Consider the following 57,671-nt stretch of genomic DNA (forward strand, 5'->3'; position numbering starts at 1 on the left):
TGTATCTTTAATAACAATAAATCAACGAAGCCAGGAGAGGCTGGAGGCGGTGCAATCTATAGTAAGAGTGAAAGTACAATTATTATAGATAAAAGCACTTTTACAGGAAACCAAGCTAGCCTCGGCGGTGCAATCTATGACTTGCTCAGCGATTTAACCGTAACTAACAGTACTTTCACGGCAAATAGCGCTGGAATTGTCGCTCCTGGTGGGGCGGGTGGTGCCATTTATAATGATGGTGCTAATGGCAATCTTGGCAAAATTATCCTGCGGAATAACACCTTCACAAACAATACTGCCACCAATCAAGGTGGTGCTTTCTTTAACCAACTTTATAACAACAATACGACAGTAATCGAAAACAATACCTTTTCTGGGAACAGCGTTACGGGGACTGGGGATAAAGGATTTGGCGGTGCTATTTTTGTAGTTGGTGGCACTACGACTGCTCCTAATTACAGTGCTGGGACAAACAGCACTGTTTTTGTGGTGAGAAATACTACTTTTTCTAGCAACATTTCTGCTAATCAGGGCGGGGGGCTTTGGACTGGAAATGACGTAAGCGCAGAAGTTACTAATACTACTTTTTCAGGCAATCGAGCGGTGACTCCAGACGCGAAGGGAGGTCTGGGCGGTGCAATTATGAGAACTAGTGGCAAGATGACCATCAATAATGCCACGATTGCTAACAATTATGCTGGGTTTATGGGCGCTGGTATTTTTGGCGGCAAAACAGATGTAACGGTGAAGAATACAATTATCGCTAACAATAAGGCGGATAATGGGGGGAATACCTGGAATATTAAACAGAATTGCTCTGACGAAATGATCGACGGCGGCAACAATATCCAATTTCCCGCCAAAAACCCGAACGATCCCAGCGACAAAAACTGCACGGTTGGCATCACTATTGTTAATCCAAAGCTAGGTGCGCTTTCTGCGACTGGTGGTTTGACTCAGACTCTACCACTATTAGCAGGTAGTCCAGCGATTAATACAGGAAACAATGCGACTTGCTTGGCAACCGATCAACGGGGTGTTGCCAGACCGCAAGGTGGTGTTTGTGATATCGGAGCATTTGAAGCAAAATAATCAGATCGGTAATTGGTAATGGGATCTAATTTACCAATTACCGATTTTTTTTTAAACTATCTGTTGCCCAGAGCAAACAAGAAGAAGAAAAAGCGTTTTTTTCTTCTTCTTGTTTTTGGCTCCTGTATTTTTATGTATAAGCTTTGACATTTGGGGATGTTTGCTGAGTAGTCAGCTCAATAAGTGCAAGACTAGGAGATAGTTAAAGGTACGGGTCTTCTCTAGTCAAGATTATGCTAGATACGCTGGATTTGGATCTTTGTCTCGATAAAAATACTTATGAGTCTCAGATTGAGACGCTAATGCGTCAAATGCGATCGCTCCAAAAGGCTTGCTGGGACAAAAAGCTACCCATGATTGTGGTGCTGGAAGGTTGGGCGGCGGCGGGGAAAGGTGCTTTAGTCAAGAAAATGGTCAATTACATGGACCCGCGAGGTTTTACGGTTCACCCGATTTGGCCTCCCAACGAGCAAGAGCAACAATACCCCTTTTTGTGGCGCTTCTGGCGGAGACTGCCAGTAAAGGGCAGTATTGGGATTTTTTATCACAGCTGGTACACCCATGTTTTAGAAGACCGACTGTTTGAACGAATCGAGGACTCAAAAATCCCAACGGTGATGGCGGAGATTAACGCCTTTGAGCGGCAACTGGTGGATGATGGAAATGCGATCGCTAAATTCTGGATTCATCTAAGCCGCAAAGAATTAAAGCACCGGCTAAAAGAATATGCCAAAGATCCGTTAGACTCCTGGCGAGTGCGTCCGGAAGACTGGAAACAAGAGAAACACTACGGCAAATATGTAGATTATGCCGAGGAAATGCTCGTCCAAACCAGCACTGGCTCCGCCCCCTGGACATTAGTTGAGGGCAACTGCCAACGCTGGGCGCAGGTAAAAGTCCTCACCCAGCTCGCTGCCACCCTCACAGAAGCCCTCGACCGACTCCACATTCGGACGCCAATTCTCCCCCCAGCATCCCCTCAAGAACGCCTCAACCCAGCAGAACCGGATCTTTTAGCTCAAGTCGATCTCAATCTCGCTCTCTCCAAGGATGAGTACAAAAAGCAGTTACGCGACGCACAAGTAGAACTGCTGAAACTTCAGATGAAGATTCACAAACATCAGGTGCCCGTCCTGGTGCTGTTTGAAGGCTGGGATGCTGCCGGTAAAGGAGGAGCCATCAAACGCTTAACCGATGTTCTCGACCCCCGCAGTTATGCCGTTCATCCCTTCGCAGCACCTACGGATGAAGAGAAAGCCCATCACTACCTCTGGCGGTTCTGGCGGTGGTTGCCAACAGCAGGGACAATTGCCATTGATGACCGCAGCTGGTACGGACGAGTGTTAGTAGAGCGCATTGAAGGCTTTGCCACAGAACTGGAATGGCGCAGAGCCTACCAGGAAATCAATGAGTTTGAGAGCCAACTCACTAATGCTGGCTACGTTTTGGTCAAGTTCTGGCTGCATATTAGTCCTGAAGAACAGTATCAGCGGTTCACAGTGCGTCAGAATGACCCCTTTAAACAATACAAACTCACCGCCGAAGATTGGCGAAATCGGGACAATTGGGCTTTCTATGAGGTGGCAGTCAATCAAGCGATTCAGCGTACTAGCACTCCTAACGCTCCCTGGACAATTGTTGCCGCGAATGATAAATACTATGCCCGTGTTAAGGTAATTCAAACCGTAACCGAGGCGATTCGAGCCGAATTGAAACGTCGATAAGAGCTAATCGGTAATCGGTGGTAAATAGTCATTAGTCAATTACCCGTTACCCATTACCCATTACCCATTAGCAATTACCTACTATGTTTTTACTACTAACGCGAGTTCTGCTGTGGCTGCTGATTGGCACTTTAGTCTACTTTTTGTTGGTGCGATGGATTCCCAAACAATATCTAGCTTGGTTGGGCGGGCTGCTGTTATTTGTCATCATGGTGATGGCGTTTTACAACCCCAACGAGAGGCTGGTGGCAAGTGCCTGGAACATTCTCTCCTTTCCGCTCAAACCGCTGGGGTTGTCGATTATGCTTTTGTTTTTCGCCATCGGCGGGGTGAAAAAGGGAGGGATAGCAGGCGTAGCTTGGAACCAACTTAGGATAGCCTTCATAGTTTTGCTGTTGTCCAGTTTGCCAATTGTTGCCTACTGGATGGCTCAGCAAGCGGAACTGGAGGCGATTCAACTGGAACAACGACGCCAGCTAATTTGCCAAACTCAATGTCCTGCTGATATTACGCCAACCGGATCTCAAATTGTGGGAGCAATTGTGGTGCTGGGACGAGGGACGACACAACCAAATCTTCCCTACCGGACGCAGATTCAATTGACTGATACGGGCGATCGCATTCTATACGCCGCTCAGCTGTATCAAGAACAGCTACAAAACGGCAATGACCCCTTGATAATTGTCAGTGCAGGACCCAGAGCGGAGCTGACAGGAAATCAAGATAGTATCACCGAGGCTAACGATGTCGCTACGCTGCTCGTCAGGATAGGCGTGCCCCGAAACCGGATTGTGATTGAACCTCGTGGAGTTGACCTCCGCACCAGCGCGGTCAGGGTTGAGGAAATCTTGAGGCAGCGCGGTATTCGATCGCGCCGCATTATCCTCGTTACTTCCGGTTTAAATATTCGCCGTGCCAACCTATCATTTGCAAATTTGGGCGTCACGGTCATTCCCAGAGCCACAGATTTTTATACATTTCAAACGGGGGCAGTGCCCTCCCGACGCCTCCGCATTACAGATTTTGTTCCCAGTGTGGAAGCGCTAGTCACGACAACGCGAGTGGTAGAAGAATATCTCACCTTCATCTACTACTTCTTACGCGGCTGGTTGACACCCCTCGTTTTATAGAAGCAGTACGAGCAACAATTCGTCTACGATGGTTGAGGGTTGGGTGTTAGGCTAGAGCCTCTTGCAGGTTGCAAGGAAGTTTTATTGCCTGTCGCCTTTTCTCTGTCCGTGCTTCGCACCGCAACGCTTGACAGTCCTCAATCCTCAATCCTCAATCCTCAATCCTCAATCCTCAATCCTCAGTCCTCAATCCTCAGTCCTCAGTCCTCAGTCCTCAGTCCTCAGTCCTCAATCCTCAGTCCTCAATCCTCAATCCTCAGTCCTCAATCCTCACAGAATGGCTCACTCTCGACTGCAAAAATTGGGTGCTTATCTGCGTCCCCACTGGCGGCAGGCTACCTTAGGCGTCATCGCTCTGTTTGTTGTGAATGCAGTGGGCGTTTATATCCCTTTGCTGATTCGAGATAGCGTTGACGAACTCCGCCAAGCGTTCGACTTCGCTCAAATCTGGCACTATGTAGCGCTGATCCTGATTCTGGCTTCGGCGATGTGGGTAGTGCGGATGGTGTCGCGCATCCTGCTGTTTGGAGTCGGGCGACAAGTAGAATTTGACCTGAAACAAAAGATTTTTCAGCATCTACTCACCCTGGAACCGGCTTATTTTGCTAGCAACACAGCGGGAGATTTGATTAACCGGGCGACTAGCGATGTGGATAATATCCGGCGTCTCCTGGGATTTGCTGTGTTGAGTTTGGCGAATACGATTTTTGCCTACGGACTGACATTGCCGGTGATGCTGTCGATTAATTTGCGGCTGAGTTTGCTGGCGATCGCAGTCTATCCGTTTATGCTAATCTCTGTGCAGCTGTTTAGCGATCGCCTGCGGAACGAACAGCTGGCGTTGCAAGAGGAACTCTCCAGCGTCAGCGAACTGATTCAAGAGGATATGAGCGGGATCGCTCTGATCAAAATCTATGCTCAGGAGGAGAACGAGCGCCGCGCCTTCTCTCGGTTAAACAACCGCCTGTTGCAAGCAAATATCAAATTGGCGAAGACGAGAAATACCTTGTTTCCCATCATTCAAGGGATGGCTTTTATCAGCTTACTGATATTGCTATGGGTAGGAGCGCGGTCAATTGTGGCGGGTGCAATCACGATTGGCGATTTTCTGGCGCTGATTCTATATACCGAACGATTGGTTTTCCCCACCGCTTTACTAGGTTTTACGATTACTGCCTACCAACGGGGTGAGGTGAGTATCGACCGAATTGAATCGATTCTCATGGTAGAAGCCAAAATTAAAGATGCCCCGACGGCAATTGCATTGCCAGTTGAACAGGTAAGAGGTAAGTTAACGGCACGTTCGCTGAGTTATACCTTTCCGGGAGCCGCAACTCCCGCGCTTAAGAATGTTAGCTTTACCATTGAACCAGGGGAAACCGTGGCGATTGTAGGGCCAATTGGCTCCGGCAAATCGACGCTTGCCAATGCCTTGCCGCGATTAGTGGATATTCCGAGCGAGACTTTGTTCGTAGATGGCAATGATATTACGCAGATCAAATTGCCCGATTTGCGGGGAGCGATCGCTTATGTCCCTCAAGACAGCTTTCTGTTCAGCACCACCATCAAAAACAACATTTGCTACGGCAATCCTCTGAGCGAACAGCCAGAGATTATGAATGCTGCCAAGCAAGCGCAAATTCACCCAGAAATTCTCAATTTCCCCCAACAATACGAAACCATTGTGGGAGAGCGAGGTATCACCCTCTCAGGCGGACAGCGACAGCGGACTGCTCTCGCCCGTGCGTTGCTGATGGATTCCCCGATTCTAATTTTGGATGACGCTCTCTCCAGCGTCGATAATCAAACTGCCACAGCCATTTTGAATAATCTCTCGGAAGGCATCCAGCGCAAAACGGTTATTTTTATCTCCCACCAACTCTCTGCCGCTGCGACTGCCGATCGGATTTTTGTGATGGATCGAGGTCAGATCGTGCAGTCTGGTACTCATGCCGAACTTTTGCAACAACCTGGACTTTACCGTTCGCTTTGGAATCAGCACGAGCTAAAGGAAATCCTCAGCTAAGTCAATCTAAGGTTGGCTTGGCGGTTGAAACCGCAGCTATACAGACTCGCACCTGCCTTCTCCGGTTCAAAACTGATGATTTTTCCTTAGTCCGCGCTAGGCGGACTTAGTGTATAAATGCGAAGCAACTTCTGCCCCCCTTCTTCTTGAAGGGGGGTAAGGGGGGTTGGCGTAGCCGCGACTTCCAGTCGCCAGGGCTTAAGTTGAGTGCCATGTCCCTACTCAAAGGTGAGAAGAGCTTAGTGCAACCAGCCCCAATTCAAGCTTTGGACTTTCGAGGTAGCAGCTTTTTGACTTTTATTTGGACTTGTTTTTACCTTTAAACCCTTAATTAGCTGTTCGTTGTCATCAACGATCAGAATGTCTTCCAGCGCCTCATTGATTTCACCCGCGTTTGGAGCGGCAGCGATGCGCTGAGATAAACTGGCTAATTCAGTATCGAGAATGTCTTGTGCTTCCGCGTCATTTTTTGCCTTGGCGAGTTTAACTTGCAAATTTCCTAGTCCATCTCGCAGGACGAGAGTTTCTGAGGAATTTGGCAGATTTTTAACTAACTGAGCGATCGCTACTTGGGTTTCTTGAGCCAATGCAACTTGATTCGCCGAGTTGGATGGCACTTCGGAAACGCTGGGTGTAAAAAACATTAAAGCCGAAACTAGCAGACAATTAACGCACATTTTCCGATTCCTCCTCAAATAAAGCGGCTCTTAGAGTTAGCTATTTGAGGTTCATTTTACCCATACTTTTTAAAATGCCAGCACTGAAGTGATATGATTGCCCTACTCAATCGGTTCTGGTGGGGAGCAGCCACCAGAGGCAACGGGGAAAGTTCGGTGTAGAGCCGTCGCTGTCCCGCAGCTGTAATGAGATCGGTCGTTATGGTCTCAGAGCCAGAATACCCGCCGCGAGAAATTAATTTGCGAAATCTGCGAGGTACAGAATATGTCTAAAGATAGACGCTATGCTTTCTTGAATCTACTACTAAGCCGAGCGGTCATTGCATTTTTTGTTTTAATTAGCACTTTGCTATGTGCCCAACGTGCGATCGCTCACCATGCGACGGGTGGCAAGACGCCGTCTAATTTCTTTGAAGGATTCCTTTCAGGGCTAGCCCACCCCTTGCTTGGACTGGATCATTTTGCGTTTGTGGTGGCGATTGGATTACTGGCGGTTGGGCAAGTACGAGGCGCATTTATCCCCGCAGGGTTTGTGTCGGCAGCACTGGCGGGAACTGGGATTCATTTACTCAAGCTAGATTTACCGGCATCTGAGATAGCGATCGCCGGTTCCGTCATTGTCTTTGGCGCGCTGCTGGTGACGCCAAATAAACCAAACTGGCTGATTCTGACAGCGCTGGGAGCGATCGCTGGTTTATTTCACGGCTACGCTTATGGCGAGGCAATCGTCGGTGCTGGCATGACGCCGCTAGTTGCTTACCTTCTGGGTTTTACTTTAATTCAGTATGGCGTTGCCTTAGTTGCCTTGCTGATTGGCAGTGCAGTGAGCCGGAAATCTGCCACCCAACCTTTATCCTGGCAGCGATTTGCCGGTTTGGTTATCTGCTCGATTGGAGTGGTTTTCTTGGGTAATTCTATCCTCAGTTAATTTTATTTCGGGCAAAGACGCAAAGTTTTTCTTAGCGTCTTTGCCCGAAATTTAACCGAAAATCATCCTGATTGGGCAACACCAAAGTTTAACTGTGAAACGGTATAGTTACCAGAGGCAGAAACCCCAATATTATCCAATGCCAAGACCATAAACTTGATGAAGCTGACTCTTCTGGCACAGCCAGAAGTGCATCTATACGCTCCTGCAAACGGTTTCGAGGGGCAACCGAGCTGAACGCCGCACAGAAACTTTCAGACTGTACTGGCGGGGCACTCACCACCAACAGCAGTGATTCCGCCAACAACAAAGGGTCTACTTGTTGCGCCGCCCAACGATCCGCACGTAGTTCGCGCAATAATAAAAGTTCTTGCCATAAAGCTTCTGTATTTGGCAACCAAGCTGTTATCCGGCGCACCCAACCGAGCCAGAAAAACCAAAACGTATCCCGATAATAGTAATGCGCTTGCTCGTGGGCGAGAACTGCCTCCAGATGATCTCGATCGAGGGTTTGTAACAAACCCTGGCTGACGACTAATTCAGGCTGCCAGAAACCAATCTGGGCACTAAATAGAACGCTGGCATTGAGAAGGCGGCTTTGTCTACCTTCAAGCTCGATTTGGGGATAAGTGCGTGTCTGTTGCACGGCAAGCCATCCCTCACTTGCCAGCTTCAGACATAAAATTCCGGCAACGCCTAAAAATACCCAGGCAAGAGAGTAACTGAACCATCCGGCTTGCAGTCCTCCCATTTTTCCGTTGGCACCCATACAAATGAGAGCGATCGCTGTCACGATCAATAGCAGCGGTGGAAACAAAAATAATCCAAAGGCTCGTTGCCAGCGTTGCGTCCAATTTCCAGATGGATCTGATCTTGTGCATCTCAGACACCACGCCAATCCTAACGCCGTCATAATCATCGCTAGATGCATTATTTTCCCTCCTCTCTCGCTTTGCGTGCGGATTGAAGACGAAGCGCGATCGCTTCTATTTGCTCTACGCTAGCGCTGTCCAGGCTATCTGCAAAGGCGGCGACGACATCCGGGTTCCCCACTGCCAGAAACTGGTGTAACTGTTCGTGAGCTTTAATGACTTGCGCTTCTTCCCGCGAAACTAAGGGTTGCCAGCAGAAGCTACGTTCTTGTTTATCGCAAGCCAGCCAACCTTTCTGGGTCAGGCGACGCAGCACCGTTGTTACTGAAGTATAAGCTAACTCCCGATCTGGGTCAGCCAGAATGCGATCGTGTACATCCTTAACCGTGGCAGAACCGAGTTCCCAGACGATATTTAAAATCTCCGCTTCCAAAGGGCCAAGGGAAAGTTGTTTGGGACGGTAGTTAGGTAGAGGAACCATACATCTAAACTTTATGCCTTGTGCAATCTTTGAATAGCTTACACTCCAAACTTGAACAAGAGTGCAAGTTTGACAGCTTGTCTTTTGACGCCGACTGCGACTCAACTCAAAATGATTGGCGTATCCGTGCTTTCTAAACGTCTATGTTATGAGTCGCCTTTCCCGCATTATTATCATCTTCAGCATTGTAGTGGCACTGCTGAATTCGCCACCGATGGCTCAAGCTCAGGCATTACAAATCATGCCAACGGCGAGTACCTATACAGCTCAAATGAGTGCTGAGGACTTCTTCAAGCGCGGAGTTTACAAGGTATTGAGCGGAGATTACAGTGAAGCGATCGCGGATTTAACCCAAGCAATTCGTCTCAATCCCGATAATGCTCAAGCTTACACGAATCAAGGTCTTGCCCGCGCTGCCGCTGGAGATACGCAAGGAGCGATCGCTGACTTTAGCCAAGCAATTTAGATCGATCCCAGCCTTGCTTTAGCTTACTATAACCGGGGTTTTGTCCGCTCCCAACTACAAGATTATCAGGGAGCAGTAGAAGACTTTAACCAAGCGATTCAACTCAATCCTCAGGATGGCGACGCCTATCACTGTCGATGTCTCGTCCACTACACGCTGGGAGACAAGCAGGGAGTAAGGGAGGATTTTGAGAAAGCCGCCGATCTCTACTTACAACAAGGTAAGCGAGAGCAATATCAAAGTTTACTCCAAGTGCTTAAAGAGCTTCATTCGTCAACCCATTTTCCGGTTTCTTAATCATTTGTTGCATTGAATCATCAATGCGATCGCTAAACCTCGAATCAATTTAACAGAGATCAAATAAAAAAGTTAGAGGAACCCCTTTTTAACTTAACTTTTGTCAGGAGAAAATATCGTGAGTAAACAAGTATTATTCAATAGCTTTTTGATAGCGAATACTGTAGCATTATTCGTTGCACATCCAGTTCTAGCTGAAGTTACGCAAGTCACTAACATTCGGTTAAATCCAACACCCAGCGGCATTCAGGTAATTTTAGAAACTACGGGTGGCACGCCTTCTCAAATTTTGACATCCAGCGATAACGATATCTTTGTCGCTAACATCATAAATGCTCAGTTGCGTTTACCTTCTGGTAATCGTTTCTATCAGAATAACCCTACTGATGCAATTACTGCTGTATCTGTTACTCCTTTGGATTCTAATAGTATTCAGGTAGTCATAATTGGAAAAGCCGGGATTCCGGCAGGAGAGTTTACTCAAAGTAATTCCGCGCTTATTTTCAACTTAAATGCTACTACTAATGCTATAGCGTCTGAGCCTGACAACGAGGCGGATGAAACGCCTGAAGCAGTTGAATCGAGTGAAGTGACAAATGAGCCAGAAGTTCAAGTAGGAACAAATGAGGAAATTAAATTATTCGTGACAGGAAAGAGAGAAATTTTCCCGGAAACGTCTACTCCCGTATATACAATTAATCAAGAACAAATTCAAAAGCAAGGCGCTAATAGTGCAGCAGAAGTATTGAGAGGACTCCCTGGATTTGCCATTAACGATGCTGGTTTTGGCGCAGATATTCATACGGGTACTTACTACAGAGGACATTCAATTAATCAGTCTGTTTTTCTCCTCAATGGCAGACCTATCAACACGAATATTAATACTTATCATGGTGCTACCGACCTCAATAGCATTCCAGTAGAAGCAATTGAACAAGTGGAATTATCCAGCGGCACCAGTTCTACTTTATATGGTTCGGAAGCCTTTGGAGGAGTTGTTAATATCATCACCAAACAGGGGCAAGAAGTTCCTATACTCAATGGTTTAGTGGAATATGGCTCTTTCAATCAATCTAACTATCGGATTAGTTACGGGGGTTCTGCGGACAATCTAAGATTTAATCTTGGCTATGAAGAGTACAAGGCAGATAACCGTTATGCTGTCCCGAAAGGTGCAGCAAATCGGGATTCTGAAGGTCTTTTATTTAATGGAGATACCGCAACTAGCAACTACTTCGGCGGGATTGCACTAGATTTAGGTTCTAGAAATACCCTTAGTTTAGATGCTTCCAAAATTAGCAGCCGTCGGGGGTTACTTTATTTTGGTTTTCCTCTGCAAACAGACAGATTAGACCACGATGCTTTTAATATTGGTTTATCTTGGAAGACCTTGCTAGGAGAAGGTGAAGATTCTGTTCTAAGAACTACACTTTCGTACAATCAAGATTACTTTAACACGTATGGCCCGACTCAAAATATCTTCTACCGGACTGGTAACCTGAATTCCCAAGCTCTCAATGCTAGGGTAGAGCATCAGTGGCAAACATCTCCTCGCAATACTCTAACCTGGGGGTTAGATGTGCAAAATAGCTACTTAAATGGGGATATTTTAAGTACAGCACCTAATCAGCTTGCCCTTAACGAAACTGAAAATAGAGATAGGTTTCATACAGCAATATTCGCCTTAAATACTTGGAAGATAAGTGACTCATTACAGGCAGATTTTGGTCTGAGACAAAACTTTAATAGTGACTTTGGGAGTTATTTGAATCCCAGTGTCGGGGCACGGTGGGCTATTACTCCAGCGGTGGCTGTGCGGGGCAGTTGGGCTTCAGTGCAGCGCAATCCTGGATTAGATCAATTGTATGTTTTTGATACGGTTCATAATTGGTTGCCAAACCCGGATCTAAATCCAGAAACCGGATCTTCTTGGACGGCTGGAGTCGATATCCAATTTTTAGAAAATTTGACAGGACAGTTTACCTATTTCGGCAGTCGTTTAAACGATCGCCTCGGAGTTCTATCAGGACGCTGGGCGAATATTGGTTTGGTTAATACAAATGGTTTAGAGGCGGCACTGCGGTGGCAAATGACTCCGCAATGGTCAACTTTCCTCAACTATACTTATACAGATGCGCGAATTGAGACAGGCTTGGAGAAGGGATTTCAATTAGGTTTAATTCCTTATTCAGTAGGACAATTCGGTATCGGTTATGCTAGTGGAGGATGGCAGTTGAATCTATTTGCAAGTTACCACGGTGGGGCACGAAGAGCTTTCTTTAATAATCCTGGTGAGAGTAACCAAGATTTTTCACCGTCTTTCTTAAATTTGGATTTGAGCGGTCGGATTCCGATTACTAAAAATTTTGGTATTACAGTGAATTTAGAAAATTTGGCTGATGTAAGGTACGAGAAAGCCAATCGAATTTATCACCCCGGTTTAACTTTACGAGTTGGTTTACAGTCCAATTTCTGAAAATTTTGGATGGAGTAAGAGTAAAATTTTACTGCTTGTTGTCAGAGCGATCGCTCTGACAAGGGACTTTTAACGCAGCTGCATAGCTGTCACCTTCAAGATTTTCGCAGCTTAATGACAATTATTGACAATAATTCCTTTTGCAGCTATATTCAAAGATTATCAATACGTTACTAAAAATAGTGTTGATAACACAGGCTGTAGAAGATGGCTTCAAAGGAGAGCAAACCTATGTGCAGGTAGTGGTTTGAGAAGTTGTTTGTGGTAAGTTGAGAAACTGTTCTTAGTTACCTAGTTAAAAAATATTGTCAATATAAGATTTTATTGAGGAGTAATCTGGTGAAGCGTCGAAAGTTTGTGTTTTTAATGGGACTAGCAACTGCGAGTGGTGGGTTAGCGATCGCCTGTTCTGACAACCAGAGTGCCACTACTCCCAATGCAACCTCCCCAACCAGCAGCCCTGCCAGTACAACTGCCAGTCCAACTGCCGCCAGCGGCCCATTGGAAAAAGAACTGGTGGTCTACTCAGGTCGCGAAGAGAAACTGGTTAGCGACCTGATTAAACAGTTTGAACAGGAAACTGGGACGAAAGTACAAGTCCGCTATGGCGACACCGCTGAGTTAGCAGCAGCCATTCTGGAAGAAGGCAAAAATAGTCCGGCTGACGTTTTCTTTGCCCAAGATGCCGGGGCACTCGGAGCAATGCAAAAGGCAGGTAGGGCATCTCAGTTGCCAGCGTCACTGCTCAATCGGGTAGAAAGCCGCTACCGCTCACCCGATGGGAAGTGGGTAGGAATCACGGGTCGAGTGCGGACAGTAGACTACAACACCCAATTAGTCAAGGCAGCAGATTTACCCGAATCAATCTCTGGCTTTACCGATCCAAAGTGGAAAGGAAAAATTGGTTGGGCACCCACGAATGGCTCTTTCCAGTCCTTTGTCACCGCTCTGCGCGTCTCACAAGGGGATGAGAAAGCCAAACAATGGCTAGAAGGCATTAAAGCCAACAACCCCAAAACTTATCCCAAAAATGCGGCAATTGTGGAAGCCCTATCCCGTGGAGAAATTGAGGTTGGATTTGTCAATCACTATTACCTGGAAAAGTTCAAGCAAGAAAATCCCCAAGCTCCCGTGGATCATCACTTCACCAATGATGTTGGTTCCCTGGTTAACGTGGCGGGCGTGGCAATTTTAGATGGTGCAAAACATCCCAATATTGCCCAGAAGTTTGTGGAATTCATGTTGGCTCAGGATGCTCAGAAATACTTTGCAACCAAGACTTATGAGTATCCACTGGCTTCGGGAATTGCTCCGGCGGGGAACTTAAAAGCACTCAATGGGATTCCCAGCCAAGCGACTGCCATTGACTTGAGCAATCTGAACGACTTGGATGCAACGTTGAAGCTTTTGCAGGAAACACAGGTAATCTAAGCCGTTTTTAAGCAGGTATGGGGAATTTGAAATTAAAAAGAAGTTTTGCTAACTCAAAACTCATAACTCTCATGAACCATGACTATAGCAATCACAAATAAGTTGTAAAATTCTCTTTCCTCAGTTTCCTCTGTGGTTGGTTGATTTTCACAAATTAAATAAGACTGCTATAACATTCAAAAGTGATGTTTATCTCCACCGTTTTGCTGAGCGATTGATGGTTAATTAAAACGTCGATGAATTGATTGGAGAAAGCAGCTCGACCCCCTTTATTTCTGACTTTAACCGCAGCGGCAGTAGCGATCGCGATCGCTCTGCCTCTGACTTATTTGGTCATCCGCACGGCTGGTGTAGGCGGGGAAGCGTTCTGGGAATTAATTTTCCGTGCGCGAACTCTCACCATTTTGCTCAACAGTGCAGCGATGGCGGCAATTGTGACCCTGTGTTCGGCATTGATTGCCGTGCCACTGGCGTTTTTAACCGTGCGAACCGATTTACCCGGACGCCGATTTTGGCTGATAGCCACTACCTTACCCTTGGCAGTTCCCAGCTATGTAGGGAGTTTTACGCTGATTGCCACCTTTGGGCCACGAGGTAGTTTGTTGCAGTTGTTGTTGGAACCTTTGGGGGTGCAGGAATTACCTTCCATTTACGGTTGGCCTGGGGTGATTTTAGCACTTACCTTATTTACCTATCCTTATTTGCTGTTGAGCGTGCGTTCTGGATTGCAAGGGATTGACCCAACCTTGGAGGAAGCCGCCCGGAGTTTAGGTCAAAGCGGTCAATCTACTTTCTTTCGCGTCATCTTGCCGCAGTTACGCCCGTCATTGGTTGCTGGGGGTTTATTGGTGGCTTTGTACTCGCTGCGGGACTTTGGAACGCCGTCGCTGATGCGGTTTGATGCGTTTACGCGAGCGATTTTTTTGCAGTATAAGGCAAGTTTTAACCGCAATTCGGCAGCGGCTTTGGCGTTGGTATTGGTGGGACTGGTGCTGTTGATTTTGTGGTTAGAGTATCGGGCGCGATCGCGTGCGGCATACTACAGTCGCGGCTCCACCTCCCAGCGACCCCCTAAAGTCGTGCCACTGGGTCGTTGGAAGTGGCCTGCGGTGGCTTTTTGCGCGGTCGTGACGGCGATCGCTTTAGTGCTTCCTGTTGGCATCACCGTGTTCTGGCTGATTCGCGGACTCCATAACGGCTACAGCCTTCCGAATCTGGTACCGGCTGCACTCAATTCCATCTTGGCGTCAGGAATTACAGCAGGTGTCGCCACTTTTTTTGCCTTACCTGTCGCAATTTTATCGGTGCGGTTTCCTGGGCGAATCACCTCCATGATTGAACGCTGTTCTTACATTGGCTTTGGTTTGCCTGGAATTGTGGTGGCGCTGTCACTGGTATTTTTTGGGGCGAACTACTTGCCACAGTTGTATCAAACTTTGCCTATGTTGGTGTTTGCCTATCTTGTTTTGTTTCTGCCCCAGTCGGTGGGAACTGTGCGGAGTTCGCTTTTACAGGTGAATCCGCAGCTGGAAGAATCGGCGCGGAGTTTGGGCAGAACTTCCTGGCAAACCCTCAGAGAAGTTACGCTTCCTCTGGTGCGTCCCGGCGTCATTGCTGGCGCAATGTTGGTGTTTCTCACAGCAATTAAAGAATTACCCGCTACCCTGCTGCTAGCACCGATTGGGTTTGAAACCCTGGCTGTAAAGATTTGGAAAGCCACGGAAAATGTTGAGTTTGCTGAGGCAGCAACTGGCTCCCTATTCATGCTGTTAGTTTCGATTGGCTCGACTTTATTACTGTTATCTCAAGAGCGTGTAAGGAGCTATAGCAATCGGAAATGATTTGTAAGAGGTTTTTTTAACGAACCGCCAAGGACGCTAAGGACGCCAAGAGAGAGAAGGCAGAGAATTTTATGAATTGCTTAAGATTGCCATAGAGTTTTATAAAATTATTTGTCATCCCAAAAAGATATTTGATCAAACTGCCCCTTTTAAGTTTTAAATTTTGAATTTTGAGTTATGCAACCACAGGCAATTTTACGCTTACAGAATGTAACAAAGCAGTTTATTCAAAATACAATTCCTGCTGTTGAAGATGTAACATTGACTTTGCATCCAGGGGATTTGTTGGGATTGCTGGGGCCATCTGGCTGCGGTAAAACTACCTTGTTGCGGCTGATTGCCGGTTTTGAACGACCTTACAGAGGAAGTGTGGAGATTGCGGGACGAATGGTTGCAGATTCTCGTTGTTGGGTGCCGCCAGAGCATCGGGACGTGGGAATTGTCTTTCAAGATTATGCCCTGTTTCCTCACCTGAGTGTGGCGGAGAATGTGGCTTTTGGGTTGCAACAGTTGAGTAAACAGCAGGTAAAGGAACGCACGGCAGATGCGATCGCCCTCGTCAGTCTGCAAGGATTAGAAAAGCGTTACCCTCACGAACTCTCTGGCGGTCAGCAGCAACGGGTTGCCCTCGCCCGTGCCTTAGCGCCGCGACCAAAGCTGGTTCTCTTAGATGAACCTCTGAGCAATCTTGATATCCAAGTGCGTTTGAGGTTGCGCGAAGAAGTGCGAGACATTCTTAAGGCAATCGGCACTTCGGCAATTTTTGTCACCCACGACCAGGAAGAAGCACTTGCCATTTCTGACTGGGTCGGTGTTATGCGTCAAGGACATTTAGAGCAATTGGGCACGCCGGAAGAAATCTACACCCACCCCACCTCGCGGTTTGTTGCCGAATTTGTCACCCAAGCGAACTTCCTTCCCGCCCAACGCCAAGGCGATATGTGGGAAACAGAAGTCGGTTGTTTTGATGTCGCAATTAACCGACGGCAAGACCCCATTTCTAGCCTTACCGGCGAACTAATGATTCGCCAGGAAGACTTGATCCTACAGCCATCTCCTGATGCACCCGTTATCATCCGAACCCGACGCTTTTTAGGGCGCGAGTACCGATATTGTCTCCAAACTCCCTCTGGCAAGGAACTGCACGCTCGCACGATGACTGACACTGCCTTGCCGGTGGGAATGCGAGTGCAGCTATCGATTGCCGGTGATACTGTTCGAGTTTTCCCCAGTTAAAAGTGGGCATTGCCCTAATCCGGTTCTCTTAACACATTGCATCCAACACACATCTTCAGGACTTACGCAACATCACCACATCTGGGGGGCAACCACAGAGGGATTGCCCCTACAAAACGCTATATATATAAGCTTTGCGTAAGTCCTGATCTTACACCAGTTGCAATAACCCGCCAGAGATTTTTTTAATCTCTAGCTAATAGCCAAAGTCCTCTTGCATAGGACTTGTATGCTGACTAGATGAAAATTTCAGTCTATTTTAATAGACTTTTGCTATTAGCCAAGAAATTTATTTCTTGGCGGGTTTCGAGGCTGACCCTTGAATGGTGCAAGATGTCAGATTCAACACATTTGATCCCCTTTAAAAAGGGGGGGAATTGCTCATAGCCCCCTTTTTAAGGGGGTTGGGGGATCTCCAAATAAAACGTCTGAAAGCAACTTAGTCTCAACAGCGACGCAAGCGAGTGAGTAGCAGCACAATTTCGTCCGTCGCCTGCCGTATTATCGGGGCAGATTGGTCGGATTGATTGACGAGAATGCTAAAAACAATCGTTTGATACTCTGGGTGACTCATATACCCAGATAGAGAAACGACTCCACTCATGGTTCCTGTCTTCGCTTGCACAATGCCTTGGGCTGGGGTATTTTGAAAGCGACTTTTCAAAGTGCCGCTGACACCCGCAACAGGTAGAGAGGCGCGATAAATTGCTGCTTCTTTAGTTTGCGCGATCGCTTCGAGAGTTTGCACCAGTGCTTTTGGACTCACTAAGTTGTGACGAGACAACCCCGAACCATCAGCCATCACGTAACTATTGGGATCGATTCCTAATTCAGTTAAAGCCTGTTTAACAGCAGCCAACCCCATTGCAGCAGAATTCTGTGAAGACGGGGTTTCCTCGCCCTTACTGGTGGCACCCAGGGTTCGCAATAAAGCTTCTGCATAGAGATTATTACTGTTCTGATTCGTCTCCACCAACAGAGTCTCCAACGGTGGCGACTCCACAGCAGCTAATTCCCGTTCGTCCCCGCTTTCTTTGCCAGATCCCACCTGTGACTGTGCTACAGGAATCCCCGCAATTACTAAAGCACGTCGGAAGTGCTGCAAAAAATACTTGGCGGGATCGAGAACTGCCACACCCAAGGATGCAGGTTCGGCATCCGCAGGCAGCTGACCTTTAATTTGCAAGACTGGTTTCCCCAGTACAGCGCTAACTTCAATCGATGCTGGTGATTTCGCTTCAGATGTCACCGCATTATTTTCAATTCGCCATTGCGCGATCGCTATAGGATCGATCCAAGCGGTTTGTAGAGGTTGCCCAGGCGATCGCGGTGATAGGGTCAGCACGGTGGCATTTTGATTCAAAATTAAACTATTAACGGGTGCCCCATAAGGTGCTTGAAGGTCTCCCCATTCCCAACTGGGATTTATTGCCTGTCCTTGAAAGTAATCATCCTCGACAATTAGCTGCTGCACCTGACTAATTCCCTGGCGCTTTAGCTGTTGTGCCAAACTTCTGATCTGGGTATCGCTGAAACTGGGATCGCCTCGTCCCACAACGCGCAATTCCCCACCATTTGTGCCATAAACAGAAGTGCGAATCCGAAATTGAGAACCTAATTTGTTTAAAGCAGCTGCTGTTGTCAGCAGCTTCGTATTCGATGCGGGGATAAAGTAACGCTCTGGTTCGCGGCTGTAGAGGTTGCGTTCTGGCAGTTTTGAATTTGTAGATAATGGTTCTATTAAAATTCCCCAACGAGTGCGGGAAAATTCCGGACGGTTGGTAACAGCATCAATCGCGTTTCCTAGTTGGGCGGGACAAATCAACGCAGAAGATTGAGGCTTTTGGGCTTGAGAAACCTGCGTTGAATTAATCGAACTCTTCGGAGAAACAGCGGGATTATTTGCCTTCGCCTCTTCCTGCCAGAATAGCAATTGTGTTAGGAGCAACAGGAAGCTAAGGCATTTACTGATTTTAGTAATTTTTAAGAATAAGTAGGGGCGCGGGGAAAATCTAAAACTAGCAGGACTTACGCAAAGCTTATACCTATAGCATTTTGTAGGCGCAATCCCCCTGTGGTTGCCCCCAGATGCGGTGATGTTGCCTAAGTCCTGAATAGATAAACTTGTTTTTTTAAAACTACAGGTTTTTTTATACTGGGATGAACTGATACTTTCTTTGAACAACCTACTTACCATTCAGATTTTTCCAAATGAAACTGCTTCAGCAATAAAAATATTACCTTAGATAGGTGCAAAAGCACAAATTGGTTTAGCAATAAAAATATTTCTAATGGTAGAGCTGATTCACTCGGAACAAGTGAATAAAATACAGAATAATCATAGCTTTTTTGTATTTACAACCGTAAAAAATAGGTAATTATAATCATGGCACTTCAAGAGCGCGATTTTGATAAAAGCAATCGCCGTACAGAGGCACCCCGTCGGAACAATGGTAGTAAATATTTTTTGATGGCTCTAGTGAGCGTACTTTCGACGTTGGGTTTAGTGGCTGCTGGCTGGTGGCGGTATCAGCGAATGCAAGTAGAAGATGCGATGCGATCGCTCCCGCAGAAATTCCAGTGACGACCGCTAGCCCAACTGTCAGTTGCTACTGACTCACGATCCATTACCCCTTACCAAAACGGTATGAGCAATTTTTTATCTGGCATCGCAGTTGTACTTTCGATTTTGGCTATTATTGGCAGTGGCTTCAGTGCCTATCAAGTTTTTGAACTGCGGGAGGAACTCAACGCTAGAGCTAATTCAAAAAGCGGTTCGACGCCTATCGGAGAGCCAACATCTAGCCCAACACCAGATGCAGACAGCACTCCCGCAGTCAGCCCCACCAGCGCCGCCTCTCCAGTGCCTACTACTACTGCTGAGGCGACCAGCACCAACCCCAAAATTCAACCAGGACAGTTTGTGCAACCGGCTTTCAACACCAAGGCGCAAGTAGAGTTACTCTCGGTAAGGCGAGTTGCAGATCCAGAAACTGGTTCGCGGAATGTCGTGAATGTGCAATTTCGGATGCGACGGGTTGCAAGTCCGACAGATCCAGATAGAGACGTTTTAGTGCCATCTGCGATCGCTGCCCGCAATCCGAATACGAACGAGACTTACAAAGCGGTTTCTCCTAAACGTGCGACCCCTGCGGTGGATTTTGGCAGTATTGGACAAGGTGCCTCAGCCGATGCCTATGTTTGGCTACAAGTTCCGCAGGGAATCAATACGTTAGACATTTATATTCCCAATACACAGCCATTTAAAGGCGTGCCGGTTTCTAATTAATTTGGCGAGCGTAAATGCAAGGTTCGGATAAGATGGTTCGTTAAACAGCATTGAATTGTAGAGACGCGATGCATCGCGTCTCTAAGCAGCGAAAATTATTGCGTCTTTTTACTAAAAAAACTGTATTGAGTCCTATTGGGTTTATCAGAGATTTTTTTGAACAAATCGCCTTGGCAAAGCCATGCACGTCAACGCTATACAACGCAGCAGACAAGGGAGAAAGGGAAAGAAGAGGATTTTATAAATTACCGATATAAATTTTTAAAGTCAAGACAAAAACTTAGGATAAAACAATGATAATAAGCAATACGCCTAAAAATACAAACTTGCATCTCACTTCCACAAAATCACCACCCGAATTAGGGTTGGTATGCATTACGGTGTCTGACAAAGTGCGTTACCGCGCCTTGACGCGCAAACGACTATTGCAGCTAGCAACAGCGGAACAGCAGCAAGTTTTGCGAGAATTATATATTGACAACTTGCAACGCCTGAATAATGCGCTAGATTTCTGCGTAGAAAATAATCTCAGGCTTTACCGAGTGACTTCTGCGTTGTTTCCCTTTGCGGATACCGATTTGGGTGAGGCGGTGCTGGAGGAGTTTAGGGAACAGGTGAAAGCAACAGGCGATCGCGCAACGGTTCTTGGCATCCGATTAGTGGTACACCCAGATCAGTTCGTTGTCCTCAGTTCCGATACACCCTCTGTCATTGAGAACAGTATCAAGATTCTCCAGATGCACGCCCAGAATATGGATTTATTGGGGCAACCGCGATCGCCTTGGGCGATGATAGAGATACATGGTGGTAAGGGCGATCGCGCTGAGCGACTGATCCAAGTCATCCGCGATTTACCCGATGAAATTCGCTTAAGATTAGCGCTAGAAAACGACGAATACGCCTATAGTGCAGCAGAAATTCTCGCTGTTTGCCGCGAAACTAGCGTGCCAATGGTCTTTGACGCCCACCACCATGTCATTCACGAAAAGCTGGACAGCTACGAACACCCCAGCGTCGCCCAGATGAAGGCAGCGGCGCGGACTACTTGGCCCGTGCCAGAATGGCAGCTAGTCCATATCTCCAACGGGCGGGAATCGTTTGGCGATCCGCATCATAGCGATTTTATCACCGTGATGCCCAGTGCCTACTGCAACGTTCCCTGGATTGAGGTAGAAGCGAAACTGAAGGAAGAAGCGATCGCTAAATTGCGAGAAGAATGGTCGCCTGTCTTCGGTACCGCACCCCTGCCCAAACCACTAGAAGAAAAGCCACTGGACAAGGTTACTCAACCGAAAACTCAGCAAAAAAAACGCACTTCTAAGAAAGTTGAACAACCCAAGGACAAAGTTTTGAGTTCAAACTTGGACGATGAGTAATATTCCTTGGCGTACCTTTGCGTTGAATATTACAACTTATTTTTTAACGCAAAAGTTCGCAATGGTAATCGCCAAGGTTCGCAAAGGGATGTTGGGTGTGTTTCCAGTTGCCACGATCTAGAAGGCAATTTAGTCTTTTGTTTTTAAAATTTTTCTTTTTCTGCTGGATCGGATGGTTGTAAGGAAGGTCGCTCTATAGGGCTAGAATCACCTGTTGTTGTTGAACTTATAAAACGACCTGTTTGTGCATCATAAGTTACTGTCTGTGTAGCATTTTTAAAGAAACCTCCCCTAGTTTCTATTCCATCTGGAAAAGCTGCTTTCACTACCCATACCATCCGCTCGGTTGAGACATCATGCAAACGAGCATTCCGAAAAGTTTCTTTTTCATGCTCTCCCCAAGGCTTCAAATCTGCGGAAATTAACCGAGCATTTTTTTGCAGTGTTCCAATTGCCTGTTCTCTAGTAATAAAACGGTCTATTGGCAAATTATTATTTCCAGGAAGGGTAGGAATTGGATTGTCATTGTAAGGTTGTGGTTTATTAAGGTCTACAGGTGCAGGAACAGGATGTGGTAGTGCAGGTAAGTTTTGATTACTTGGCACTTGTCCCACAGCTTGTTGCATAGACCAGTTAAGTTTTATCGTGATTGAACTAATAACACCTGCAACTAAGACAAAAAAGCTGAGTCTAATCCCTAATTGTTTTGTTAACTTCATACAACAATCCTCTTATATTTTTTCTGTAACTAAGGATGACTATAACGAATTAGATTAGTGCTGTTAGAACTATTATATGAAAAACTTGATGACCAGTTTAGATTGTTGGAATCTCCATTTACAGCCATAGTAGACAAGTGCCAAATATCATTAGTATCTTTGAGCTGCCAATTTGAAGCAAAAGTGCCACTTAAAAAAGATGAAGTAGTTTCATTCGTTTCAATTCCCACTTGTACATATTTAGACGATGAATAAGGCACAGGACTGATAGTCAATACTCTCGCATAATCAGAATAAACAACCCATGTATTAGAACCAATATATGTAATTGAAAAGTTGTGTGTACCAGTAGGGTTTTGAGACCCATACGCTACTTCATGATACTCATATTGATTAGCTGAGCTATTATATAGTTTGTAAGCTACAAAATGTCCTTGCCAATATGATTTGTTTGAAGAACCAGGATTAGGTGTTTGAAGACTGTTGGATACGGGACCTTTTGTAGCTCCAGTTTCAATCCACTCGTTGTCATTCAAGAAAACCCACATTTCTTTGTTAATAAAACCAATACTTTTGTTAGTAGATGGAGCAATCAAATCTTCTTGACCGTATGTAGAAGAGAAAAATGCTCCACGAGTAGTTATAGTTCTATATTGATATGTGTAAGCACGAGGATTGAGTAAAGTTGCTGATACAGTTGGGCTATTTGTAAAACATATCAAGCTAGAAATAATGGCTAGCGATATTCTTTTACAAATTTTTTTATGAATTTTTGTGCCTGTTAACCAATTTTTTATCTAACTTGACTGGCATTAATTTAGCCTAATTACTTAGAACGGATATACTACTTTTAAGATTTTAGCACCCCCTTCAGATAATAAGTGCCGCAAAAAGTGTACCTTGGCAGAATATATTAGAAATATGGGTGCAATCATCTGGTCTATAGTTCGCACCGTTCCTGTCGCACCGTTCCTGCCATGAGTAGTCCCATCGCACCAAATAGGATACTGCCTAAGAAAATAAGCGGCAAAAATAGCAGCAGATGCCAGCCGGAGTACAATCCCTACAAGACCGATACAATGCCAGTAAGAGTGCCTACGATCGCGCTTTCTCCCCTGTTGAGGGTGAAATTTACGCCTTGGGCAACCGAGCGCTCACCATAGAATTTCCACAACTCGTACGCGACTAGCGCCATCGGTTCGGTATTGAATCTAGATGCTTCAAATAGCTGCCCTTGCATTTAATTTGCCTGATGCGACTATGAGTGGGTAATCGGTAATGTTAGTTGTTATGAGTCATTATTCATTAGTTTCTTGCAACTGACTAATGACTCATGACTCATAACCAATTACCCAAATAGCTATTTGCTATCGCCTTGACCTGTTACTTTCTCAACCAGTTCTTTGGCTCCTTCAACTAAGCCATTCTCTGCCTGTGGCCCTTTGTTTGCTTTTACACTTTCGTTGTAAATCTCATCCTGCTTATCTGGATTCCGAGCCTGTTCTGCGGCTTCTTCGTAAGCTTCTTCTCGCATACTAGCGTCTTCAGTAGGGTCTGAAGTACGGTTAATATTTGCACTTGAGCTTGTCGCTGCATAAGCAGGCTGATTTGCAAAAATGAATAAATTGGAGAGGCTAAGCAAACTCACCGTAACCAGAATCAAAATGCTGTTGCGAAATGCTTGCCCTAATGCTGAAAAAATGCGCTGCATTATTTAATTCTCCTTGTTGTTGTATTTTGTAGAATCTGGCGATATGCGAGAATCGCTGACCATCAAGGTCATTTATAAAAACCAGGGGTCAATTGATTAGACCAGAAAGATTTTACGGGTATGGCGATCGCACACCCTTCTGCCGCAAGATATATTCAAGGAGTCAAAATAATTAAAGATTGTTACAAGTCATCGGTCATGGGTCAGTAACAAAGAACGAATGACCCATGACTAATGACTTACTAGCCTCAAACAAAGTATTTTTTACTCTGGTACCGCAGAGAACAATTGCCCAAAGGCATCCAGGAGCTGCTTAGGGATCGCTCGTGGACGCATTGCGGCAAGATCCACCCACACCCACAACGCCTCCGCTGTCACTAATAGCGGAGCTTCTCCTTGTTTGCGGATTTCATAGCGGCGGATGGCACGGGTTCCTTGAATTTGGTGTAGCCAGGTGGTAATTTCTAAGCGATCGCCTGCAACAGCAGAACGCAAATAGTCTATCTCGATCCGCCGCATCACGAAGCCGCCACCGAGTTCTTCGTAGAGCTTGTGGTTAAATCCCAGATGTTCTGAGTGTTCGACTGCTGCCTGTTCCAGGTAATGCTGGTAAACTGCGTTGTTAACGTGCCCCAAGGAGTCCATCTCGTGGTATCGCACGCGCAGCCGGGTTATGAACTTTTGCATCCGTTAATCAGAATGTTTTTTCCAACTTTCAGGCTAGCCGATGGAAAAGCCACTTTTGCATCCCTAAAGCTATGTGCCAAAACCGATACCGCTAGTCCCATCTTTTATGCCACTTTGTTCATTCTTGTGTTCATTCTTCGGTTTATTGTTGATATCACTTTCATCGCGCGGCTGCAACAACGCTAGGTGAAAGGCTTGCCGTGTTTGGGAATTTAAGTAACGCTCTTGTAGGGGTTGCCACTCTTGCCAAGCTTCGTAAACGGTTTGATCCAGCTGTTCGGTCAGCGTCGGTAGTTGATGTTTGAGCTTGGAGTGCAAGACATCACTCAGCACTTCCCCTAAAACAACGCAGTCTTGAATTTTTCCTAAAGTTTCCTGAACTAACTTTACATCTTGCAGATAACCTGCATAAGTGGGGCCATAGAAGTCAGAAAATAGTTCCATTTGGTAGCGCACCCGCTTGGCTTCTTTCCGCAAGCTGTGCAGAACTTCCCCATCATCTGCTAAGAGTTTCGCTACGGCTGATGGTTCCAGATCCTTCCCAGTTTCCATCTGTCCCGCTTTAAATTCAACCCCTAGCAACCAACCTGGATGCAGCAACAACTGACTAATTTCTGGCAACAGTAAATCTGGCAGAACCGGGTCTACTGGCATCCGCGCAATTTCTTGATAAGTCGGATGCTTCAACCACCCTTGCAACGATTGCTTGAGTTTGTGGTATTGCTGATCATCCAGGGTTTTCCGGACTTGTTCTAGCGCATGTTGGCGCTGCTTATCCAGAGCATCCATCGCTTCTTTTAAGGATTTCTGTTCTTTGGAAGGTAAATTCGGATGGTAACGGTTTTTTAGGGCATCCTGAAGCACGTCTAAATCCCGCAAACCCCCAAGACTATGACCAATTTTACCAATCTTGTTTTCTTGGGTTGACTTGGGAAGATCCAGCGCCGGTGCAAAACCCTTTACCGCCGAACGTAGGCGACGAATTCCAACGCGCATCTGGTGTAACGCTTCTGGATCTTTGTCTTTGATAACATCAGATTCGTGCTTAATCGTTTTCTGAAAGTGTTTTTCAATCGCTAGGTATGCCCAGTCACCTAAAGTCTTGGCTTTTTCTTCGGTACGCTTTTTCATGGCAATATTGGCTCTAAACGCGATGGGTTAATTAATGGCATTGAGTTGAACGGTTAAAATATCACATTTTTACCCATATTTTGGTATTGGCATCTTATTGCATCCAGGGAGTATTTGTGATATATCCTGGATAGGAAACCCACAAGTCATATCGGGTGACAGCTTCGCCGGTTTGTAGGTTTTTGAGGAATGGCTTGCCAGTCCAGATTTGGCAGCTACAGAGGTTTTTCACTTCCTGAATCTCAAAAAATTCAGCTTCAGCGGGTTGTAGCCGAAAAAACTCAATATGCCAATGAGCGGGTTCAACGGCAACATGAGTGATAGAGAGAGTATTTTCAGTTAGCTGGGAATTTCGGTTATCCAGCTTAATGGCGCTGGGTAGAAAATCGATATCCAGCACATAAGATTCAAACCCGTGCTGTCGGGCAAATTCTATTACTTGCTGCCAATCATAGACGGGTTCTTGCTCTCCCTGCTGGGGAGTATTGTCTCCAAAGCAGTAACCGCCAAACAGCCAAACCAGTTTTGAGAGGATCGATTCTAGGCGGAGGCGATCGCTTTCTAAAAGTTCCATATCTTCCGCTAGCAAGATGCGCCCTGGAACACACCACCAGTATTCCCAGAAAGTATTCGCATCTAAGGAAACTATCCGCTTGACGACTCCCGGAATGCGATCGCGTTGTTGGATCTGACGAATTTTTTCCTTAGATGCGCTTTGTGCAACCGGAATCGGCAAATCGAAATTTGCTGCTAGGGGATGTTCGGGCGCAAGCGTCATTTCCTGAGGGAAGAAGGAGTCAAAGTTCAGCACAGATATTCTCTCACTACACCTAATGCAGTGTTCCATTCTAGATCCTAGAATAGACTCTCTGATCTAGAGATTTGTATACCTTTGGTTTAAGCTTCCTTGGCTGTCCTTGGAGACAAAGGGAAATCACGCTAACTTAGAAAATAGGACTGTTAGCGTAGCAGCGCTCTACTCGCAGACTAAAGACTAAAGAATGGACATTAATAACTTTCGTAAATTAGGGACATGGCGTTGGGAGCATCCCGATGGCAGCCAATATCCAACCACAGGCTAGAAGCCTAGGGCTAGAAGAACCAAGCCTGACGAGAGCAGACTTTATATTAGCCTGACGAGAGCAGGCTTTGTTTGTTTAGCCGCGAATGCGAGTCGTCGGACATTTTTACTCACTCTACAAATAATTACGGCTGCCTACTTATATGAATCGGGTAGAATTGTATGAGAATAAGATGAGGTAATAGGCGGGTGTTAGAAATCTTCCTAATTTTTGCTATTAGTCTAATACCAGGGCTACTTTCAGTGTGGCACGTCCGCAGGTTAGAAGCACGAAGCAGAGCGGGTTTGCAAGCAGCAATGCGAATGTTAGAAGCTAGGCAACTGCAAAGAATGCAAATGCCTTTAGATCAACATTACATTGAAGGCGTGGGTTATTTAATTGGAGATATTACTTGTCAGTTTAATGCTCGTTCTCCTTACATCCGTTGTGCGGTAAACCCCTTTAGTTCTTGCCAAGAATGTTTCCATTATCAATCCAGAGAATACAATTAAGTTGACTCTATAAAAACATGAATGCGTCAGATATGGGAATCAGGAAAAAATCTAACTAATTTACCATTATCAGCTTCTAGAAATTTAATTTATTTTCATCGACTTGCTTAGCAGCGCGACGAGATAAAAAATCCAATCCCAAGAAAATAGCAGCAATCGTTCCGGAAACGCAAATTTTCCTGTGGGCGATTGTTTCCATAACTTCGGAAATAGGAATTAATACAACTTCAATATCTTCAGTGATATCTAGCATTTGTTGGCTGCTTTTATGAACATTTCCAGCTAAAAACAAATGGATATCATTTGTATCTTTCGGTGGGTTATCATATAAAGTTGCCAGTTTAATGAGTTGCTCGGCAACATATCCCGTTTCTTCTTCTAATTCTCTAGCGGCTGCTACAACACTATCCTCTTCCTCTGGATTAAAAGCACCCGCAGGAAGTTCTAATAAAATTTCTCCTACGGCATGACGGTATTGACGCACAAAAACAATTTCTTTTTGCTGAGTGATTGGTAAAATAACAGCAATATCAGGTCGAATATTCACAAAAAAATCATCGATGATTTGTCCGCTGGGTAATTCGACTTCATCTTGCCTGACTTTACACCATTGATTGTTAATCACCATTTTAGAATTTAAAATTTTCCACTTGTTAAGATTTTTCATAAACTAAGTCTTGAAAGTAGATTCAAAAATCATCAAGCATACAACAATGCAGATTAGCGTAGAAACCTTCACGGTAAACAAGCGATTTCCTTTAACCATCAGTCGCGGCACGACAGCGCAAACCATGAATGTGTGGGTACGCGCGATCGCAGATGGGATTGAAGGTTGGGGAGAAGCAACGCCTTTTTCCATTGGAGTGGGAGAACAGCGGCAAACCACGGAGATTCTCTTGGAGGCATTGCAAGGCATTGCGCCGCTGTTGGAGGCATTTAGCCCTTGGGAAAGGCAGAAAATTGAGGAGGTGTTGGCGGCACAGCAAACACCTTCTGCGGCGTGGGCGGCAATTGATATGGCGTTGCACGATTGGCAGGGAAAGCGGCTAGGCTTACCGTTGTGGCGTCTGTGGGGATTGGATCGAGATCGGATTGTTCCCACCTCTGTGACGATTGGGATTAATTCTCCATCTGGTGCTTTACAGCGATGGCGCGACTGGCGGCAGGTGACAGGGGCAAATGTTTTGAAGGTGAAGTTGGGTAGTTCCGAGGGAATTGAAGCGGATCAAGCGATGCTGATGGCAATTCGGGAGGCAGCACCCGATGCTCAGCTAAGCGTCGATGCCAATGGAGGTTGGAGTCTGGAAGACGCCGCGATTATGTGCAGTTGGCTGGCAAAGATGGGCGTTAAGTATGTGGAACAGCCGCTAGGACGAGAAGCAGAAGTCGGAGTAATGGGAGAATCGCCGTTTAAGGAATTGTACAAGCGATCGCCTCTACCCATTTTTGTGGATGAAAGTTGCTTTACAAGCAAGGATATCCCGCAACTGGCAGACCGGGTTCATGGCGTTAATATCAAACTAATGAAATGTGGCGGTTTAACGGAAGCGATTCGCATGGTACATACAGCGAAAGCTTGTGGATTGCAGGTGATGTTCGGTTGCTATTCTGACAGCGCGATCTCTAATACGGCGGCGGCACAACTCTCACCCTTAGCGGATTATCTAGATTTAGATAGTCACCTAAATATTATCGACGATCCTTTCAGCGGCGCATCAATACAAGATGGACGGTTGCTACCCAATGATTTACCCGGATTGGGAGTTATCTACAAGGACGAAGGATGAACCATGAATTTCTGTTCCCTATTTTCTAAAAAGCTGTGCATTTGACATCTAAACATCGAGTGGCAATTCTGCTACATGAAGGGATTCGCGGCATCAACGGCAAAACCGGACTGGCGCTATTACGCTACACTGAAGCGCTAGTGGTGGCAGTCATCGATCGCCAGTGTGCGGGAGAGTCATTGCGAGAATTGACGGGTATCCCGCGTGCGGTGCCGATTGTAGCTTCCGTGGAAGAGGCGCTAGCTTACACACCCGATATCCTGGCGATTGGGATTGCGCCACCTGGGGGTGCCCTCCCAGAGGAATGGTGGCAGGAAGTGAAACAAGGGGTAGCAGCGGGGTTGTCAGTCGTGAATGGACTGCATACCCCAATGGCGTCCCATCCAGAAATGCGGGCATTATTGAAAGATGGGCAATGGATTTGGGATGTGCGTCAGGAACCCGCAGGATTAAAGATAGGAAGTGGACAGGCGCGATCGCTCTCTTGCAAACGGGTTCTCGCCGTCGGTACGGATATGGCAATTGGCAAAATGTCAACCAGTTTGGAACTAAATAAAGCCGCGTTACAGCGCGGTTTGCGTTCCAAGTTCCTAGCTACAGGTCAAGCGGGCTTAATGATAGCGGGGGATGGCATACCGCTGGATGCCGTGCGGGTTGACTTTGCTGCGGGTGCTATCGAGCAAATGGTGATGCTTTTTGGCGAGGAGCATGAGATTCTGTTTGTTGAGGGACAAGGTTCCCTGTTGCATCCCGGTTCAACGGCAACGCTGCCACTGATTCGCGGGACTCAGCCGACGCATCTAGTGCTGGTACATCGAGCGCAACAAGCAACCCTTCGCCATCATCCCCACGTTCCCATTCCGCCGCTGCCAGAGGTCATTCAGCTTTACGAGACAGTAGCATCGGCGGCGGGTGCATTTGCGCCGGTGCGAGTGGTAGCGATCGCTCTCAACACCGCCCATCTCGACAGCGACACTGCACAACGAGCAATCGAGCAGACACAAGCAGAAACAAAGCGTCCCTGCACCGATCCGGTCCGCTTTGGTGCTGACACACTATTAGATGCCGTAATGGCTTAATACTGTTAGCCATTTAAAAACCTAACCGCTAGTCCCCTTTCATCGAGGAAACTAGCGGTTAGGTTCTTCTGTCGTATTGCAGTCAACCGAGAACAGCTAGATTTTTTCGGGACTTACGCAAAGCTTATACATATAGCGTTTTTTCGGGTTCAATCCCCCAGGGGGATTGCGGTGGCAGATGTAGTGATATTTGCGTAAGTCCTGTTTTTGTCAGAGCGATCGCGCAGGATAACGCCAAATTCGGCATTAATCGCTTAAATTTAGCCTAAATTGCCTTTAGCTTTGATTACCGCTTATCTCCTGGGAATTAGGGCATCAGAAGCAACTTTATTTCTCAAGAACGATACCCCAGTTGGATGAAAAGGAGAAAATACTGCTCGAAGCCTTTTCTCATCAAAATTCCAAACACTTCTATGGCAACTCCGATTGAATTTAATTTATTTGCTCCCTATAACAAAGGAGCTGCTTTAATTGGGGATTTTTCTAACTGGGAAGACATCCCAATGGAAAAAGGTAAGGATGGTTATTTCCGTACCAAAGTTGAACTGGAAGATGGAGTTTATCAATATAAATTCCGCATCCAATCCAAATCTTGGTTCTTTGAACCGGATCAATGGGTAGAAGTAGTTGACCCCTACGCCACCGATATTGATAACCCCACCCAAAACGGTGTTGTGCGGATTAAAGATGGCGAACGGATTGTGGATACATACGTTTGGCAACATGACGATAAGCCACTGCCGAGCGATCGTGAATTAGTCATTTACGAATTGCACGTTGGCGACTTCTCCGGCGGTGAGGATGACCCCTACGCACGCGGCAAATACGAACACGTTGTGGAAAAATTAGATTACCTCTGCGACCTGGGAGTTAATGCCATTGAGTTGATGCCAGTTAAGGAGTATCCAGGCGACCATAGCTGGGGTTATAACCCGCGCTACTTCTTTGCCACAGAATCTAGCTATGGCACAACTGAAGGGTTGAAGCATCTGATTGATGAATGTCATGGTCATGGAATTCGCGTCATCATGGACGGGATTTTTAACCACTCAGAAGCAGAAAGTCCACTGACGCAAATAGACCACGATTATTGGTATCATCATGCTCCCCGCGACCCAGATAATAACTGGGGACCAGAATTTAACTACGAACACTATGACGAAAATCTAGATTTTAAGCCTGCATGGAAGTTTGTCGGCGATACCGTGCAATTCTGGATTCAGGAATATCACATTGATGGCATTCGCTACGATGCAGCGCGGCAAATGGCCAACTACGATTTCATGCACTGGATTGTTCAGGAAGCCAAAAATGCAGCTGGACCAAAACCCTTTTATAACATCGCCGAACATATTCCTGAAACCACCAGCATTACGAATGTAGAGGGTCCGATGGATGGCTGCTGGCACGATAGTTTCTATCACTGCATTCTGGAACATATCTGCGGCGATACCTTTGATTTAGAGCGCCTCAAGGATGCGATTGACTGCAAGCGGCAAGGCTTCATGGGTGCCACGAATGTTGTGAATTACCTAACGAATCACGACCATAATCATGTTTTAGCAGAGTTAGGCGATCGCGGCATTTTGGATGAGGAAGCGTTTAAGCGGAGAAAGTTAGGTTCTGTCATCAATATGACAGCAGTCGGCGTACCTCTGCTGTGGATGGGCGAAGAGTTCGGAGAATATAAATACAAAACAAGCGAACAAGCAAAAATCGATTGGACGCTACTCAGCCATGACCTCAATCGCGGTATGTTTGAGTTTATCAAAGGCTTGATTCATCTTCGTAAAAATAATCATGCCCTCTACACCGAAAATATCGACTTTATCCATGAAGATCCAGAAGCGAAGGTATTAGCCTACAGCCGCTGGAATGGTGAGGGTTCTCGTGTCGTCGTTGTAGCGAACTTCTCCGACAACTTCCTAGGCGGCTATCACGTTCCTAACTTCCCCGAAGCGGGAACCTGGCACGAATGGACTGGCAATTATGATGTCGAAGCTGGAGAGGATGGTATCCATCTCGACTTAGGAGGTTACGAAGCCAAAGTATTAGTTTGGCAGTAATCGAAACTCACTACAGTCCTTAACATTAGATTGTCTTTACTCCTTTGTAAAAGGAGTAAAAACAATCTAATTGGGTACCTCACAAAAGTTGCACCATTTTGTTTTTTATTGGCAACATATGGAATTCTTCGCCCTCTTTTTTCTGATGCTTTTAAGCGCTTTTCAGTTGCTGACCCTGCGTACTGGGTGCCAAAGCCCAACCTTCGCATCTTAATTTCTGGTAGGTTGCCCAACCCTTAGAACCTCCAGGAACCGGATAGTCTGGTACAGCATATTCTGGAAAAGCCGTATAAGGTCGCCACGGTTGATGGGGTGCCGTTCGTAAATGCAACAACTTTTCTCCGCTGACTCCCATTGTTGGCAACCAACACATTTGTTTCAACATCTGAAACTCCTTAATTCAAATTAGAAATAATTGATTAATCAGACAAGCTTCCCATATAGGAAACTAGATAGTAACTGCCGCAAAGCAATAAGCAAGCATGATAAATGCAAGACCGAGACTAAGAGTGTAAATGAGAGGAATCCATTGTAATGTACCCATTTTTCAGCTCCTTTGAGCTGTTAGTTATGACCCGATCCTCTCGGTTCATCCCTCAATTGACATCTCTCCCTAGAATTATTTACACGCTTTTTAAAAATATCTCCAAAGTTTCAAGCAACAGCTTTTATCTATTTCTAGAGATATAAAAAAACAGATAATTAATCAATTTTGTTTTTGATTATACAAACTTTATTTAGAATCAACTATTTCTAAAGACGGATAATTTAGTATAATTTATTACTAAAGTTAAAATTAGAAATGCAAACTTAAAAAATGTTTGCAAATAATCTTTGCTGAACAAGCAAATCAACTTCATCAAAAGGTTTTATGGCAAGTTCAATCGAATTCAATTTATTTGCACCTCGTAACAAAGGAGTGGTATTGATAGGCTCTTTTTCTGACTGGAAAGGAATTCCAATGGAAAAAGGTGAGGATGGCTATTTCCGAACTCAGGTTGATTTGGAGGATGGCATTTATCAATATAAATTTCGCGTTCAATCGAAAAGCCCGAATTTTGAACCCGATCGATGGGTGGATGTAATCGATCCCTACGCTACAGACGTTGATGAAGCAAGAGACAACGGTATAGCGCGGATCAAAGATGGTAAGAGGATTGTTGATGCTTACGTTTGGCAGTATGACGACACTCCCTTGCCAAATAATCACGAATTAGTCATCTATGAAATGCACGTTGCGGATTTTTCGGGCGGTGAGGATGACCCGCACAAGCGAGGAAAATACCAAGACGCGATCGCTAAATTAGATCATTTAAGCGAACTCGGAATTAATGCCATCGAGTTGATGCCAGTGAATGAGTATCCCGGTGATTACAATTGGGGCTATAAAGTGCGTCACTACTTCGCTACAGAATCCAGTTACGGCCCTACAGAAGATTTGAAGCGGTTTATTGACGAGTGTCATCATCGAGGCATTCGCGTTTTCATGGATGGGATTTATAACCACACAGATGAAGAATGCCCATTAATGCTGATTGACCGGAATTACTGGTACTACGAGCATATGCATTATCCGGAAGATCCGGCGAATTACTGGGGACCAGAATTTAACTACGACAACTACGACGAAAAGTTAGACGTTAAGCCTGCCTGGAAATACGTCGGGGATGTGGTGCGGTTTTGGGTTCAGGAATATCACATTGATGGGATTCGCTTTGATGCAGTGCGCCAATTGGCAAATTATGAATTTTTGGATTGGCTTGCCAAGCAAGCCAAGAAAAATATTGCGCCTAAGCCGTTCTACAACATTGCTGAACATATTCCCGATACAAAAACCGTAGTTTATCCAGAAGGTCCACTGGATGGTTGTTGGCATGAAAGTTTTCGCTACTTTGTGCTTCCACATATTTGTGGCGAAATGTTTGAATTAGAAAAACTGAAGGAAGTTTTAGATCCGAGAAGGCAGGGTTATACGGCGACTACGAATGTAGTGAATTATTTGGCGACTCACGATCGCCAACGTTTGATGAGAGAATTAGGCGATCGCGGGATTTTTGACGAAGCCGCATTTAGGAGAGCCAAGTTAGGAGTTGTTCTGTTAATGACGGCGATGGGTGTGCCAATGCTCTGGATGGGAGAAGAGTTTGGAGAACACAAGCGCAAAAGCGAAACCGTGACTCAGCCAAAGAAAATTGCTTGGTCTTTGTTGTCAAGAGACTTAAATCAAGATTTGTTTGAGTATTACAAAAAATTAATCGCTCTACGGAAAGAAAATCCAGCTCTTTCTAGCGACAACATTGAGTTTTTCCACGAAGATCCAGAGGCAAAAGTGTTGGCATACGTGCGCTGGAACGATGGAGGTTCCCGTGTTGTCGTTGTGGCGAATTTCTCAGATAAGTCTCTGTCAGGGTATGGCATTCCTAAGTTCCCATCCTCTGGGACGTGGCAGGATTGGATGAATAACTTCCCGGTCGAAGCTGGAGAGGATGGCTTGATCGTTGACTTGCCAGAGTACGAAGCGAAGGTGTTTGTCTGGCAGTAAGCGAACGCATCGCTTTGATGAGTCTTCACACCTCAAGTAGGAACAATTGATAAATTCTCCCTACTTGACGTATGTCGTCTCTACAACTCTTGTGCCGTGATATCCTGATTTTTGCAAGCTACTTCCCCACTGTCTGCAAACTTTGGGGTTGGAGTTTCTTAGTTCACAATCTCGCGTTGATAGCAGCATATCTGCAATGTTCTCATCCCAACCCCCTGAAGAGAATGGGTCTTCCGTCCAAACCGTCTCGCTGACGGATGAAACCGGGCGATCGCTTAGTTGTTACATTGAGCATTCGATAGAAGTAGAAGGTGAAGAATACGTCATCCTCCTGCCGGTAGATTCACCTGTAGAAATTGTGGCGTGGGACGAGGAGAAGGAGGAGGAAGAAGCCACCCTGGTCGAAGACGACGCCGAAATTGACGAAGTTTTTTCCACGGCTCAAGCAGTCCTGGCAGAGCGAAATCTCGTCCTGAAGCGAACCGCATTTGCTCTGACTGTTGCAGGTGAACTGCCTGCGGTTGAAGAGGAAGAAATTCTCACTCTGGAAATCGAAGATGACGATACTCAGCTCGAACCAGAGGAATTTCAGTTTCTAGCCAGCTTTTACCACAAAGAACAAGAATACACAATATACACGCCTCTAGATCCGTTGCTATTGTTTGCGCGGATCAATAGTGCGGGTGAACCAGAGCTACTTTCCCCTGAGGAATTTAAAAAAGTGCAACCGCTGTTGGAAGATCAGCTATTTGATGAAATGGAATAGGCAAGGAATTAAAAATTAAAAATGCAAAATTAAAAATTAAAAAAGAAAATTCTTCATTTTTAATTTATAATTTTTAATTTTTAATTTCATGACAGCGGTTGTTATCGGCAATCAAGATGAAAGCAATCCAACGCATCTCCAAATGGACGTTTTATCTCGCCTTAATCCCAGCAACGCTTGGACTCTGTGCATGGCAGGGTTGGGCGTGGTGGAGCTGGGCGAGTGCGCCCCCCGTTGCCGAAACTCAGCCGTCAGCGAATGCTAGAAAAGATGCATCGGTGCTAATCCGGATTCCTCAAGGAACTTCGGCGCAGCAGATAGGGCGCGATTTGGAAGCAGCAGGGTTGATTCGCTCCGCTGATGCTTGGAAGCTATGGGCGTTTTGGTTGGACTTGCAAAAGCGACCGGGTGGGTTTAAAGCTGGGACTTACCAGTTGTCACCCACCCAGCCGCTGAGTGCGATCGCTGATAAAATTTGGACGGGCGATGTGGTGCAGATGTCCTTCACAATCCCCGAAGGATGGTCGCTTCAGCAAATGGCGGCTTACTTTGAATCTCAGGGATTTTTCAAAGCCGAAGAATTTCTCACAGCCGTAACTCAGATTCCCAAAGACCAGTATCCTTGGCTACCTTCGGATTTGCCTTATTTGGAAGGTTTTTTGTACCCGGATACCTACAAGCTAAATAGCGATCGCATCACGCCCCAAGCCGTCATCAAACAGATGCTAGATCGCTTTGAGCAGGTGGCACTCCCCATCTATCAACAAGCGCCAAAAACCCAGATGCCCCTTCTTCAATGGGTGACATTAGCTAGCATCGTCGAAAAAGAGGCAGTAATTCCTACCGAACGCCCTCTGATTGCTGGCGTTTTCACGCAACGACTTCAGAAGGGGATGAGACTTGAATCCGATCCCACGGTTGAGTACGGACTCGGCATTCGGCAAACGGCGGATCAGCCCTTAACTTTGGCTCAGGTGAAGACAGCTTCCCCCTACAATACTTATCTCAACTCAGGATTACCGCCCACTCCCATCGCCAGCCCTGGCTTAGGGAGTCTCAAAGCCACACTCAATCCTGAAAACACAGACTACCTCTTTTTTGTGGCTCGCTACGATGGCACCCATATCTTTAGTCGGACGCTACAAGAACACCAAGCCGCTACAAACGCGATTCGCCAACAACGGCAACAAAGCCGCTAACAACAGCGCCTCGATTGGTCTAGTCGCCGTGCCCACAAGTCTAGTTAAAATCGGGGCAGTTGGACTTGCAGCCACTAGCAATCCACATTTATAGCTTTGCCGGGTTGAAAAAGCTCTTACCTGGGAGTTCTCCTAACAACTCACACCTACAATTAAAAACTGCTTATGTCCTGGGTAACACGGTTACAGCCTGACTTAATTCTGGGCAGACCTGTTGTAAGTCTGACCCCCGATCTTCTTCAGCAATATCATCTTAAAGGTCTAGTCTTGGATGTCGATGACACGCTAGTACCCCTGAAAGCAGCCGAGGCGTCTGAAGAACTCGTGCAGTGGGTGAAGCAAATCAGACAAGTGGCGACGCTATGGCTGGTGAGTAATAACTTGAGCGAAAACCGAATTAGTGGCATCGCTCGCTCGTTAAATTTGCCCTACATTACCAGCGCTGCCAAGCCGTCACGGCGCAAGCTGCGGCAGGCTGTCACCGCGATGAACCTTCCCGTCGAACAAGTGGCAATGGTGGGCGATCGCTTATTTACAGACGTTTTGGCAGGCAACCGACTCGGTATGTTTACCATTCTTGTCGAACCGATGGTTGACCCGGCGCTAGCCGTGCGTTCTTATCCAGTCCGCACCTTTGAAGTCTGGGTGTCTCAAGCCTTGGGCGTCTCGCTCACAGCAAAGCAACAAAACTTAAAAAATCCAGATAAATCCTGAAAAACCAAAATATAAAGAAATAATTAGGAGATTCTCGATCGTCAAAAATTCCTGGCATTCTATAATATGGTTCAAATGGGGTCAGCCGATATAAAGACCCTAAACATTAATCCCCGTGAATACCTGTGTAAAGCGTCAGTTCCCCCGACAGAGGAGCTGGCGTTTTACAATTTGGAATCGGTAATGGGTAATGCGAATGGAAGAATGGCTAATTGCCAACTCCCCGGCTCCAAACGCGATAACCGCAAGTCTTCCACAAGCTGCTCTTCCTCCTCCCTGTTCCCCTGCGCCCCCTCTCTGTTGTGAGTCAAACCCTTGTCGTCAAAATTGGTACTTCCAGCCTGACATCGCCTGAAACAGGTCATCTAGCTCTGTCCACCATTGCCGCCTTAGTAGAAACCCTCACGGATTTGCGGCAGCAAGGTCATAACGTGGTGCTAGTTTCTTCGGGTGCTGTGGGAGTGGGTTGCGCCCGCTTGGGACTGCGCGATCGCCCCCGCACGTTGGCACTGAAACAAGCGGTAGCAGCAGTCGGTCAGGGACGCCTGATGCGCGTATACGATGACTTTTTTACAACCTTAGAACAACCCATCGCCCAGGTTCTCCTGACTCGCAGTACCTTCAAAGAACGCTCAGCTTATATCAACGCCTCCAACACCTTCCGGGAACTGTTGCGGTTGGGCGTTATCCCCGTGGTGAATGAAAATGACACCGTAGCAGTAGAGGAACTGAAATTCGGGGATAATGATACGCTTTCAGCCCTAGTTGCCAGCTTGATAGAGGCAGATTGGCTATTTTTAATGACCGATGTAGACCGACTTTACTCCGCCGATCCGCGCCAAGTCCCGGATGCTCAGCCGATCGCCCTGGTGAACCGCATTGATGAGCTGGAAGAATTACAAGTGCAAACAGGCTCTAGCGGCTCTCAGTGGGGCACAGGCGGCATGGTTACAAAAATTACTGCTGCCCGCATTGCTACCAGCGCCGGAGTTCGGACAGTCATCACCGAAGGGCGATTTCCCCGCAACATCCAAAAAATCTTGCAAGGAGAACCCCTCGGCACTCAGTTTGAACCCCGCGACACGATGGGCAACGCCCGTAAGCGCTGGATTGCCCACGGGTTGATTCCTGCCGGAAAGCTGTATCTGGATAAGGGAGCGATCGCGGCAATTTGTCAATCGGGAAAATCCCTCTTAGCTGCTGGGATTACCGTCGTTGAGGGAGACTTTCAGGCGTCAGATGCCGTGCAGTTATGCGACTCCCAAGGACGAGAAATAGCCAGAGGGCTGGTGAACTACAGCAGCGATGAGCTACAGCAAATTCGCGGTCGCCGTTCAGCAGAAATTCCCGCCATTTTGGGCTACGCCGGTGCAGAAACCGTCGTCCATCGAGATAATCTTGTGATTAGTTAGTCAGCAGTCAGTTGTTTTTTCTGCCAAAGACCAATAACGAATGACTAATTAACGACTAATTGCTTCTGGTGGAGCAATATCAGGTCCAACCGCCACTCCCTTCAGACTCGCCTTTAAGCCGGGTTTCGCAGCAGGTTTCACAGGACGATGCGACTCAGAGGCAGATGAGTTGGTAGGAACATCCGGTGGAGAATCAGCAGACGCCGATGATTGCGAATGGTTCGACATCAAAGCGAGTCCTCCCACTGCCCCTGCCACCAGCGCCGCATAGCCCACGTACAAGTGAACTGTGTTGAGCTGAAATCCGAACCCTGACGTTGATTTCGGTCGGTACCAGGAGGGCAGCACAGATTTTGTAGGATCAGGTGCGGGTAAGGAAGCAGCCATTGCAGCACCATCTAACCCCAACGCGGCCCCCATCCGGCGAATAAAACCTCGGACGTAGACATCCTCCGGCAATTGCTCGCAGCAACCGACTTCCAAAGCCTGAATGTGATGAAGCGGCACGAACGTTTGATTGTGAAGTTGGCGCAGGGTCATTGACTGTGCATGACGTGCCTGCCCTAATTGCTGACCAATTTGACGCAGACGCTCTTGCCGCTGTTCATCTGCCACTTGCGCTGCCAGTTCAGCCTTGGAGAGCTTTTTGGATGGTTTGGGAAAAACCGGATCTGGACTGGTTGGGAGAGGCAGTGGCTTAGCGTCTATTAAATCGGCAGGTGAGTTATCGATCCTGCATCCTTGGTCATTCGTTAAAGTCAAGTCATTCGTCGTTGATTCTGGGTGATTAACTGATGACTGCTTGCTATCGACTGATGATTCTTGAGAGTGACTGCTGACTTGCTGCTGTTGTTGATTGTTCCCAATTTCTGGAGATGTGACTGGGACAACCTTATAAGTTCTTGCAAACTGCTGGAACGCTAGCCGGATGGCTTCTCTACCCACTGCCTTAACCATAATCTGGGCACTCCCAGCAGCTTCTCCCAAGATCGTCTGTAACCCAGCCAAAGCGCGATTGTAGACTTCGCTGCTATGGAGTTCAGATTCTATTCGACTCAGGATAGACCGTAATACTTCCTGCGAAATTTCAATGGTTGGGCTTTCGGTAATACCGCGACCATACGCCGATTGTAATGCCATGACTTTTCTTGTCGAGCGTGCTTGAGGAAAACCAAACTTATGCGATCGCTCACGAGCGTGCTTTCCTGGGTGTCTAAAAGGACTTCCCACGTCGGTTATGGGTGCTTTCTTTACCCATAACTGACGCTGAATTCACGGGCTGCTTGAGCTATCTGAGTAAAGTATTCGACAAGCGGGAACTGAATTCCGGATCGAGCAAAAGTCAATTTTCTCTGTTCAGTGGCATCGCTGAGTAACTTAACTGCCTTTAAACTTAATAAATTTAAATAACAATCCTCGCCTTATTTAGAATCCAGGAGTCAAACTGAAGATAGATTCTGGCTCCCGGATTCTGTAGAGACCATGTGGTGGTCAGTCTCAACTTGGCTCCTGACAACTGAATGCAATTTAGAGGTTTAGTGCTGACGGCGGTTTCCCGGCTGGTAATCTTTAACCCAGCAGCGTTCCAAAAGGTGAATTCTGTAACGGTACGAGAAGCGGCGGGGATTGAGTACCAATTTAGTTTTGGAACTAAACAGGGGCTGGTTGAGAAACTGCCATAGAGGGAACCGAATCTTGCCGTGTTGTGGAGCCATAGTTTGAAAAGTCCAGATAGCAGTAGTACAAAACAGGGGCACCGTGCATCTATCTATGGTGACATCTGCTTGGTTAATATTACCTTGCCAAAGGTTACTACAAATTTGCTTGGGTTAGATTACGGAATCTCCAGAAAGTGTTTTCACAAACTCTGTACTTCCACGGATGCGCTGTTGAACTGCCCACTTAGAGTCCTCTGCTACTAGGGCGTAAGCGTTATGTAAGCGTTCTTCTAGAGAGCGTGTGAAGGTATTTCAGGGAGCGGTTCAATAATGTTAGGCACTTATACTTAATAGGTGTAGTGAAATTTTTCTACTCCTACCAAAGACAGAGAATTATGGTTCTTCATTACTTAGTATGCTTATTCAATAATTTAAATGCCAATTAAGCAAGCATCTAATTCGGTAATTTTCAAAGTTCCTAAACCCGTAAGCAGAGCGTTTGATCAACTTAAGTTTATTGTTGATGCCCTCTACAACACCACTCGTAGTCCTGTTATCAAAGTAAGCAATAATTTCCAGACAGCCAACGAATAATAGTGTTCTGACTATCGGGAAAAGATTTTTCGCGCTTGCTAGCCATATTCCCAGTTTAAATAATCCTGTCAACCAATTATTAGTCTGCTCAAAAATCTTTCTTATTTGCTTTTTTAATTCATGCATTCTCTTCAGGTTACTAGACACCTCTTTAACCTGACTCAGTTTACTTTCTTGCTCTTCACTTAGGTCTTTCTCGTTCTTCAGTAAGACATATTTACTTTTCTTTAATCTCTCTAATATTTGTTCTTGTTTTGCTTTCTCTTTCGGCGTTTCTACTGATTGATGCTGGCGCGAGGAAATAACACGGCTTTTCTGCTTGACCTGGAAAAAAGGAGACTCAAGTATCTAGGAGGACTGGCAAAAAATCGCCAAGTTATAATTGCTCAATCAGGAAACTCGACCGAAGAAATTCGTTTAGACAATTTAGCTCAAACGCTCAAGAGTGAAGCTTTCACTCAAGTCCAACTCAATCTAGAAAAACAAAATACAGTTTGGGTGGCAACAAAGGAAGTTGAACTATCACGGCTGGAAGGGAAGAGAACAATTGCTATAGTCATGAATGCCTTAACCTTCGATTCATCTAGTGATATTGACTATTTTATTACCAATGTTGATTCATCCATTGCCACAGCCGAGTGGATAGTAACGACTTATTCTCAAAGAAACTGGGTAGAAGTGTTCTATCGGGAAGCTAAGGGCTGGTTAGGGCTGTCTGAATATCAAGTGAGAGACTCTCCGCAGTCTGATGAGACATTTCGTTCTTGTATAAGAGTGCCTATACTTTCATCTTATGGCACACCTTAACCGGAGGACTCAGACGCAGGTGAGCGTTGAAACCTTTGAACACTTTTACTGAAGCCTTGGAAGCATTTCGTACAGCGATGTCTTGTCGTTTTATTGAGTGGTTGAACCATAACAGGGATGTATTTACCGCTTATAAAACTAGTTTAGGCTTTGTTTGGGCTTGAAATTTGTTTAAGTCCCACTAACCCGAAAGAGCAATCTAGCATTACTCCACCCAATATCGAACAAGTTAAACGAGTTGCTAAAGAACAAAATGCAACTCTTGTTGAATATTCGATTATTTACGATAATTTCAAAGTTCAAGGGAAAGAACAAAACCCTAGAATCAGAACTCTATATTTGGGTCATCAAACCCACAGGTGAAGTGACGTTTCGGACATCTGACCTCAAACCCCTGTGGCAGAAACAGAATCTTTCGCTACAAGACCTCGTTGCCAACACCCGTCAATCTATGGAAGTAAGGGGCGCGGCGGTGTTGTAGCGGAACTGATAGAGGAAGAAAGCCTGACCAAACGATTACAGCAACTCTATCAACTGCTGATGATGCTGACAACCCTGAAACAACACCCCGACCCCAGAGACTGGGCGGCTTTTACCTTAATTGGTGAATCCGACTGAGCTGAATACCCAATAAGGTGGACACTTGCCCACCTTACTTACTCTCATCTCCCGTTTCCTATCTAGAAAGGGTGCGGAAACCCCGCCCCTACTATTAGGCGTTTGTGTTGATAGTCAGCAGCACCTCACCTTTAATCATCCGTTGGGCGGCATCAAGGAGCGCTTCTTCCAGATAAGGCTTGGTAAAGTAGCCCTTAGCTCCCAGATGAGCTGCCATTTGCTGGTGCTTGCTAGCGCCGCGAGAAGTTAGCATTGCTACCGGCAGATGGTTGAGGCTGGGGTCTTTCTGAATCCGTGACAGCAACTCCAGACCGTCCATGCGAGGCATTTCAATGTCGCAGAAGACGATCTCGCAAGGCAGACCCGACCGAAGTTTATCCCAGGCTTCCTGACCGTCACGGGCTTGTTCCACTCGGTATCCTGCCTTGTTAAAGGTCATGGAGAGGAGTTCGCGCACCGTAATCGAGTCATCCACAATCAAGACCATCGGATCGGTCTTCACCGGTGGAGCCTCCACAGGAAGGGAAACACCTGCCTTATCCCACAGAGAAACGCCACGGTCTTTGCCAATCCGACCCGTCGCCAAGTCAATCAGCTCTAGAACGTCAGCAATGGGCATGATCCGACCATCCCCCAAGACAGTAGCACCAGCGACGCCTAGGGGCTTGGGCACGGGGCCTTCCAGTTGCTTAATCACAATTTCCTGTTCGCCCAGCACCTGATCCACTTGGACGGCGATAAAGTTGCCAGAACTGCGTAGCACGACAACCGAAATCATGTCATCTTCACGGTTGCCACCATAGACTGTGCCTCGACTGAGGTGACGCTGGTAGGTCAGCAGTTCCGCTAAGGGTTGGAAGGGCATGAGGGAGTCGCGCCAAGAGATACAGGTCTGACCTTCCGAGTTCGTTTGAATGCGGTCTTGGGGTATATCCAACATATCTTCCACCCCATCCATTGGGAAGGCAATGCGAGCTTTGTCGCTCAGGCAACAGAGTGCTTTGCAAATACTTAAGGTGAGGGGCAGACGAACGGTAAAGGTAGTTCCCTTACCCAGGGTGGAGTCTGTCGTAATCACACCGCGAATTTCGTTCAAGCTGGTGCAAACCACGTCCATCCCGACGCCGCGACCTGAGAAGTCATCGGCTTTGTCTTTGGTACTAAAACCGGGATGGAAGAGCAGATCGTAGACTTCCAGACGGGTCATGGATTTGGCTTCAGATGAGGTAATCAGCCCTTTTTCGATGGCCTTTGCCTTTACCCTTTCTGAATCAATGCCTGCGCCATCATCCGAGACAGAGATGACGGTTTGGTTGCCTTGGTGGAAGGCTCGGATGGTAATCCGACCTATGGGGGGCTTACCGGCGGCTTTACGCACTTCTGGCGGTTCAATGCCGTGAGTGATGGCATTGTTCACCAGGTGCGTCATCGGGTCGTAGAGGTGTTCCAGGATCACTTTATCGATCAAAGTTTCCCGACCCTCAATTTGTAGTTCGGCTTGTTTGCCACACTTGAGAGAAATCTCGCGCACGGCACGGGGCAAGCGGTCGGCAGTTTGGGCAAAAGGCACCATGCGCGATCGCGTCAATCCCTCTTGCAACTGACTCGTCACCTGCCGCAGCATCCGGGCAACTTGGTCGGTTTCATCGACTAGGAATTCAATGTCAGCCGCCGACTCTCGGACGCGGACAATTAGCTCGATGATTTCTTGGGAAAGGCTGTGGAAAGGCGTAAACAGATCGAGTTCCAATTCACCCAAACCAAACCGGCTGTTGGCGGGAGCCTGATCCGCTGCCGATGTAGGGTCAGGTCGGGCGTTGAACCGATTGCTTTGACGGCTGGCGAGTAGAGAGCTTTCTAGGAGCGATCGCTCGTACCGATCCTGCATCCTCGCACCCACATCGCTGAGTTGCTGTACCTGGTGCAGCAAGTTATCCAGAAATTGTCGCAGGCGCTCTTGATCCTGTTCCAAAGTGTTCCGGTTCACCACTAATTCCCCCACCAGGTTGCTGAGGTTGTCTAGGTGCTTAACCGGCACCCGCATGGTCTGCTCAAACACTTTAACCGGGCGGGGACGATTAACCGGGCGAACCTGTCCTGAACTGGTTTTCACGCTGCGTGGCCCGCCCATCGTCTCCTCAGCCTGTCCCAGCAGTTCCTCCAGATCCCCGAATCCATCGTCAAGGGTGTCTGCGGATGCAGCTTGTTCAGCCATCGGCTTCGTGGGAGAACGCTGCGATTCAGCTAATTGAGGAACAAGCTGAGGTTCATCATCCCCCAAGAGAGCTTCCAAGTCAGCAAACTCATTTATGTCTGCTCCATCAAAAGCCGCCGGGACGGATTCCTCTTCACCCAGCATTGCTTCCAACTCGTCAAACTCATCGTTACTTGCCAAGTTAGATGCCGGTTCCCCGAACACTTCCTCACCCAACATTGCCTCTAATTCGTCAAACTCATCGTTTTCCACCAATGAGAAGGCTAAGTCCCGATCTTCTTCCCCAAATGTCTCTATCAAAGACAACTCATCCGCAACAGCAGTCTCTGAAGTATTCGCAATCTCTTGTTGTTCTGTCACTAAGTCCCAGAGAGATTCAACTTCCTCCAACTCATCTGCGTCTGACGCTTGGTTTTCTGAAGGAATTTCCCCAGTCAACAGATTCTCCTCAAAAGCCAATGCATCTCCAAACCCTACTGGTTCACCACCTAAGAGATCCTCTAGCTCGGAAGCTGCCTCTTCAGAAACCGCTGCTGAGTCGATTCCCCAGTCGGCAGCTTCCATGTCGCTGCCAAATAGGTCGGCATCGGCTAATTCCAGCGCTTCTGGAGTGGATACGGGTGCTTCCCCAAACATCGCTTCCATGTCGCTGCCTAATAGGTCGGCATCGGCTAATTCCAGCGCTTCTGGAGTGGATGCGGGTGCTTCTTGTTCCCCAAACATCACTTCCATGTCGCTGCCAAATAGGTCTGAATCTGCTAATTCCAGCGCTTCTGGAGTGGATGCGGGTGCTTCTTGTTCCCCAAACATCGCTTCCAGATTTTCTGCCTCGACAGGCACTGCCGCTGAGTCGATTCCCCAGTCAGCTTCCATGTCGCTGCCAAATAGGTCTGAATCTGCTAATTCCAGCGCTTCTGGAGTGGATGTTGGTGCTTCCCCAAACATCGCTTCCAGATTTTCTGCTTCTTGAGGCACCGCCGCTAAGTCGATTCCCCAGTCAGCTTCTATGTCGCTGCCAAATAGGTCTGAATCTGCTAATTCCAGCGCTTCTGGAGTGGATACGGGTGCTTCCCCAAACATCGCTTCCATGTCGCTGCCAAATAGGTCTGAATCTGCTAATTCCAGCGCTTCTGGAGTGGATACGGGTGCTTCCCCAAACATCGCTTCTAGATTCTCTGCCTCGACAGGCACCGCTGCTGAGTCGATTCCCCAGTCAGCTTCCATATCGCTGCCAAATAGGTCGGCATCGGCTAATTCCAGTGCTTCTGGAGTGGATGCTTCTGGTTCCCCAAACATCGCTTCCAGATTCTCTGCCTCGACAGGCACCGCCGCTGAGTCGATTCCCCAGTCAGCGTCGAATTCGCTAGCGAACAGATTTTCTTCATTCAAATCCAGCGCATCGGTACTGGAAGATGGCTTGTCACCGAACATCGTTTCTAGATTTTCTGCGGCATCCAGAGATCCTTGAGATGTTTCCTCTGATGGCAGTTCTAAAAAGGCATCGGTTGTAGCGAAGAAATCATCGGAGGAGTCTGCCGAAACAAGCGACTCTTCCTGGCTAGTATCAAACAGACTGGATAATGGCTCTGCTTGGCTAGCATCAAAAGCATCTGTATTTGCATCGGATAGGTTCATGCTGGCAAAGTCCAGAGAACTATCCCATTGAGTCGTTGCAGTTGCTTCTGGTTCTGCCTCAAAGAAGTTATCTAATGCGTCAATTTGGGGTGTTTCATGGCTTTCCCCATTTATGTCAAGAGATTCGTCAAGAGATGCGAATTCTGGTGTTTCTACATCTGCTGTTTGCGATCCAAAGAAATCGTCTAACCCATCTACCGACTCAGTTTCGGTAAGATTGGGAACGGAGTTTAGCGCGATCGCATCCGCATCCGCATCTTCTTCTAGCGCTACGTTCTCGATCTCCCTACCAGTGCTTTCCCCTTCACTCTCCCAATCCAGGTTAAAGGGACTGGTTTGTGGATTGTCAAATTCCAACAAGTCCAGTGCCTCTTCGTTCCTTGCCTCTGAAGCGCTTGTATCCAGTGCAAATGCGTCTAAAGACTCCCAATTGCTGGGAATGTCTAGATCGTCTAAAGCTGAGAATGGCCCTTCAACCAGAGTTTCATTCAACTCCAGCTCGTTCTCCCAATCTTCTACTTCTTCTTGTGCCGTTCCTGGCATCTGAGCTGCTGTTAATTCTGAGAAGCCAGCGGGTTCGATTGTCTCGTCCCATGCCAAGTCTGTTGCTGACCAATCCTCTAGAAAAGCTCCGTCAACGCGGCTTGTACTGGCATCAATATCTTCCACACCAGGCATGGCAGGCCAATTAAAGTCGAGGTTAACATCTCCTACCGCCTCTGCTGCGATTTCGGGTGCGATCGCCTCCGACTCAAAGGGAGTTCCTAGATCCGCTGCGCTCATTTCCAGCAGGTCGTTTGCCTCGTTTCTCGGCATCATTTCCTCAAACCACAGATCGGTATTGTCATCCAACACCAGTTCATCAAGAACATCGCCATTGTCTGGTCTGGCTTCTGGGGTTTCAAACAGATCCAAGTTGCTAAAGTCGGGTTCTTCTTCCCAACCCGCCGCCGTTAAATCAACTTCATCTTCATCTTCCAACAGGCCACCCATCTCCCAATCGCTCAAAGCTGTACTCGTACTCTGCTCATCCTCAAACACAAAATCTGGCAAATCGTTACCAGTACTGGCTATTGGCTCGGCGGCAGAAACACTATCGAGTACCTGCAAATCCTCGCTCGACCAATCCGCAGCCCAGTCCGACCCTTCTGTAGACCTTATCGATGGAGTTTCTAACTCTTCTGGAACTTCCGGGTTGCTGTTCTCGGCGGCTTCGCCAAATAGCGTTCCTGTTGTCATCAATTCCCAGTCTGACGACTCCTGATTTGTCGCTGCTGCCTCGAAAATCAAGTCATTTTCGTTAGTATCTATACCCGCAGCACCGAACATATCTCCATCCGATGACGCTTCCGACTCTGTCGCCAAGAGAGCCAAGTCCAGATTCTCAGAGGTAAGAATGCCTAATAAATCTTCGTCTGTAGCCGCCCCCAGCGACTCGTTTAGAGCGTTGGTAATCTCCTGTTGCTCAAAGCCTTCATCTTCTTCTAGGAAACTGTCATTCCAGAGATTGGCTAAATTCTCTGATGGGGTTGCTTCTGAAGCTGCGCTTGGGGTATCTACCTCAAACAGCAGGTCTGAAAAATCATCTTCATCTTCATTTACATCTGACACCCTGCCTGCGAACAACTGTGCGGCATCTTCCCGTTCGCTTTCCACCGCAGGCTTTTCGCCTTCCTCTACTAAGTCTTCTCCAAATCCAAATAAAGTTAAATCATCTCCTTCAGTTGTTGGAGTGGCAGATTTTCCTAACCCGTCTGTATCACCACCCAGCAAGTCAGAAAAGTCGTTTTCTTGTGCAAGATTCAACCATTCCTGACGATCTGTGCCCATATTATCTGCCCCATCGCCGATTACTTCTTCTTCTTGCCAGCTTTCATCCAGATCCGGGGCTTCCCCTTCAAACAAGTCAGCAAGGCTGTTAAGTTCTGCCATGCCGACTTCCGGTCCGCTGGGATCGGCTGGATGGTTGACAGATTCCTTACCCCGACCGGATTTGATACTCGGTTGACTAGAGAACATCGTATCTGCATTCGCCGCCGAGAGGGAGGGTTCCTTCAACCCAGCCCCCGATTCACTAGCAGCAAACCGTTCTTCTTGGATAAACGTCTGTGAGTAGTTGAAACGGTCGGTTGCTTTTGGTCGGTTTTGACGGGCATTTCCGGCTTCGGCTGGGGTCATGGAATGCTGCGGTACAGACGCGATTTGGGTCTGTAAATCGGCAGTAGTTGCCCCAGCTAGCTCTTGGGCGGAATAGAGTAGCGATTCTCCAGCATCCAATTCTGCCAAATGCGATGGAGTGGCGGAGGATGAGAGGAGTGACTTGAGCTGGGAACTCGGCTCAATTGAGCTGGCGCGACCTGCTAGCACCAATTCTTGGGCTTGTTTAATTTCCTTAATAACGACGGTAGCCAGAGTGCGATAGGAATTTTCTGGATTAGCGATCGCGCTTGCCGAAGCCTGAATCAGTTCCGACCACTTCGGGCATTCATATTGTTCGCCCATCCGTTCTAAAGAGCCGCAGATTTCCTGAAGCTGTTGTCTGCACCTGGGTTGGTCGGGTTGTTTAAATAGCTGCAACATTTCGCGCAGCTGGTTGAGTACGTCGCCTCGAAATCGTTTTTGCGCTTGCCCATCTCGAAGGTAGCCGCCCGCCGCTGTTGCCTTAGCTGCCTCTTGAGCGCCGCTAGCCGCCTCTAAGGAGACATTCCCGCCAGTCCCATTCACCAGGAACGCCATGTGCTGGTTCAGTTCCTCAAATACCGGCTCGACGCCTGACATGATACTGTTAGCAATTTCCTCGGTCAAACCAAACGGGCCGCTGAGCTGCTCTATCAGTTCCTTAAGCGTATCGGAAACCTTCAAAAACAGAGACTCCAGCTTTTGGTCAATCTTCACCGGACACTCTTTGAGGACTTTGAAGCAGTCTTCTAAGCGGTGGGAGGTTCTCTGAATACTGTTGATTCCCAGCATTGCCGCCCCGCCTTTGACCGAATGGGCGGCGCGGAAAACTTCATTCACCATTTCAGAATCTGCAATCGTGCTTGGCAGATTCACCAATCCCTGTTCAATGGTATTGAGGTGGTCTTTCGCCTCCTCAATGAAGTAGCCCATGATTCGCTGTTGTTGCTCCGGCTGCATAGCAGTATCCTTCGAGAGTGCTGAGTGCTATTGACGCCCATACGGCGGCTTCCCGTAGGGAGTGCTGAGTGCTGAGTGGAAAAAAGAAGATTTTTTCTCCACTAGATTGCTTTTAATGTACCCAATCTACTCGGAATCGACATCATTGATTTTTGCCCAATTTGTAGAAACGTGATTAATCGGGTTTCCAGGGCAATCTTCAGTTGTTTTTGCCCCACAATTGCTGATTGGTGAGTTTATTTTCCCTCAGTGGCTTCGATGCGGAAGCGTTCGACGGAAGTTAGCAGGTCTCGTGCCACGCCAACCAAGTTTTGCAGCGCAGTTGACACCCGTTGCGCTTCCTGAGATGTCTCTTGCGCGGTCAGTTCCACCGATTGCATCACCTGGGCAACAGCAGAAGAAGTTTCTGTCTGTTCCACCGTGTCAGCAGTAATAGAGCGCACGAGGGCGTCGATCCGATTTGACACCTGAATGATGTCTTCCAAACTCCGTTTTGCCTGTTCTGCCCGTTTCGTTCCATCAATCACCTGTTGGGTGCCTTCCTCCATTGCCGTCATCACCGAACCCGTTTCGCTCTGGATTTGCAGCACAATCTGTTCAATTTCCTTCAAAGCTTTCGCGGCTCGGTCTGCCAGTTGTCGCACTTCATCTGCCACCACAGCAAAGCCCCGACCCGCCTCACCGGCGCGTGCCGCTTCAATACTGGCATTGAGTGCTAGGAGGTTGGTTCGGGAAGCGATCCCTGAAATCAACGCGACGATCTTAGAAATTTCCTGGGAAGATTCGGCAAGACGTTTGACTTTTCGAGTCGTTTCTGCTACAGTTTCCCGAATTTGCAGAATCCCCGCCACCGTTCGTTCTACGGATTCACCGCCCTTCAGGGCTGTGGCAGAGGCGGCGCGGGCGACTTCTTCTGCTTCTCTGGCATTTTCAGCAACCCGCTGAATCGAGCCAGTCATCACCTGAACCGAGTTGAGAGTCACCGCCAGCTCTTCTGCCTGTCGCAGCGCATCGGAAGACAAACCGCGAGCAAATACTTCACTGTCAGTCGCCCCCTTACTGACTTGTCGAGCCGCCATCTTCACCTGCTGAACAATTTCCCGCAGGTTTTGAATGGTCAGGTTAAAGGAGTCGGCAACTGCTCCCAAAACGTCTGCCGTCACTTCTGCCTGCACAGTCAGATCCCCACGGGCAGCACCTTCCACGTCATCCAGCAGTCGAATCACTTGACGTTGCAGGTCTTCTTTGGCTTGTTCTTGCTCTTCAGCTTTGCGTTGAGCTTCGGATGTAGTTGTCAGGATGACGCGAGCCATTTGGTTGAACCCAGCTGCGAGGGCACCGAATTCGTCTTCTGAGTAAACGGTTGCCTGGGCATTAAAATTGCCGCCGGAAACAGACTCAAACTGGGCTTGGAGGTCTTCGGTGGTTTTTTTGATTTGCCGAGTCGTAATTCGCCCTAAAGCCAGCGTGGTACCAAAGGTGGCGGCACCTGCTGCCAGACTCATGACCCAGCTGGTGTTGCGGAGGTGGGAAATTGTAGTGGTTTTGCTGTCTTGGGGGGCAGCACTCGCGGAGATGAAGCTGACGAGTGCGACGACAACTGCGGAGACAATTCCGGCAGCGGCGGCAGCGATCAGCGGCTTTTTACTCAGAGGGGCGTTTTCAAAGGCAGCAAAAGGGCCTTGTTCAATGGTGACATTTGGCTCTGCTTTGGAGCCTTCTGGAGTAAAGGAAATCGTTCCGGGGTTTTGTTCGGAGGTTCCGGTGATGCTGAATTCATCATCGTGAACGCCTAAGCTTGAATTTCCGGAGGATTCCGCGAAAGTTCGCGTCTCTACTCTTCGCTTGGAATCTCCAGTTGCCCGTCTTGAAGCTGTACCCAAATCGGAAATTCCCGATGAGAATCCTTGGCTATTGCCTTCGGAGTGGGGCAAATCGAAATCCGGAATGCTCCCTAAATCGTCTCCAAAGTCACCAAATTCCTCTAAGAAGTCGCTGCTACTTTCATTAAGCCGGTTTCGCTGTTGATTTTCTGAGGAAAACGAGTCATAGCCAATGGCGTCGTCAAAGGCTTCAAAGTCAAATTGGTCTTGTTGTGTATTGCCGTTTTGATCGGAGTGGGCTACATAAGTAGCATCGTCTTCGTAGGGACGAGTCTCAAATGGGCGGTTACGGGATCTGGTGGGGTCGTTGCTACTGGTATAAGGTTCGGTATCGTCTAAGGAATCCTGGCTGTCATATCCGAAACTTTCCTCCTCTGGTCTTCTGGAGTTTTCCAGCTCTCCCGATCTCATTAACAGTGTTTCGTCTTCCAGAGGAAAGTAATTGAAATTGGGTTCTTCTAAGGTGTCGGAAGAATTGGGAATTTCAAATGTGGAATTGTCACTCTCGAAGTTGTCCGGCGGCATTTGAAATTCACGATCTGCCGTCTGCTCCAAGTCAGTAAAGGCGTCGAGCGCAAATGCATCTGCATCTACATCTGTATTGCTTACGGGCGCTCCAGTCTCCTCATCCAGAGCGCTGGGCGACCATGATTGTGCAAAGGGGTCGTGATAGGTTTCTTGTGTTTGTGCTGTGGCACTATCTGTATCCGAGTTGACAAACGGATTTGCCGCTGAGTAAGACTCTATGTCCTGAAAATCTCCGGAGTCAAAATCATCTAGAGAAGAGATGTCTTGGGTTACTATCTCTGGTTCTTCCAGGGATGGCCATGCGGCGTTGGCTTCTTGAATCGCAAAATCATCATCGTTGATTGCAAATTCGTCTTGTTCCAACTCGCCATCGACGGTATCGGAAGTTGCACCAACAGATTCGGAGTAGTTTTGGCAAGAGAGGGCGTATTCTATTCCGTTGTTGGCACAATCGATAAACTCTTGGTCGTCGGTGAGCTGAGGCACCAACTCGTATTGTTCTCGCGCGATCGCGTACTGCTGTAATCCATAACAGTAAATATGACCCCGTAGGATACGAGCATTTGGGTCATTGGGAAAATTTTCGACTAACCGATCGATAATGGCAGCCGCCTCTTCGTAGTTGCCCAGCGTGTAGGCCGAAAATGCGTGTTGATATTCTTGTGTGTAATCCGTACTTGATTTCATTTGCCTCCCCCAAAACAAGTAAAAATTAAAAATTAAAAATTAAAAAATTTATTTTGCCTTTTTACTTTTTAATTTTTAATTGATTTCATGCTGCCCATCGCGCTGAGCGAACAATTGCAACTTGGTCTAATAGTCGGAGAAACTGATTTTTCTCTTTGTCTAATAACCACTCACCTTTCAGAAAAGGTGCCATACTGTCTGGAACGTTAGTAAGCATTTGCACCTGATCGATATCGAGCCAGTCCATGCCGACAATGCGCTCAACGGCTAAGCCTAACATGGTGTCCTGGTCTTCAACGGCAATCACTGGAATCTCAGGTTTGTCTGTATTCAGGGCAGCTGAATCCCCTAAAAACTGCCCGAGGTCTGCTACCCAAATCACTTGTCCGCGCCAGTTCAGCGTTCCCAAGAGTAGGGGAGAAGCGTTGGGAATAGGAGTAATCCTATCTGGTGATGGAGAAACCACTTCACGGATTCCACTGGCTCCTAGGGCAAATTCGTTACCGGACGGAACGTAAAACCGCAAGTGTAATTCACCTTCAGGACTCTCTAGTTCCTGAAATCCGGGTGAGTGATCTTGACCGCTGCCTGTTAAAAAGTCCGGATTGCCGACCATTTTATCTCCTTAGCTGTTAACTGTTAGCTGTTAGCTTGCGTTACTTCTGGGAACCTAAAAGCTACTAGAACTTTGCAGGTCAGTAGTTTTGGGCTAATGGCTAATGGCTTGTTAGCCTCGTAGCAGCTGTTTGACCGTCCCAATTAGCTCGGTTGGCTGAAAGGGTTTAGCTATGTAAGCGTCTGCACCTTGTTTCATCCCCCAGTAGCGGTCAAATTCTTCTCCTTTCGATGAACACATTACCACAGGCACATTCTGGGTTTTCGGGTCGGCTTTGAGCCGACGACATACCTCATAACCATTCATTCGGGGCATGACAATATCCAACACCACTAAGTCGGGGCAAGACTTGAGAATTTGTTCCAAGGCTTCGACACCATCAGTGGCAATGGTTACGGTTAACCCACTTCCCTTGAGGAGGTCTGAGATCATTGCCCGTTGCGCGGGACTGTCTTCTACAACCAGAACTACACTCATAACTCCCTACCTACCTGTCTGCCGGTTCAAACATGAACGCTCTTAAGCCACGATTGATTCACCCCTCAACCATGTCATGACTTAAGTATCCCATCTAACTTTAGACTCCTGTACGGGCGCTGTTTACGAGATATCTCTCCTGTTTCGGAGAGTCGCTGGTAAAGATTGCCCCTACGACTTGCTTAGTGTCTGTAGTCGGTAGCCCGTCGTTGATAGTCCCTAGTCCATAGTCTATTCCTAATTTCATCATTGAACGAAGCCCCGCCTCATCGGTGGGGCAATTTTACCCGACTCGTACATCTGTTTCTTCTATCTCTCGATTTAACTCTGTAGCGTCTAAAGGTTCGGATGTGGTTGCTTCCTTTTCACCAGGGCCAATATATCTCTCCAGTAGCATTAATAACTCACTTTCTCCAAAAGGCTTGGTTAGGTAGTCGGTTGCGCCTACCATCCTGGCTCTGACCCGATCGATAAATCCATCTTTGCCAGTCAGCATGATGATGGGGGTCTGCCGAAAAGCAGTTGATTTCCGGAGCATGGCACAAATCTCATAACCTTCGAGGTCGGGCATGGCAATATCACAAAGAATCAAGTCGGGTTTGAGTTGGAAGACGAGACTTAGTGCTTTGAGAGGATTGCTAATCGCGGTTGCCTCATAACCTTGTGGGTTTAGGATATATTCGACGGCTTTGCCGATGGCAACGTCATCATCAATACAGACAACGCGAGGAATTTTGTTGGCTTGGGTCGAACCGGATTCCAGATTAATCCCGACGCGGCGACTGGCTGCTGTGTCGTCGCTGGTAAGAGTTTGGAGTTGCACCCAACCTTGTTGTACATAGGGATAAATTGCTCTGGCGACGGTTAAGACGTCACGATTCAGATATCGGGCTAGCTGCCGCAGGGAGGTTTTTCCATCTAGCTGGCGCTCTAGGGTTTTAAAAGCATTTTCTGGCAGGGCGGCGCGTAAAGAAACTGCATCGGCAATGACTGGGCAGTGATTGGGAGATTGGATGTGGGGATGAAATTGTTTCCACTCCTGCACCTGCTTCATGATCTTGGCGACGAGGGGGGCAATTTCTAGGGTAGTGAGTTGTGGTGCTAGGGCTGGGCCAATGTCGAAGATGAAGGAGCCTTGGTGAAGGCTGAGGAGGTCGAATAAGGTTTCATGCACCATACTGCGGATGATGCTGCGCCCTTGAGCGGGTGTCAAGATATGATTTTCCAGCAGTGCCCACAGGTAGCCGTATTCGGGCGCATTGATGGCATCAATTAATGGGACTTCCAGGGTGTTGAGGGTGGTGTTGGCTCGGTAACGGCGTAGGTAGTCGCGCAGGCGCAACAAACTGCCGGTTCCATCGCTAGCATAGGCGATTTGTCCGTTGAGGAAGAAGACAAACCAGAACGGTCCCGGTTCTTTGAGTTTTGCTTCTCGGTAGGGGATGCTGGCACGTCGCGCCCCTACATTCTCCCCAGTCCCTTGAACTGGTGAACTGTATGCCTCCACGAATAATTCGCCTGTTCGCTGACCTAATTCGATCAGTTGCAGGATGCTGCGTATATCAATTTCATTTAACGTTCCCTGCATGTAATGAAAATGCGCTCCTAATAACCGTTTGAATCTGAGTTAATGTTGCATTTGTCAAGCTTTACGCGGTGCCTGCTATAAGAATCTTTACAGTTAGGTAGTTTTTCTTTGAGTAAAGGATGGAGCCAGATAATACAGTACCAGGGAAAGAGATTCTGGCGAAGGCGCAATCTTAGCTGGCGGGAGTCAAACCGCTGCAAGTTATTTGTTCGGTTGCTTTTGCCTGGGTTCAACTAGAAATGGAACTAGCCGAGAATTGTCTGTGGAAGGATTGCCTAGGATTCAAGTTAAATATTAAATAAGAAAGAAATCGAAACATATTTAGTTTAATTTAAGACTTGACGTGGCTGCCAACACGGGCTAAATTACGGAGTCTTCAGGGAGAAACTGACCAAAGGGCGATCGCGTTTTAGATTGGGGTGTGAATTCAAGGGTACACGCGCCTCGTGGGTCGGCACTCCCACAACAAGGTCTGAAAAGGTTAGGATCTTTCTGGTATGAGCCTGGGCGAGAATTATGGCGGCATGGCTCTGGTGGGACCAGAGATCGGTCAACAAGCGGGCACAAGATACATCAAGAGGACCATCAGCGTGCTGTATCTAGCAGAAGTACAAAAAAAGAGTGGCGGTGTTTTTGGTGGTGGCAAGGCCGAACTCAAACTGCTGGCTTGTCAGCAGAATGACCAGAGTTGGCGTGCTGTGTCTGATGAAGTGATTTCCGCTCCGGAAGAAGCCAATAACTTTAATGGTGGCGTCTTGGTGCTGGTTGAGCTAAGCGGGAATCGGCAAGTGCAGCGTCCGCCGACAGAGGCGGGGCGTCAGTTGGTGAATATTTTGCAAAATTTCTCTCGCCAACTGGAAAAGTCGAAAACTCAGGAAGAAGAAATTGAACAGTGGAAGCAGTCGCTGACTTATCAGAGTCAGGAGTTGAACCGGCGCGAGATGGAAATGGAAGCGCGGGTGGAACAGCTGCAACAGTTGGAGGAAGACTTTGAACGGTTGGAGGCGCAACGTCAAGAAATTGACAGTGCGCGGGAGGAAATCGAGCGACTGCAAGAAGAGTGCGATCGCAACCGCCAAGAAATGGAGGGAGCGTGGGAACACTTACGGGGCGAGCAGCGACGCTTGGAGGAGCGACAGGCGGAGTTCCAGCAGGGAACGGTATTAGATGAGGAGCAAGGTCAAAAGATTCGGGAATTGCTGGATCGTTTAGCGGGAGCGATCGCTCCCACGGAAGCAGTGCGAGAACAACTGAATCTGGCTTTTGAAATTGTCAACGGACAGCAGGGAAACCTCGACCAGGACAGGCAAAATCTGGATCAACAACGCAATATTGCCCAACACAAGCAAGCGGAAGTAGACCAGCAAACTCAGGAACTGCAAAGGCGCACGGAGGAATTAAAGCAAGCCCAAGAGGCTCTGGAAAAGGTGCGTTTAGAGCGGATGGTGCTGCAAAATTCCCTGGAGATCAAGCAGGAGTACGCTCAGATGCAGAGTCTCCAGTTGCGAAACCAGGAGGAGCTGTACGAGCAACTTCACCGTCTGGCAACGACTTCAACGGGTGTCAAGATTAGCCAAAAGGTCGATCTGGAAGCGCTGGAGAAAATGTCGCTAGGCGAGCTGCAAGAAACCGTGCAAAATCTTCAGCAAGATTTGGAAAAAGTGGTGCGCTTTGTCAATGACCAGGAAGAAGAGTTGACCTTGCAGCGCCAGATGGTTGAGGAATTGCAGACGAAGATCGATCGAGCCAGCGAGTATGACCGCCTCAGTTTGGAAAATGAGCTGGCAGAGGAGCAGGATTGCTACCAAATGCTGGATGAAACGCTGGTGGGTCAACGCATATCTCTGCGGGAGCGAGAAGAAGTTTTAAATCAACACTCGCGGGTGCTGCGGCGACGGCAAGGAATTGCGGACAATGAAGGGCAGGACAATCAAAAGATTGACTTGGGGCCGGTTCTGACTCAGTTGGAGGGACAACGACAACAACAGGCAGAGGAACTGCAAAAGCTGGAAAGCCAGATTGAGCAGATGCGGATGAGCATTCAGCAAGCTCAAGGCATGATTGACCATCAAGCTGGCGAACAGGAGCAAGAGCGCCACCAGATCAAGCAGCTAGAGCAGAAATTGCAGGAAATGAGGGCGGCGGCAGCGGAACTCGTAGGCAAGGTGAATTCCTATGAGGAAACGCTACAGCCAATGCAGGAGCGCCTGAATGAGATGCGGCAGAAGTTGGAGGCGATCGCGGGGACGTTGGCTCAGGTTCAGGAAACGGGTGACTATCAGCTGCAATCAATTACGGAGATGCGGCAAGTTCTCCTGAGTTTGATGAATGGTCAGCATGAGAATTAAAAATTAAAAATTAAAAATTAAAAATGAGTGATTCTTAATTTTTAATTTTTAATTGAAATCCAAGCTCCATCTACTTGTGCGATCGCGCCGCCAGGAAAGGGATCGGTTTGAGAGCGGTTGGAAGCTGTAATTAAGGCAGTCAGCTTTTCGA

Annotated in this window: 48 protein-coding genes, 1 pseudogene and 1 riboswitch (2 of these 50 running past the window's edge); of the genes and pseudogenes, 28 read left to right on the top strand and 21 right to left on the bottom strand. The window is 47.3% G+C overall.

Annotated elements, in window-relative coordinates; translation table 11 throughout:
* The 4 genes from ACFW2W_RS21210 to ACFW2W_RS21225 all read left to right on the top strand — a co-directional run.
* Positions 1–1,092, top strand: partial view of a choice-of-anchor Q domain-containing protein gene (locus tag ACFW2W_RS21210; RefSeq protein ID WP_378182829.1) — the 3' portion only. 399 nt of this gene lie to the left of the window's left edge; 1,092 of the gene's 1,491 nt are visible here — the last part of the coding sequence; its start codon lies off the left edge, out of view; it ends in the stop codon at positions 1,090–1,092.
* A gap of 233 nt (positions 1,093–1,325) precedes the next feature.
* Complete coding sequence (gene pap, locus ACFW2W_RS21215) at positions 1,326–2,816, top strand: polyphosphate:AMP phosphotransferase (RefSeq protein WP_378182832.1); 1,491 nt, start codon at positions 1,326–1,328, stop codon at positions 2,814–2,816.
* An 83-nt stretch (positions 2,817–2,899) separates the two neighbouring features.
* Complete coding sequence (locus tag ACFW2W_RS21220) at positions 2,900–3,946, top strand: YdcF family protein (RefSeq protein ID WP_378182835.1); 1,047 nt, start codon at positions 2,900–2,902, stop codon at positions 3,944–3,946.
* Positions 3,947–4,223: 277 nt separating this feature from the next.
* Entirely contained in the window at positions 4,224–5,972 is a 1,749-nt protein-coding gene (locus tag ACFW2W_RS21225; RefSeq protein WP_378183056.1) for an ABC transporter ATP-binding protein, read from the top strand.
* Positions 5,973–6,211: 239 nt separating this feature from the next.
* Here the strand turns inward: ACFW2W_RS21225 and ACFW2W_RS21230 are convergent, their stop codons facing one another.
* On the bottom strand, positions 6,212–6,649 hold the full coding sequence (locus ACFW2W_RS21230; protein WP_378182838.1) for a hypothetical protein: 438 nt from the start codon (positions 6,647–6,649) through the stop codon (positions 6,212–6,214).
* 94 nt (positions 6,650–6,743) lie between these two features.
* A riboswitch (cobalamin riboswitch) is annotated at positions 6,744–6,894 on the top strand.
* Between the two features lie 20 nt (positions 6,895–6,914).
* Between ACFW2W_RS21230 and ACFW2W_RS21235 the strand changes: the two genes are divergently transcribed.
* Entirely contained in the window at positions 6,915–7,577 is a 663-nt protein-coding gene (locus ACFW2W_RS21235; protein WP_378182840.1) for a HupE/UreJ family protein, read from the top strand.
* Positions 7,578–7,665: 88 nt separating this feature from the next.
* Here the strand turns inward: ACFW2W_RS21235 and ACFW2W_RS21240 are convergent, their stop codons facing one another.
* Complete coding sequence (locus ACFW2W_RS21240; RefSeq protein WP_378182842.1) at positions 7,666–8,508, bottom strand: M56 family metallopeptidase; 843 nt, start codon at positions 8,506–8,508, stop codon at positions 7,666–7,668.
* Positions 8,508–8,930, bottom strand: coding sequence for a BlaI/MecI/CopY family transcriptional regulator (locus ACFW2W_RS21245; protein ID WP_378182845.1), 423 nt, complete (start codon positions 8,928–8,930; stop codon positions 8,508–8,510). The genes ACFW2W_RS21240 and ACFW2W_RS21245 overlap by 1 nt, the downstream gene beginning before the upstream one ends.
* Positions 8,931–9,078: 148 nt before the next feature.
* On the opposite strand from ACFW2W_RS21245, the gene ACFW2W_RS21250 reads away from it, so the two are divergent.
* The 6 genes from ACFW2W_RS21250 to ACFW2W_RS21275 all read left to right on the top strand — a co-directional run bounded on the left by ACFW2W_RS21250 (position 9,079) and on the right by ACFW2W_RS21275 (position 16,677).
* Positions 9,079–9,396 (top strand): tetratricopeptide repeat protein, encoded by a 318-nt coding sequence (locus ACFW2W_RS21250; RefSeq protein ID WP_378182848.1) that lies wholly within the window; start codon positions 9,079–9,081, stop codon positions 9,394–9,396.
* On the top strand, positions 9,397–9,693 hold the full coding sequence (locus tag ACFW2W_RS21255; RefSeq protein ID WP_378183058.1) for a tetratricopeptide repeat protein: 297 nt from the start codon (positions 9,397–9,399) through the stop codon (positions 9,691–9,693).
* 118 nt (positions 9,694–9,811) lie between these two features.
* Positions 9,812–12,169: a TonB-dependent receptor domain-containing protein gene (locus ACFW2W_RS21260; protein WP_378182851.1), complete on the top strand. Its 2,358-nt coding sequence runs from the start codon at positions 9,812–9,814 to the stop codon at positions 12,167–12,169.
* Positions 12,170–12,508: 339 nt separating this feature from the next.
* Positions 12,509–13,600, top strand: coding sequence for an iron ABC transporter substrate-binding protein (locus tag ACFW2W_RS21265; RefSeq protein WP_378182854.1), 1,092 nt, complete (start codon positions 12,509–12,511; stop codon positions 13,598–13,600).
* Between the two features lie 245 nt (positions 13,601–13,845).
* Entirely contained in the window at positions 13,846–15,441 is a 1,596-nt protein-coding gene (locus ACFW2W_RS21270) for an ABC transporter permease (RefSeq protein ID WP_378182857.1), read from the top strand.
* A gap of 177 nt (positions 15,442–15,618) precedes the next feature.
* A complete protein-coding gene (locus tag ACFW2W_RS21275; RefSeq protein WP_378182860.1) occupies positions 15,619–16,677 on the top strand; it encodes an ABC transporter ATP-binding protein in 1,059 nt (352 codons plus the stop codon).
* A 445-nt stretch (positions 16,678–17,122) separates the two neighbouring features.
* Here ACFW2W_RS21275 and dacB read toward each other — a convergent pair whose 3' ends face one another.
* On the bottom strand, positions 17,123–18,625 hold the full coding sequence (dacB, locus tag ACFW2W_RS21280) for a D-alanyl-D-alanine carboxypeptidase/D-alanyl-D-alanine-endopeptidase (RefSeq protein WP_378182863.1): 1,503 nt from the start codon (positions 18,623–18,625) through the stop codon (positions 17,123–17,125).
* A gap of 438 nt (positions 18,626–19,063) precedes the next feature.
* On the opposite strand from dacB, the gene ACFW2W_RS21285 reads away from it, so the two are divergent.
* The 3 genes from ACFW2W_RS21285 (at position 19,064) to uvsE (ending at position 21,342) form a co-directional block, all read left to right on the top strand.
* Positions 19,064–19,261, top strand: coding sequence for a hypothetical protein (locus ACFW2W_RS21285; RefSeq protein WP_378182866.1), 198 nt, complete (start codon positions 19,064–19,066; stop codon positions 19,259–19,261).
* 63 nt (positions 19,262–19,324) lie between these two features.
* Positions 19,325–19,966: a hypothetical protein gene (locus tag ACFW2W_RS21290; protein WP_378182869.1), complete on the top strand. Its 642-nt coding sequence runs from the start codon at positions 19,325–19,327 to the stop codon at positions 19,964–19,966.
* 293 nt (positions 19,967–20,259) lie between these two features.
* Positions 20,260–21,342 carry a UV DNA damage repair endonuclease UvsE gene (gene uvsE / locus ACFW2W_RS21295; protein ID WP_378182872.1) on the top strand — a complete coding sequence of 361 codons (1,083 nt, stop codon included), beginning with the start codon at positions 20,260–20,262 and terminating at the stop codon, positions 21,340–21,342.
* A gap of 143 nt (positions 21,343–21,485) precedes the next feature.
* Here uvsE and ACFW2W_RS21300 read toward each other — a convergent pair whose 3' ends face one another.
* Positions 21,486–22,061: a hypothetical protein gene (locus tag ACFW2W_RS21300; RefSeq protein ID WP_378182875.1), complete on the bottom strand. Its 576-nt coding sequence runs from the start codon at positions 22,059–22,061 to the stop codon at positions 21,486–21,488.
* 29 nt (positions 22,062–22,090) lie between these two features.
* Positions 22,091–22,783: a hypothetical protein gene (locus ACFW2W_RS21305; protein WP_378182878.1), complete on the bottom strand. Its 693-nt coding sequence runs from the start codon at positions 22,781–22,783 to the stop codon at positions 22,091–22,093.
* A 320-nt stretch (positions 22,784–23,103) separates the two neighbouring features.
* Here ACFW2W_RS21305 and ACFW2W_RS21310 point away from each other — a divergent pair, with 320 nt between their 5' ends.
* Positions 23,104–23,250 carry a hypothetical protein gene (locus tag ACFW2W_RS21310; RefSeq protein WP_378182881.1) on the top strand — a complete coding sequence of 49 codons (147 nt, stop codon included), beginning with the start codon at positions 23,104–23,106 and terminating at the stop codon, positions 23,248–23,250.
* Positions 23,251–23,421: 171 nt separating this feature from the next.
* On the opposite strand, the gene ACFW2W_RS21315 is transcribed toward ACFW2W_RS21310, so the two are convergent.
* The 4 genes from ACFW2W_RS21315 to ACFW2W_RS21330 all read right to left on the bottom strand — a co-directional run bounded on the left by ACFW2W_RS21315 (position 23,422) and on the right by ACFW2W_RS21330 (position 26,401).
* On the bottom strand, positions 23,422–23,772 hold the full coding sequence (locus ACFW2W_RS21315) for a hypothetical protein (protein WP_378182884.1): 351 nt from the start codon (positions 23,770–23,772) through the stop codon (positions 23,422–23,424).
* 264 nt (positions 23,773–24,036) lie between these two features.
* Positions 24,037–24,459 carry an acyl-CoA thioesterase gene (locus ACFW2W_RS21320; protein WP_378182886.1) on the bottom strand — a complete coding sequence of 141 codons (423 nt, stop codon included), beginning with the start codon at positions 24,457–24,459 and terminating at the stop codon, positions 24,037–24,039.
* 69 nt (positions 24,460–24,528) lie between these two features.
* Positions 24,529–25,590: a CHAD domain-containing protein gene (locus ACFW2W_RS21325; protein ID WP_378182888.1), complete on the bottom strand. Its 1,062-nt coding sequence runs from the start codon at positions 25,588–25,590 to the stop codon at positions 24,529–24,531.
* Positions 25,591–25,684: 94 nt separating this feature from the next.
* Entirely contained in the window at positions 25,685–26,401 is a 717-nt protein-coding gene (locus ACFW2W_RS21330; protein ID WP_378182891.1) for a hypothetical protein, read from the bottom strand.
* 459 nt (positions 26,402–26,860) lie between these two features.
* On the opposite strand from ACFW2W_RS21330, the gene ACFW2W_RS21335 reads away from it, so the two are divergent.
* Positions 26,861–27,163 carry a DUF6464 family protein gene (locus ACFW2W_RS21335; RefSeq protein WP_378182894.1) on the top strand — a complete coding sequence of 101 codons (303 nt, stop codon included), beginning with the start codon at positions 26,861–26,863 and terminating at the stop codon, positions 27,161–27,163.
* Positions 27,164–27,239: 76 nt separating this feature from the next.
* On the opposite strand, the gene ACFW2W_RS21340 is transcribed toward ACFW2W_RS21335, so the two are convergent.
* Positions 27,240–27,830: an NUDIX hydrolase gene (locus ACFW2W_RS21340; RefSeq protein ID WP_378182897.1), complete on the bottom strand. Its 591-nt coding sequence runs from the start codon at positions 27,828–27,830 to the stop codon at positions 27,240–27,242.
* Between the two features lie 46 nt (positions 27,831–27,876).
* Between ACFW2W_RS21340 and ACFW2W_RS21345 the strand changes: the two genes are divergently transcribed.
* From ACFW2W_RS21345 to ACFW2W_RS21355, 3 genes are all read left to right on the top strand, one after another.
* Complete coding sequence (locus ACFW2W_RS21345) at positions 27,877–28,950, top strand: dipeptide epimerase (RefSeq protein WP_378182900.1); 1,074 nt, start codon at positions 27,877–27,879, stop codon at positions 28,948–28,950.
* 35 nt (positions 28,951–28,985) lie between these two features.
* Positions 28,986–30,029 (top strand): DUF1611 domain-containing protein, encoded by a 1,044-nt coding sequence (locus ACFW2W_RS21350; protein WP_378182903.1) that lies wholly within the window; start codon positions 28,986–28,988, stop codon positions 30,027–30,029.
* A gap of 413 nt (positions 30,030–30,442) precedes the next feature.
* The gene (locus ACFW2W_RS21355; RefSeq protein ID WP_378182906.1) at positions 30,443–32,095 is read left to right on the top strand and encodes an alpha-amylase family glycosyl hydrolase; all 1,653 of its coding nucleotides are present in this window, start codon (positions 30,443–30,445) and stop codon (positions 32,093–32,095) included.
* 151 nt (positions 32,096–32,246) lie between these two features.
* Here the strand turns inward: ACFW2W_RS21355 and ACFW2W_RS21360 are convergent, their stop codons facing one another.
* Entirely contained in the window at positions 32,247–32,480 is a 234-nt protein-coding gene (locus tag ACFW2W_RS21360) for a hypothetical protein (protein WP_378182909.1), read from the bottom strand.
* Between the two features lie 486 nt (positions 32,481–32,966).
* On the opposite strand from ACFW2W_RS21360, the gene ACFW2W_RS21365 reads away from it, so the two are divergent.
* The 5 genes from ACFW2W_RS21365 to proB all read left to right on the top strand — a co-directional run bounded on the left by ACFW2W_RS21365 (position 32,967) and on the right by proB (position 38,728).
* Positions 32,967–34,637 carry an alpha-amylase family glycosyl hydrolase gene (locus tag ACFW2W_RS21365; RefSeq protein WP_378182911.1) on the top strand — a complete coding sequence of 557 codons (1,671 nt, stop codon included), beginning with the start codon at positions 32,967–32,969 and terminating at the stop codon, positions 34,635–34,637.
* A gap of 196 nt (positions 34,638–34,833) precedes the next feature.
* Entirely contained in the window at positions 34,834–35,403 is a 570-nt protein-coding gene (locus tag ACFW2W_RS21370; protein ID WP_378182914.1) for a DUF3727 domain-containing protein, read from the top strand.
* 116 nt (positions 35,404–35,519) lie between these two features.
* Entirely contained in the window at positions 35,520–36,602 is a 1,083-nt protein-coding gene (gene mltG, locus ACFW2W_RS21375) for an endolytic transglycosylase MltG (protein WP_378182917.1), read from the top strand.
* Positions 36,603–36,767: 165 nt separating this feature from the next.
* Positions 36,768–37,316, top strand: a complete 549-nt coding sequence (locus ACFW2W_RS21380) for a YqeG family HAD IIIA-type phosphatase (protein ID WP_378182920.1) — start codon at positions 36,768–36,770, stop codon at positions 37,314–37,316.
* Between the two features lie 302 nt (positions 37,317–37,618).
* Positions 37,619–38,728: a glutamate 5-kinase gene (gene proB, locus ACFW2W_RS21385; protein ID WP_378182923.1), complete on the top strand. Its 1,110-nt coding sequence runs from the start codon at positions 37,619–37,621 to the stop codon at positions 38,726–38,728.
* Positions 38,729–38,776: 48 nt separating this feature from the next.
* Here proB and ACFW2W_RS21390 read toward each other — a convergent pair whose 3' ends face one another.
* Positions 38,777–39,958: a helix-turn-helix domain-containing protein gene (locus ACFW2W_RS21390; RefSeq protein WP_378182926.1), complete on the bottom strand. Its 1,182-nt coding sequence runs from the start codon at positions 39,956–39,958 to the stop codon at positions 38,777–38,779.
* Positions 39,959–40,248: 290 nt separating this feature from the next.
* Between ACFW2W_RS21390 and ACFW2W_RS21395 the strand changes: the two genes are divergently transcribed.
* Positions 40,249–40,410 carry a hypothetical protein gene (locus ACFW2W_RS21395; protein ID WP_378182928.1) on the top strand — a complete coding sequence of 54 codons (162 nt, stop codon included), beginning with the start codon at positions 40,249–40,251 and terminating at the stop codon, positions 40,408–40,410.
* A gap of 399 nt (positions 40,411–40,809) precedes the next feature.
* Here the strand turns inward: ACFW2W_RS21395 and ACFW2W_RS21400 are convergent, their stop codons facing one another.
* A complete protein-coding gene (locus tag ACFW2W_RS21400) occupies positions 40,810–41,328 on the bottom strand; it encodes a transposase (RefSeq protein WP_378183060.1) in 519 nt (172 codons plus the stop codon).
* Between ACFW2W_RS21400 and ACFW2W_RS21405 the strand changes: the two are divergent.
* A pseudogene (locus ACFW2W_RS21405) lies at positions 41,278–41,951 on the top strand (transposase); the annotation flags it as partial. The gene ACFW2W_RS21400 and the pseudogene ACFW2W_RS21405 overlap by 51 nt on opposite strands.
* Positions 41,952–42,183: 232 nt before the next feature.
* Positions 42,184–42,405, top strand: coding sequence for a hypothetical protein (locus tag ACFW2W_RS21410; RefSeq protein ID WP_378182931.1), 222 nt, complete (start codon positions 42,184–42,186; stop codon positions 42,403–42,405).
* Between the two features lie 94 nt (positions 42,406–42,499).
* Here ACFW2W_RS21410 and ACFW2W_RS21415 read toward each other — a convergent pair whose 3' ends face one another.
* The 6 genes from ACFW2W_RS21415 to ACFW2W_RS21440 all read right to left on the bottom strand — a co-directional run bounded on the left by ACFW2W_RS21415 (position 42,500) and on the right by ACFW2W_RS21440 (position 55,172).
* On the bottom strand, positions 42,500–49,393 hold the full coding sequence (locus ACFW2W_RS21415) for a response regulator (RefSeq protein ID WP_378182934.1): 6,894 nt from the start codon (positions 49,391–49,393) through the stop codon (positions 42,500–42,502).
* A gap of 236 nt (positions 49,394–49,629) precedes the next feature.
* A complete protein-coding gene (locus ACFW2W_RS21420; RefSeq protein ID WP_378182937.1) occupies positions 49,630–52,491 on the bottom strand; it encodes a methyl-accepting chemotaxis protein in 2,862 nt (953 codons plus the stop codon).
* An 85-nt stretch (positions 52,492–52,576) separates the two neighbouring features.
* Positions 52,577–53,107: a chemotaxis protein CheW gene (locus ACFW2W_RS21425; RefSeq protein ID WP_378182940.1), complete on the bottom strand. Its 531-nt coding sequence runs from the start codon at positions 53,105–53,107 to the stop codon at positions 52,577–52,579.
* A 111-nt stretch (positions 53,108–53,218) separates the two neighbouring features.
* Positions 53,219–53,584 carry a response regulator transcription factor gene (locus ACFW2W_RS21430; RefSeq protein ID WP_190414517.1) on the bottom strand — a complete coding sequence of 122 codons (366 nt, stop codon included), beginning with the start codon at positions 53,582–53,584 and terminating at the stop codon, positions 53,219–53,221.
* Between the two features lie 100 nt (positions 53,585–53,684).
* Positions 53,685–53,834 carry a hypothetical protein gene (locus ACFW2W_RS21435; protein ID WP_378182944.1) on the bottom strand — a complete coding sequence of 50 codons (150 nt, stop codon included), beginning with the start codon at positions 53,832–53,834 and terminating at the stop codon, positions 53,685–53,687.
* A 33-nt stretch (positions 53,835–53,867) separates the two neighbouring features.
* Complete coding sequence (locus ACFW2W_RS21440) at positions 53,868–55,172, bottom strand: response regulator (RefSeq protein ID WP_378182946.1); 1,305 nt, start codon at positions 55,170–55,172, stop codon at positions 53,868–53,870.
* A 497-nt stretch (positions 55,173–55,669) separates the two neighbouring features.
* On the opposite strand from ACFW2W_RS21440, the gene hmpF reads away from it, so the two are divergent.
* Positions 55,670–57,520: a pilus motility taxis protein HmpF gene (hmpF, locus tag ACFW2W_RS21445; RefSeq protein ID WP_378182949.1), complete on the top strand. Its 1,851-nt coding sequence runs from the start codon at positions 55,670–55,672 to the stop codon at positions 57,518–57,520.
* 41 nt (positions 57,521–57,561) lie between these two features.
* On the opposite strand, the gene tilS is transcribed toward hmpF, so the two are convergent.
* On the bottom strand, positions 57,562–57,671 hold the end of the coding sequence (tilS, locus tag ACFW2W_RS21450) for a tRNA lysidine(34) synthetase TilS (RefSeq protein ID WP_378182952.1). 937 nt of this gene lie beyond the right edge of the window; 110 of the gene's 1,047 nt are visible here — the last part of the coding sequence; its start codon lies off the right edge, out of view; it ends in the stop codon at positions 57,562–57,564.

Source organism: Coleofasciculus sp. H7-2 (genome assembly GCF_042747725.1).
In the GTDB taxonomy this organism is placed as follows: domain Bacteria; phylum Cyanobacteriota; class Cyanobacteriia; order Cyanobacteriales; family FACHB-T130; genus FACHB-T130.

Bases quoted from the DNA above. Each gene is read 5' to 3' on its own strand.
- ACFW2W_RS21235 (WP_378182840.1), top strand. From the start codon at position 6,915: ATGTCTAAAGATAGACGCTATGCTTTCTTGAATCTACTACTAAGCCGA.
- ACFW2W_RS21240 (WP_378182842.1), bottom strand. From the start codon at position 8,508: ATGCATCTAGCGATGATTATGACGGCGTTAGGATTGGCGTGGTGTCTG.
- uvsE (WP_378182872.1), top strand. From the start codon at position 20,260: ATGATAATAAGCAATACGCCTAAAAATACAAACTTGCATCTCACTTCC.
- ACFW2W_RS21420 (WP_378182937.1), bottom strand. From the start codon at position 52,491: ATGAAATCAAGTACGGATTACACACAAGAATATCAACACGCATTTTCG.
- ACFW2W_RS21435 (WP_378182944.1), bottom strand. From the start codon at position 53,834: ATGATGAAATTAGGAATAGACTATGGACTAGGGACTATCAACGACGGG.
- mltG (WP_378182917.1), top strand. From the start codon at position 35,520: ATGAAAGCAATCCAACGCATCTCCAAATGGACGTTTTATCTCGCCTTA.
- ACFW2W_RS21310 (WP_378182881.1), top strand. From the start codon at position 23,104: ATGCCAGCCGGAGTACAATCCCTACAAGACCGATACAATGCCAGTAAG.
- ACFW2W_RS21250 (WP_378182848.1), top strand. From the start codon at position 9,079: ATGAGTCGCCTTTCCCGCATTATTATCATCTTCAGCATTGTAGTGGCA.
- ACFW2W_RS21370 (WP_378182914.1), top strand. From the start codon at position 34,834: ATGTTCTCATCCCAACCCCCTGAAGAGAATGGGTCTTCCGTCCAAACC.
- ACFW2W_RS21315 (WP_378182884.1), bottom strand. From the start codon at position 23,772: ATGCAGCGCATTTTTTCAGCATTAGGGCAAGCATTTCGCAACAGCATT.
- ACFW2W_RS21430 (WP_190414517.1), bottom strand. From the start codon at position 53,584: ATGAGTGTAGTTCTGGTTGTAGAAGACAGTCCCGCGCAACGGGCAATG.
- ACFW2W_RS21360 (WP_378182909.1), bottom strand. From the start codon at position 32,480: ATGTTGAAACAAATGTGTTGGTTGCCAACAATGGGAGTCAGCGGAGAA.
- ACFW2W_RS21395 (WP_378182928.1), top strand. From the start codon at position 40,249: ATGCAATTTAGAGGTTTAGTGCTGACGGCGGTTTCCCGGCTGGTAATC.
- ACFW2W_RS21245 (WP_378182845.1), bottom strand. From the start codon at position 8,930: ATGGTTCCTCTACCTAACTACCGTCCCAAACAACTTTCCCTTGGCCCT.
- ACFW2W_RS21275 (WP_378182860.1), top strand. From the start codon at position 15,619: ATGCAACCACAGGCAATTTTACGCTTACAGAATGTAACAAAGCAGTTT.
- ACFW2W_RS21355 (WP_378182906.1), top strand. From the start codon at position 30,443: ATGGCAACTCCGATTGAATTTAATTTATTTGCTCCCTATAACAAAGGA.
- ACFW2W_RS21345 (WP_378182900.1), top strand. From the start codon at position 27,877: ATGCAGATTAGCGTAGAAACCTTCACGGTAAACAAGCGATTTCCTTTA.
- ACFW2W_RS21325 (WP_378182888.1), bottom strand. From the start codon at position 25,590: ATGAAAAAGCGTACCGAAGAAAAAGCCAAGACTTTAGGTGACTGGGCA.
- ACFW2W_RS21415 (WP_378182934.1), bottom strand. From the start codon at position 49,393: ATGCAGCCGGAGCAACAACAGCGAATCATGGGCTACTTCATTGAGGAG.
- pap (WP_378182832.1), top strand. From the start codon at position 1,326: ATGCTAGATACGCTGGATTTGGATCTTTGTCTCGATAAAAATACTTAT.
- hmpF (WP_378182949.1), top strand. From the start codon at position 55,670: ATGAGCCTGGGCGAGAATTATGGCGGCATGGCTCTGGTGGGACCAGAG.
- ACFW2W_RS21365 (WP_378182911.1), top strand. From the start codon at position 32,967: ATGGCAAGTTCAATCGAATTCAATTTATTTGCACCTCGTAACAAAGGA.
- ACFW2W_RS21425 (WP_378182940.1), bottom strand. From the start codon at position 53,107: ATGGTCGGCAATCCGGACTTTTTAACAGGCAGCGGTCAAGATCACTCA.
- ACFW2W_RS21320 (WP_378182886.1), bottom strand. From the start codon at position 24,459: ATGCAAAAGTTCATAACCCGGCTGCGCGTGCGATACCACGAGATGGAC.
- ACFW2W_RS21340 (WP_378182897.1), bottom strand. From the start codon at position 27,830: ATGAAAAATCTTAACAAGTGGAAAATTTTAAATTCTAAAATGGTGATT.
- ACFW2W_RS21285 (WP_378182866.1), top strand. From the start codon at position 19,064: ATGGCACTTCAAGAGCGCGATTTTGATAAAAGCAATCGCCGTACAGAG.
- ACFW2W_RS21220 (WP_378182835.1), top strand. From the start codon at position 2,900: ATGTTTTTACTACTAACGCGAGTTCTGCTGTGGCTGCTGATTGGCACT.
- ACFW2W_RS21290 (WP_378182869.1), top strand. From the start codon at position 19,325: ATGAGCAATTTTTTATCTGGCATCGCAGTTGTACTTTCGATTTTGGCT.
- ACFW2W_RS21380 (WP_378182920.1), top strand. From the start codon at position 36,768: ATGTCCTGGGTAACACGGTTACAGCCTGACTTAATTCTGGGCAGACCT.
- ACFW2W_RS21230 (WP_378182838.1), bottom strand. From the start codon at position 6,649: ATGTGCGTTAATTGTCTGCTAGTTTCGGCTTTAATGTTTTTTACACCC.
- ACFW2W_RS21440 (WP_378182946.1), bottom strand. From the start codon at position 55,172: ATGCAGGGAACGTTAAATGAAATTGATATACGCAGCATCCTGCAACTG.
- ACFW2W_RS21300 (WP_378182875.1), bottom strand. From the start codon at position 22,061: ATGAAGTTAACAAAACAATTAGGGATTAGACTCAGCTTTTTTGTCTTA.
- ACFW2W_RS21225 (WP_378183056.1), top strand. From the start codon at position 4,224: ATGGCTCACTCTCGACTGCAAAAATTGGGTGCTTATCTGCGTCCCCAC.